The following is a 57671-nucleotide window of genomic DNA, read 5'->3' as shown; positions in this document are numbered from 1 at the left end:
ACAGGAAATGAAAAGGCAGGATATTACATGGGAATTGATCACAGAATTAATGCTGTAACCATGGCGGCAGCGCTGCTTTGTGCGGTGCTGCTCGGCGGCTGCAGTTATGGATCGTATGAGAAGATTACGGCTGCGGAGACAACCGTGCAGCAGGCAGAAAATGCAGAAGGAAATCTGGAGGCAGAACGGATCGGAGAGGCTGATGCAGGAACCGGGATCATTCTGGAAACCGAAGATCAGAATGCGGGAGATTTTCTGAGAAATGACGGAGAGTCTGGTCAGAATCCAGAGGGAGAAAATTCGGACGAGGCAGAGGCTTCAGATGACGCGGCAAATTCAGTCAATTCGAATGCAGCGGCAGATTCCATGACCATCCTGTTCTCCGGCGATGTGCTCCTGTCGGACCACGTCTTAAACGCCTACAGCCGCGCAGGCGGAATCTCCGGTGTGCTGGATTCGGGATATTTAAGTGCGATCCAGTCTGCCGACTATTTCGCGGTCAACGAGGAGTTCCCCTTCAGCAGCCGCGGCACCCAGGCGGCGGATAAGCAGTATACCTTCCGCCTGGCACCGGAGAAGGTTTCCATGTTCAAAGAGATGGGGATTGACGCAGTGACGCTGGCGAATAACCATGCCCTGGATTACGGCACAGATGCGCTGTTAGATACCTGTGAGGTCCTGGACAGCGCCGGTATTCTGCATACCGGTGCCGGAAAGAATCTGGATGAAGCGAAACAGCCGGTGGTGTTTGAGAAAAACGGACAGCGGGTGGCCCTCATCGGGGCAACCCGGGTGATCCCGCAGGCAGACTGGGCGGCCACGAATGGTCATCCGGGCATGCTGTCCTCCTATGAGGTTTCCGTAGAGCCGCTGCTTGCGCAGATTGCGGAGTGTCACGCAGCAGGAGACAAGGTGGTGGTTTTGATCCACTGGGGCATTGAACGGGAAGAAAAACCGCAGGAGTATCAGCGGGCACTGGCAAAGCGCTATATTGATGCCGGAGCGGACCTGGTGATCGGAAGCCATCCCCATGTGCTGCAGGGCATCGAATATTATAAGGGAAAGCCGATCTTCTACAGCCTGGGCAATTTCGTGTTTGGAAGTTCCATTCCGAAAACCATGCTGGTGCAGGCTGAATTTTCCAATGATAGCCTGGACTTAAAGCTGATTCCGGGAACCTCCTCAGGTGGTTATACCCGCACCTTAACCGATGCGGATGCGAAAACACAGTTTTATCAGTATTTGGAGGGAATCTCCTTTGGGGTTTCTGTGGGAGCAGACGGCACCGTCAGCCCGCAGCCCTGAGTTATGCCTCGTTCTTGGAAGCGCCTGGTGAGCGAATTGAGCACCAGGCGCTTATTTGCGCTCCAGAGCGGCGCAATCAGAAGACGCTTCGGCCCGTCTCCGGTGATCCGGTGGATAACAAGCTCCGGCGGCAGCAGGGACACGCAGTCAATGACCAGATCCAGGTATTCCTCCAGGGTCATAACGGGAAATGGATGCTGTTCGTAAACCGTTGCCAGATCGGTGCCCTTCAATACATGGAGAAGCTGCAGCTTGATACCCTGGATATTCTGTGCAGCCAGATAGCGTACAGTCTCCAACATCTTTTCACGGTTTTCGCCTGGAAGTCCCAGAATGACATGGACAATGGTCTCCAGATTCCGTGCCCGGAGCCGTGCCATAGCATCGGTGAAGGTGGAGAGGGGGTAGCCGCGGCGGATGAAGGAGGCGGTATCCTCGTGAATGGTCTGCAGCCCCAGCTCAATCCAGACCGGCTTTTCCCGGTTTAAGCGGGAACACAGATCCAGCACCTCATCCGGCAGGCAGTCCGGGCGCGTGCCAATGGACAGTGCCACAACCTTGGGATGACAGATGGCGGCGCTGAACAGTGTTTCCAGGTAAGGGAGCGGCGCGTAGGTGTTGGTGTAGGACTGGAAGTAGGCAATGTAGGCATCCGGCGCGGAGCCCATTTTGCCTTTGATGCGGGAGATGGCCTCTTCAATCTGGTTGTTGACGGCGGTGGTAATAGAGATATCTGCATCCAGCGGCGCGGCAAAATCCCCGGACCCGCCTTCACTGCAAAAGATACAGCCGCGCGTCCCCAGGGTTCCGTCCCGGTTGGGACATGTCATCCGTCCGTCCAGGGCAATCTTGTAGACCTTCTGCCCGAAGCGGGATTTCAGTTCAAAGTCCAGGGAGTGATAAGGTTTGCCGTTCCAGTTCATATGTGTGTTTCCTTTCCTGTCCGGGAATACCGGATTCCTTTTCCATTCAGTATACCATAGATGACCGGGATACGCTTTGCCAGTTTGCCAGTTTGCCTGTTTGCCGCGAAAAAGACCCCGCAGCGTAAAAAAATGCAGACAGGTGAAAGAATATTGTATTGTCCATAGAACAAACGGTGTGGTATACTGACAACTATGAGCGGCAGTGAGGCGTGATTGTTTGCCGGGCTTGCATGGAGAAAACGGAGGGGTAAAGGATGAACACAGCAAAAACTTTGGAATTGTTACGATCAGAAGCAGCAGATATCCGTATGCGTGAGTTATACGGAGCAGATAAAGCGGAGGAAAACATCCACCGTTATGAGGACCTGGTACAGAAATTCCAGGAGAACTTTGGGGAGAAGGATATTCTGATGTTCAGCTCACCGGGAAGAACGGAGATCAGCGGAAATCACACCGACCATAACCATGGCAAGGTGCTGGCAGGAAGCATCAATCTGGACTGCGTGGGAATTGCGGCAAAGAATGAGTCAAGCAAGGTCAATATCATCAGTGAGACCTTCCATCAGAAATTCACCATTGACTTAAATGACCTGCAGCCGAGTGCCAAGAAAGCAGGAACCGTAGATCTGGTAAAGGGCCTGTTAAAGGGATTTCAGGAGTCCGGCTATGAGGTAGGCGGCTTTGACGCTTACATCACCAGCAATGTTATCAGCTCTGCAGGAGTAAGCTCTTCCGCATCCTTTGAGATGCTGCTGTGTTCCATGCTGAACCGTTTCTTCAATGACGGACGCATGGATACCGTTGCTTACGCCCACATCGGAAAGTATGCTGAGAACGTGTACTGGGATAAAGCTTCCGGCCTGTTAGACCAGATGGCCTGTGCGGTAGGCGGTCTCATTACGATTGATTTTCTGGAGCCGGCTGCCCCGAAGGTAGAGCAGATCGACTTTGATTTTGCGTCTCAGAATCACAGCCTCATCATCGTGCAGACCGGAAAAGGCCATGCAGACCTGAGTGCGGATTATTCTTCTGTTCCGAATGAGATGAAGAAGGTGGCCCGGTTCTTTGGCAAGGAGGTCTGCGCGGAGGTGACAGAGCAGCAGGTGATTGATAACATTCAGGAAATCCGTGCCTTTGCAGGAGACCGTTCTGTAATGCGTGCCCTTCACTTCTTTGAGGAGAATAAGCGGGTCGAGGCTGAGGTGGCAGCTTTAAAAGAGGGACGCTTCGCCGATTTCCTGGCCAATATCACGGCATCCGGAAACTCTTCCTGGAAGTGGCTGCAGAACTGCTATACTACGGCCAGCGTACAGGAACAGGGCATTTCCATTGCTCTGGCCCTTACGGAGCTGTTTATTGCCGAGAAGCAGCGCGGCGCATGCCGCATCCACGGCGGCGGCTTCGCAGGCGTCATCATGGCTATGCTGCCAAATGATATCGTAGACGAGTACATCGACTATATCGAGCATGCCATGGGCGCAGGCAGTGCGTATCACATGAGCATTCGTCCCTACGGTGCCGTGTGCGTGAATGACATTATCTAAAATCTTTCTTTTTTCGTCAATCTGTGATATGATGGCGGGCGGTAGTGATGCCGCCCGCTTTTCATTATATGAGGGTATCACTCCGGACGGAAAAGAGGATTAAGACAGAATTATGAAGCATTATAAAAAGATTACAGCCCTGATCTACGGGGCTTTACTTTTGATCTGCGTTGGGATTGTGTGGTTCCTTGGGGCGCTGAACCGACAGGGAAATACCGGAGATGGCCGGGAGTCCGCGGCGCAGGAGGGCAGCCAGCAGTCGGGAGAGAATCCGAATGGAGGCAGAACACCGGGAACGGAAAATGGACCGGATGTGGCAGGCAATGGACTGGATGAATCGGAAGAGTCAGAGGAAGAACGCCTGGCCCGCCTGGAGCAGGAACGTCAGGAATGGCTTGCGGAGTACCGCAGGCAGAGGAGATGCCATCGCGGAACGCATGGATCAGATAAAAATAAAGAGGAGGCAGAGAAACCTTACGAGCCCCCAACCCTGATGCTGGCATCGGACCTTCATTATATGAGCAGTACGACCCATGATGATGGGAAAGCATTCTGGAGTATGGTGGAGCACGATGACGGCAAGATTGACCAGTACAGCGAGGAAATGCTGGATACGCTGGTGGAGACAGCCATCGAAAATCATCCGACAGCGCTGGCGCTGACCGGTGACATTACCTTAAACGGGGAGCGGATCAATCATGAGCTGCTGGCGGAAAAGCTGCAGAAAGTGCAGGATGAGGGCATTCAGGTGCTTGTGATTCCCGGAAACCATGATATCCAGAATAAAAATGCTTCTACTTATTTTGGAACGCAGCGGGAAAAGGCAGAGTATCTGGAAACGGGGGAAGATTTTTATGAGATTTATCACCAGTTTGGTTATGACCAGTCTCCAAACCGGGATACGGCGTCTTTAAGCTATGTGTATCCGCTGGATGCAAAGCACTGGCTTCTGATGATGGATTCCTGTATTTATGATGATGGAAACCATGTGGAGGGCCGCATTGGGGAGGCCGCCTTAAAATGGATGGAGACACATCTGAAGGTGGCGAAGGAGCATGACATCCAGGTGATTGTGCTGGCGCACCACAATCTGCTGCAGGAGAGCCGGTTATTTACAACCCAGTGTGAGATGGAGAACGGACCGGAGGTGACGGCGCTTCTGGAACAGTATCAGGTGCCGCTTTACATCAGCGGACATTTGCATGTGCAGCGGATCCGGGAGCATGTGACCGGACCGGGCCTGGAAGATGAGCAGGAGGGCATTCATGAGATCGTGCTGAGCCCCTATTCGTTTCCGGGCAACCAGTATGGCATGCTGAACTGGGACTTAAATGATACCATGACCTTTGAGACCCGGCATGCAGATGTGGCAGCCTGGGCAAAGGAGCAGGGATCAGAAAATCCGGAACTGTTAAATTTTTCGGAATGGTCCCGCCAGTACGCGAAATCCGTGATTCAGGAACAGGTAAAGCAGACCATCACCATGGTGCCGGATGACTTAAAGGAGAAGATGGCTTCCATGTATGCGGATCTGTACCTTCCATACTGCCTGGGAGAGGCGGTTCCGTGGAATGACGCGAAGCAGACATCAGCCTACACGCTGTGGCAGAGAGTGGATCCAAAAGGAAAAAAATTTAAGGAAATGCAGAGTATGGCAGAGGACAGCCGTGTGGCCAGACAAAGCTGTATCATACAATAGAAATGCTGTAATTGAGCCAATAAGAATAGTGTTTGTCTTTTACAAAGGAACGAGTTATAGTCTCTCTGGCAGAGGAGAGGGATTATCACTCGTTCTGCTTTTCTTTTGCTTTTAGGGCGAAAATATGAATCAGATTTTGGGGGGAATTATGGCTACACAGCAGATTGAAGATCCAGTCAAACGAAAGATTGCAGAATACGCGCTGATCACCGTGAGTATCTGGATCATGGTCGTGGGAATTTATTTTTTCAAGTTCCCGAATAACTTTTCTTTTGGCGGCGTTACCGGCTTTTCGTCCGTGGTCAGCAGACTGACCGGAATGAATGCCAGTGATTTTACCTTTGCAGTGAATACCGGCCTTCTGGTGCTGGGATTTTTATTCCTGGGAACTGATGTGGGCATCAAAACCGTATATTCCAGTATGCTGATGTCCTTTAGCTTAAGCGCGCTGGACCGTTTTATGCCGATGGCAGGCACCATCACCGACCAGCCGATGCTGGAACTGATCTTTGCGATCTTTCTTCCGGCCATTGGCTCCGCGATCCTGTTTAACATTGGCGCATCCAGCGGTGGTACCGATATCATCGCCATGATCTTAAAAGCCCATTCCAGCATGAACATTGGAACGGCGCTTCTGGTGGTGGATATCACCTCCGTGGTCATGTCGTTCTTCGTATTCGGACCGACTACCGGCTTGTATTCTTCGCTGGGCCTGATGGCAAAATCCCTGGTGATTGATGGTGTTATCGAGAACATTAATCTCTGTAAATGCTTTAATATTATCTGTGATGATCCGGATCCCATCTGCGATTTTATCATTAAGGATCTGAACCGCAGTGCCACTATTTACAAGGCACAGGGCGCCTTTTCCCATCACAGCAAGACCGTTATCATGACCACCATGAAACGCAGCCAGGCTGTACGGCTGCGCAACTATATCAAGAAAGTAGAGCCAACGGCGTTCATTCTGATCTCCAACTCCAGCGAGATCATAGGAAAAGGCTTTTTAAGCAACTAAAAAGATGATACAGGACTGCTGTGAAAGTGGAGAAATCCGCTTCGCCGCAGTCCTTTTTTGCATATGATAATCATGAAGACAACACTGGAGGATGGAAGATGGCAGATAAGCCTTCGCAGCTTCAGTCCGTAATCCGGTTTCAGGAAGCATATATGGAACAGGAAAAAATGCATAAGAGAAAGGTGAGGATCGTACGGAGCATGCTCCTCGTATTATTCCTCGCTCTGTGGGAACTCTGCGCAAGACTGGGTATGATCGATGATTTCATATTCAGTTCGCCATCCAGAGTTCTTTTTTGTTTCTGGAAGATGGTGCGGGACGGGAGTATCTTCGCGCACATTGGCATTACCCTCTTTGAAACAGTCGTCAGTTTCGCGATTGTGACGGCATCCGGGATCTGCGTGGCAGTTCTTTTGTGGGCCAGCCGCAGTGCTTCAGAAATTCTGGAGCCGTATCTGGTGATGCTGAACAGTCTGCCAAAATCGGCTCTGGCGCCCATGCTGATCGTATGGATGGGAAGCCATGTGCATACGATTATCGCGGCGGCGGTTTCCGTGGCGGTGTTTGGTTCGATCCTGACGCTACACACTGGATTTTTGTCCATGGACCCGGATAAAATCCGCCTGATCTACGCGCTGGGCGGCAGCAAAAAGGATGTGCTCACGAAGGTGCTTCTTCCCGGCTCCGTGCCGCTGATCTTAAGCAACATGAAGGTCAATGTGGGACTGTGCCTGGTGGGCGTGATCATCGGAGAGTTTCTGGCGGCGAGACGGGGACTGGGGTATCTCATTATCTATGGGAGTCAGGTTTTCAGCTGTGTCTACATCTGATATGAATCGGTATCGTGATTTTGGGCATAAATAAAAGGTTTTGATTCATAAGGGAGGTATGTGCTATAATGGAAAGCATAAATAATGGAGGGTTGAATACCGTGGAACTGAAACGAGATATTTATAAAAGGTTACTGGAGTGGAAGCGGGAAAATACTCATAAGGTTCTGGAACTGGAAGGTGCACGCCAGGTTGGTAAGACCTTTATTCTGGACAAGTTCGCAAAAGAAAATTATAAGGTACAGATTTATGTCAATATGGCTCAGACTTCCGGACAGGAATTTTTAGCCTGTCTCGAACAGGCAACGGCATGGCAGCCTGGAATGAAACGCAAAGAACGTCCGATCCATGAGGCCTTGTCTTTATTTCATGGAGAATTTGAGGATAACAAAGATACCATTGTTGTGATTGATGAAATTCAGGAGTCATCTAAAGTTTATTCTATGATCCGTCAGTTTGCCAGAGAGTTTGAATGTGATTTTATCGTGACAGGAAGCTATCTGGGAAAGACCAGAGAAAAAGACTTTTTCCTCTCTGCCGGAGATGTGGATTCTCTTACTATGACCTCTCTTACATTTGCAGAATTTCTGGAAGCAGCAGGAAAGCGTGAACTGTATGAAACGATTGACCTCTATGGAGCATCCGATCATGCGCAGTATGATGAACTAAAACACTGGTTTGATGTGTATCTTCACATTGGAGGATATCCAGAGGTAGTAAAGGCCTATTTGGAGACTGGGAATCTGGAACAGTGCGCAGATATCATTGAGTCACTTATCAGGATTTTTGTGAAGGAATCCGGACGGTATTTTGAGAGTCCGTTGGAAACTGCTACGTTTGAAAAGGTCTTCTCATCCATAGCAACGATGATGCTGAAAGAAAAGAAAGGTACAAAAGATCTGATTACAGATTTGACAAGCATCATTTTCAAGGAGGAGAGCGGACGGATTGCGAAAAAGACGGTTAATTATGCCATCAGCTGGCTTTATTTGTCTCATCAGCTGGGATACTGCAGTAAGAGTGTGAACTGCGATAACCTGAATATTGTGGAAAACTGCAGGTACTATTTTATGGATCTGGGGATAGCAAATTATTTCCTTTCTCTGACTGGTTCCATGCAGGAGACCATTGATGGATGTCTGTGTGAGAATTTTGTGTATCTGATGCTCTTAGAGCGTATCAGAAGACGCGAAATTGCTGGGCAGGTCCCGTGGTTTGGCACGGATGAGGAAAGCAGCGGTGAATTGGATTTCTATGTGCGCAGTCGGTTAAATCATAAAAACTATGGACTGGAAGTGAAGCGTGGAAATGAAATCGCAGTAACAGCTAATAAGTTGCTGGATAAAGGACGTTTGGACTTCGTGTACAGTCTGAAAAATACTTACGGCGGTATCAATGAAGATAAACGTGCAGTTCCGCTGTATCTGGCTGGAAGGATACCATTTGATTGTTAAAATAAGATTATAAATCTTCCAGAACAGAGTATGTATGAATGGTATTAAATAGTCATAACAATAAAAAAGTCTGTAAAGGCCGTGTTCTCGTACTGAAAAAAACGAAAAAACGGCCTTTATACTTTTTAATCAGTATTGTAAAAACGACCGTTTCTGTGATACTGATTTGACATAGGAAAATGTTGTGAAAAGGGTGCAATAAAAATGCATCCTTTTTGTTATACAGGGGGATGGATTATGCTATATGGATATGTCCGCATTTCAACGCCGGGACAGAACATTGACAGGCAGATCAGAAATATTCATCGCAGATATCCGGTGGCACTTATTGTTCAGGAGATTTACACAGGCCGGACATTGGATCGTCCGAAATGGAGAAAACTGCTGAAACAATTAAAGCCTGGAGATATCATTATTTTTGATTCTGTTTCCAGAATGGCACGAGATGCAGAAGAAGGATTTGAAGAATATCAAAAGCTGTATGCCAGTGGAATTGAACTCATATTTTTGCAGGAGCCTCATATCAACACAGAGGTTTACCGAAGAGCATTGCAGGTTTGCATTCCAAAGACCGGAACCAAAGTGGATGTTATCCTGGAAGCTGTAGAAAAGTATCTGATGCTGCTTGCTAAAGAGCAGATTAAGATTGCATTCGATCAGGCCCAGAAAGAAGTTGATGATCTTCGTCAGCGAACCATTGAGGGAATTGAAACAGCCAGAATTAATGGAAAAGTATTAGGCCGCCCAAAAGGCAGGCATTATGCTACAGAAAAAGAAATTCAGGCTAAACGGTTAATGCAAAAACGGGCCAAAGCATTTGGTGGTGATTTGAGTGATTCCGATTGCATGAAGGTAATTGGGGTTTCCAGAGGAACTTATTACCGATACAAAAAGGAATTATTGCATATTTAAGAATGTGTAGGTCTGCAAATCAATCACGGGAAATTAGAACAATGTCTTTATATAGTGGACATATGGTTGGATTACAGCAGACAGAAACATGGAAGTGCACCAGTTAAAACGGCACAAATACTGCAAATTAGCGAAACTAAAAAATTAAAATTCCTATATGGCCGTTTTTTCGGGGAGAAAAAGTACGAGAAAACGGCCTTTTCTATTTTTTATTAAATTTAGTGCGGTATAGGATCTTTTATAGAGAGTACGGATAGTTTGCCTGTTCAATAGTGTGTCTGCCTATAGCGTACAAACAGAATTTAAAATTTAGCGATAATGCTTCCGGGAACATAGTTCGGAAGTGCGCTGTATGGAATTTTCCAGTGCCGGGTTCCGACCAGTTTAGTGGCAGGTAATGTGCCGTTTCGAATCAAGCGGTAGGCGGTGGATGTGCTGATTTTTGTCAGTTCACAGAATTCTTTGAGGGTCATGTATTTAGTGTTTTCCATGCGGAATCTCCTTTCGTGGATGATTGTGATTATGAATATGTTGATGCTTAATGACAATTTATGACACGTCATAACATATCAATAATTGTCAGAACGTGTACACATGATAATTGCTTAGCTATACGTTTATATCGAAGCAGGAAATAAAAAATGCTAAAAATAGATTCAGTTTCGCGTACATGCTAATATTGATTTTATGAAAAAGGAGTTTTAGATAAAATGAAAAATACAAAAAAGGCAGATATTCATATAAGGGTTACTGCGGTAGAAAAAAGAAAATTAGAAAAAGCCGCTACCAAGAAAAAAATGACCTTAAGTGAGTATATTTTAAAGAGTTTATCAGATTCAAATGACAGGTTAAACTATATGGAACTGTTACCTGCCTATACGGAAATAGCAGACCGATTGAATGAAATTTGTCATGTGGCCCAAAATGATCCAGATTGTGATTTACGAAAAAGAATTTTAGAGATTGTGGAGAGGGAGAAGAAATGTACGAATTAGATTACGGTCATTTACTGAATAAGGCAGGTAAGTTCAATTATTGCAAAGAGGAAAGTGTAGGAAATCTCATTCGCTATATTGCGAGGGACAGGGAACAGGAGGACAAACGTGGCGAATTATTGGCATGTGGAGTATGGGGATGCTTGGATATATTGGGGACGGATGGAATAATTGGTGATTTTAGGCTTGCACGTTTATGTTATAAGCGGCGAGGCGTGTTGGCCGTTATGTAGATCACGAAATTTACGAGTTTTCTGGGTATGAACTGATGAAATTTAAGGAGTGCCACATTAGCTGTGAAATGGTCGCCAGAGAACTTGCAAGGAATATTTACAATGAAGGTTTTCAGGTATTCTGGGGAATACATCTTAAGGATATGGATAGTTTGCGGGTTCATGTACATTTTGCTGTAAATACAGTGAATTTTAGAACTGGCAGGAAACGGCATGAAAATATGACGGCTACAAAAGAGCGGCAAAAACAGATGCAGAGGATTATTGAACGAATAATTTTTCAGGCAAGAAATTATTGGGAACCGAATCCTAAAGATTCTCAAAGCGAATTTTCGCTGTATGACTTGCTGCCGGGAAATCCTATTTCCAAAGAGTGAAGATATATATTATTTCCCTGAGCAGGAATAAATAAGTTCCTGCAGAGACCAGGCCTACAGTTTACAATCTGTTCCTGGTCTCTTTCATTTTAAGGAGGACGAATATATGTCAGCAAACGTGGAGACTATGTTTTACACCAGAACAAAGCCATGGCACGGCATGGGAACCTGTGTGGAAGAAGCACCGGATTCCAAGGAGGCCTTGCGTGTATCTGGCCTTGACTGGAACGTGATCCAGCAGCCTATTCAGACGAACAATGGACTTGGAATCCCCGGATATCGTGCAAATATCCGTGAGAGTGACAGATCAGTTCTGGGTGTGGTATCCGACCGCTACAAGGTAGTACAGAACCGGGATGCGTTTTCTTTTACTGATGCATTGCTGGGAGAAGGTGTAACTTATGAGACAGCCGGATCTTTACAAGGTGGAAAGAAAATCTGGCTGCTTGCGAAGTTGCCAGAGAAATATGTCATAGGAGAAGATGAAATTACTCCATATCTGGTATTTATGAATACACATGATGGAACCGGATCTATTAAAGTGGCAATGACTCCGATCCGGGTTGTATGCCAGAATACGTTAAATCTGGCGCTGGAGACAGCACAGAGAAGCTGGGCTGTCAAGCATATCGGTGAGCCTACACAGCGCCTACAGGATGCCAGAAATACGCTTTTCTATGCGAGTTCCTACATGAGAGAACTGGAAAGCTGTGTAGAGGAGCTGTCAGCAAAGAAATTAGCAGATCAGCAGGTATATGATTATATCAATGCATTGTTTCCGCTAATCCCTAATGCCAGTGAGCAGCAGTGCAAGAATGTCCTGAAATTAAAGGAAGATTTGAAAGAACGGTATTTCGAAGCGCCAGATTTGCAGCATGTAGGAAAGAATGCGTACCGTTTTGTAAATGCGGTTTCGGATTTTGCTACTCATGCAAGGCCGCTTCGCATGAGCGAAAACTACAGAGAAAATCTCTTCTCACGGACGGTAGATGGAAATGTTTTGATTGACCGGGCGTTTGAGATGATGAAAGCAGCCTGAGAGAAAAATTATGGAGGAAAAAGAAGATGCCTTGGATTATTGTTAAAATTATGATTCAGATTTTTATGCCGAAACCGTAGGATAAAATATCGGACAATCACTGTAGAAAGATGCAGTGGTTGTCCGGTACTTTTATATATACAAATTATTGTGGAATTATGCTACTGAATTATATAGGAAGATTATTCAATATCAGAATGGTATATTGTTGATATTAATTGTGAATGGAGATGTTGAGGAGGGAGAAGGAGAATGCGAAAAAAAGGCAGATTAGCACAAAAAATGGTTGGCATATTACTTTCTATAGTAGCAGCTTCAGTGGTAATATCCGGTTGTAAAGCATCTTCTGAGAAAAAGGAAGATAAAGCAATATCCAGTGAAAAAAATATGACACTAGAAGAATTCATAGAAAGAGAAAATTCGTTATGTGATGTGGTGTTGGGATTTTATTTTGATAAAAGTATGTTTTCTAACAAGGGCAATGAAAAAAACAATATTTTACTGGATGGGGAAAAAAATGCTACAAATGATATAAGCAAAAATCTTTCCTTTGTCGGATATATGAAAGAGGGAAAACATGAAATTACAATAGAATCAGGAAAATCAGGAAAGTCTTCAGTCGAATTTAATGTAAGCAGGACGGGAGCAAATGTTTATACATATGCACTTAAACATACAAAAACGAAGGTAGATATTACTGCGACAAATTATAATTATTTTTCTTTTCCATCAAACGTTAACGGTTTCATTCAGCTGGGAGATTATCTTCAAACAAGAAATGATTTGATTATTACATCAAATTATACAGATGATGATTTGCAATTGGGAAATTTAAGATTGCATATACCATATTGTCCGGACATGGAAGATGTTGAAAATGGTCTGTATGGAATGTACGATGACTTTTTTGATATAGGAGAGGTCTGGTTTATTATTCGGGACAATATTCCAGATTATTTATCAGAAAAGAATGCAGAAGAGGGCCTGAAAAAGCTTGTGGAAGAAGGACTTCTTGATGAGGGATATGATGAAGTAACAGATGTTAAAACATTTTCCATAGATGGATATCCGGCTGCATCTGGAAAATACATAACAAATTGGATTTACGATGCACAGGTTGGAGATTATCTGAAAGAAGTGTGCGGAAAAACCACATCGACAGTATATATTCTTACAGTTTATTGTAAAGGGCAGCTTTATGTTTTGGCCGAAGATATAACAGTAATGTCTCCAATGGCACAGGACTTGATTTTCCAAGAAATCCTCGATTCCTGTGAAATAGTCGAAACGGATGATTATGAAACGAATCAGACAAAAGCGAGTCTGAATCCTACAGAAGAGAGCACGGAAGTTATTTCAGAAATGGAAGAAACCGAAGGAGCATTTGGTGGAGAAGATACAAAGCCAGAAACTATAGAAGAGACTGCATCATCGGATGCTGGAGATCAGACTTTTATATTTCCTGATAGCGATACTGCCTACATAACAGATCATGAATTATCTGGTCTGAGCCAGGACGAATTGCGATATGCGGTAAATGAAATTTATGCAAGGCATCATAGGAGATTTAAAGATTCTCAGTTGCAGGCATATTTTGATTCTAAGTCCTGGTATACTGGCACGGTAGAGCCGGATGATTTTGATGAAAATACATTGAATGTATATGAAAAGGAAAATGTAAAAGTAATCAGAGCCTATATTGAAAAAATAAAATAATACTATAACTTATTATGCCAGATGTTTGCCTGTATTTATAGCAGGTAAGCATCTGGTTTTCTATTTATATGGTATTTTATTGAGGTATAGTTCATTGGAAGTATGTAGGAAGATTATTCAGAAAGAGAGTGATATATTGGAACTAAAAGGAGATGAGCATATTTGGCAGAGAAGAAACAAGCTGGTTACGGAATGGCTGGAATCTACAGAGAGATTGCTGAAATTGCGGGTGAGGAAATTGCAAGAACGATTCATGCAAATTTTAAAGGCCAGCAAGTCGTTTTCCCTAATAAGCTGTATTCTTCACAATATATAGCAGAAAAAATACAGTTGGAATATGATGGGAAAAATATAAGACAGTTAGCAATGAAATATGGCTATACAGAGCGTTGGTTGAGAAAAATCATAAAAGATGCTGAGGAGAGATAAAGATGTTTTGTCCGCATTGTGGAAAAGAAATAAGTAATATTGGCAAATTTTGTATGTACTGTGGTGGGAAGCTGGATTTTTCTGATGTGCCAGATTTACAGAAGGCATCAGAAAAGAAGATTCCTAAGAAGCAAACGATGGAAGCAACAGGGTGCAATAATGTGTTAGATGAGGAATTAGGTGCGCTGGATATTGAAGATGCTGGGATTTCATTACTCACAAATGAAAAAGTAGCTATGATGGCTCAACGACATTTGCATGGTGACCAGTGGGTTTTTCATTTGGACAAGTATGAGATCAAATATAATAAAGATATTATCCGGTCAATTAATGTCCATCAGTATTTATGGGATGAATATTCCAGGTTGAATGTTGAATTTACCGAGAAGTATAAGGCCGAAGTGAAAGGCGTTGAAACATTTTTCAGCAAGGCGCTTCCTTTATATGATGAGTATGTGGACAAGCTTTGTGAAAGCGTAGTAAAATTGCTGATTGCTTCTGGAATTGTAAATTATGATATTGCTGAAATTAAAAGACGAATGACAATTCATCCACCATTAGAAGAAAAACTGGAATGTCTTGCTAATGCAAGTGAGAATACTATACAGAGTCTTTCACAGGAGGTAATTGGTAAGGAAATCCGGAAAATGCAAACAGGCGGGAACACTCGTATGCTTGCAGGTGGTTTTGGTTTTGAAGGTGCTTTAGGCGGAATGGCTGCGGCTGGGCTATCTAATATGGCTTCTGGAGCAATAAACTCTATTAAGACAGGAATTTCCCAAGTTGGAAATCAGGTGGAACTCGAAAAAAGATTAAATAAGTTATACAATGATCCATCTGTTCTGGAAACGTTTCTGCGAGATTATAGAAGCGTGACATATGATGCGGAAGATACTTATATAGTAATATATAAAAATGAATTCAAGCAAAAATATGTCGATTATGCTGTCTGGAATAAAGAAGTTTTGGCACTGGCAGAGAATGTACAAAAGTATGTAAAAAATAAAAATGATATTTTAAAAAATGTAGTATCTTTGTTGCAAAAAGCATCGCCATTGTTGACGAGCGGTTCAGAACTTGCGTTTGTTGGCAAGGAATTTGTTGATAATAAGCAGCTTACTGATGAAATTTTGGAACTTGCAGATTTCTTTTGTATAAAGGAAAAAATTGGAAATATTGTAGATGAGCAGAAGAAGCAGATGGTAGAAGATGCTTTAAAACTGCCAGAAGGAAATTCTGCAGAAGTAAAAAAGAAAATAGAGATATTATCAAAGAAAAGCGCGGAACTTCATTATGATTTATCTGCAAAACTGCAGGAACTGCAGAAAAAGAAAACGGATTATTTAAAAGTAGAGGCAGAAGAGGCGAATCGAAATGCAGAGGTAAAGAAAAAGGGTGATAAGAATTTAGCAGATGCAAAGCGTGTAGAAACAGCTTTCTCAAATGGTAATCTGGATGCAGTTACAAAAATGATTACAGAAGGCAGTATGGTGGCTGAGGAACGGTATATTCAGTATTATGTCCAGAGAATAAAAAATGAGGATAATAAGCGTTTGTTTGATGCAATTGCTGGTCAGTGCGGAACGAACCGTATATATGATTGTATTATTGGAATCTGTTGTTTAAATGGCTATGGAACGCTGCAGGATTCTGATCTTGCCGGAGAATTGCTTATCAATGCCGCAGAAGAAGGCTGCTCTTATGCCTGGGGATATATTGATCATTTATTAATTCAGGATAATGTAGCATTTTTCAAAAAGGATAAGGATTATTTGCATGAAATTAGTAAAAAGGCTTTAAATGCACTTTCACCATTTGCTTTGTATTGGGAAGGAAAGACGCTGTGCCAGGGAAAAGATGAGGGTGGAAGTAACTCTGTAAAGAATGATTATGACCAGGCTTTAAAATTTATTCAGTATGCCGATGTGTGTGGAATTGATGGGGCAAAAAAGGTTTTAACTTATTTGCAGTCTCATTCTGCAGAAGAAATCAACAATAAGACATACGGAAGCAGTGGAGGATGTTATATAACAACAGCGGTGTGTGATTCTTTCCATAAGGCAGATAATTGCTATGAACTGACGATGTTCAGACAGTTCCGTGATCATTATTTGATGGAATGTGAGGATGGCAAAGAGTTAATTAAAGAGTATTACGTAACAGCTCCTCAAATCGTTGATATTATTAATCAAAAAGAAGATAAGGATCAGATTTATTTGGGTATCTGGAAACAGTATTTGAATCCATGTTTAGGAATGCTTGAAACAAAGGATTATGAGAATTGTAAAGATACCTATGTTGCCATGGTAAAAGCACTGGAGAAAAAGTATTTAAATGAGGGGGAAATTCAGTATGAGCACTAATGATAAAATAATGAGTTTTGAAGATATTCCGGTAGACAAGAAAGAAGAAACACCGGAGAAGCAAGACACACGTAAAGATGTATTAAGTTCTGTGGAAAAACTCAGAACTAAGAATGCTATTGTAGATCAAGTAGAATATTTGATAAAAACGTGCAAAAATGAGAAAGAACTTTTGGAATTGCGGAATAAGGTGATTGCGACAGAATACAGCGGATTAAAGAAAAGTGATTTGCTGGAAGAGTTAGATAAGAGGGTAAGTGAAAGAATATCTTCAACGATTCGTGAAGCATCCTTGTTGGATGAACGTAAAACAGAATTAAACAATATGAAACTGGGAGCAGTTATTTGTGTTGTAATTGGTTTCTTTTTAACGGGCAGATTTCGATTTGCATTTCCAATTGCAATTGTTATAGCAGTTGGTGCGTATATTGCTTCGGATGATAGAAAAAATTATCAGGCAAGTGTGAATGCGAAAAGGGAACTGCAGAAATATCTGGATGCAGGATATCAGTTAAAACTGTAGAAGAATATAAAAACGTGTTACCTATGATTTCAGATATATATTATTTATGTGAATCATAAGAAACAAGGCAAATAGATAGAGGCAGGATTGATAAAAAATGTCAGTCCTGCCTCTATTTTTGTTGCCATGCAGATCAAGAACGTGCATGCAGCACGTTCGGAGAAAGGAGATACAAAATGAGAAAGATGTCACAGAAGGAACGCTTGGATGCAATGTTGGATCGGCCTATTCCGAAAAAGAAGGTTGGTATTGTGCATTTAGAGATGGTAAAGGAGAGCCGACGGTTATATGGAACTAGCCGTTTTCGTACACCAGAAGAGGCTGCGGAAATGGTAATGCCTATGTTTGAACGGGCACACCGGGAGATGGTACTTGTCATGACCATGGATAGCAAGCTGGAAATTCAGGCTGCGGAGATTGCAGCTGTGGGTGGATTGAATTATTGCTACATAGATATGAAGGAAATCTTTAAGCTTGCAATTCTGAATAATTCCGCTTATATCATTTGCGTTCATAATCATCCGTCTGGGGATGTGAGTCCAAGTCTGGATGATGATAAAATTACAAAACGGATGTGGAATGCAGGACAGATTCTGGGAATTGGCCTGATCGACCATATCATTGTGGGAGAATCTGGATACTACAGCTATAAGGAAGAAGGACGCATGCCAGAGGAAGCGGAGCAAAGCAACGAATATAAAGACGGTCTGATGGAAAAAACACCTGTCAGGCCGTCTTTGCTGCAGATGCAGAAGGAGGATAAAAATGATTCGGTTAATGAATGCAGATGAAATTGAATGCAGGGTTGGAACGATTGGAGAACGAGGTCTGAGCCTGCTCTTGTATAAGGATGCCAGAGTCGATCAGCGTATTTTAGATGAAACCTTCACGGAATTTGGGTGGCGTCGGACACATCAGGAAATTGGAGGGAAGCTGTTCTGCACAGTGGATGTTTGGGATGCAGAAAAGCAACAGTGGATTTCCAAGCAGGATATCGGTACAGAAAGCACGGCAGAGAAGGAAAAAGGCCAGGCATCAGACAGTTTTAAACGTGCGTGTTTTAATTGGGGGATTGGCAGAGAACTGTATTCAGCCCCGTTTATCTGGATTCCGGCTGAAAGGGTGGAAATCAGTTATGATGGCAAGCGTTATGTCACAAGAGAACGTTTTCGCGTGGAATCTATTACTTACGATGAGAAACGTGAAATAAGCGGACTGGTGATTTGTAATAGTAAGGGCGTTTCGGTTTATGAAATGCACCAGCAGAAACATGCTGTATCAAATGAAAAAATTACAGGGACACCGGAGCAGGCAAAAGCGCAGTTATCAAAAAAGATGCGTGGGGATTTGGAAAAAGAACTGCAGCGCACTGGAGTTTCTATGGAAACGGTTCTGGCAAGGTACAATCTGAGTGATATCAGTCAGATGCTTCCGGAACATTACCGGGATGCTATGAGTGGGTTGCGGAAGTCAAAACCAGTGGCAGCGTAGAGAAAGGAGATTAGTAATGAATAGAGGAAGAATGGATCAGGTTGTAGAGATGGCAAAGTGGAGTATGGTAGATTTTGACTCTGTGAAAAATCAAATTGTATTTCGTATTATCAATGGCAGGATGAATGAAAAAGAATTGCAGTCATTGGCACATATTCCGGTTATGAATCTGGCTGTTATTTTTGTGGTGCAGTTTGGCCAATCGGATGAGATGGGGGTGAGTATAAGAATTTCAAAGAAACTTTTGGAACATTGGGAAATAAATTTACAGGATTTATGGAGAATGGCTTATGAAAATACATGTCTTAGATGTCCTGCGAAGTCAGATTCTTTGGATCATCTTTTAAGAAGAATCGTAATGTGTGACATTCCGGATCCGAAGGAACAGGAAAAAGTTTTGGAGATGCTGGACAGTACGAAAGATAACGAGTCAGAGGAGCTAATCGTTTTAAGCAACAATGTGAGCGCTTATGGAGCGTCTTGCATGATATATGGAGATGCATTGAAAGAGTATGCAGTATGGAAGCAGAGCGATTTGGTGATTTTGCCTTCCAGTATTCATGAAGTACTGTTAGTCAAATATGATGGAAGCTATGATGTAAGGTGGCTTTCACGCATGGTATCTGATATTAATATCAGTGACGTTGCGGAGAATGAGCGGTTGTCGGATAGCGTGTACATTTATCGTTGGAAACAGGATGTTTTGGAAGATACGGAAACAGGAAAAAGAATTAGACCGGGATATGATGGAATCGCAAAACTTGTGGAAGAAATGCAGCAGGCATCCTGAATTTAAAATACTATGTTATCAGAGGACAGTGTATATGTCATTGAAAGAATTGATTAAAATGTTTTTAACGGAGCGTCTGGATATTGTGATAAAGGACGTATGTACAGAGGACACGAAGAAAATTATAGAACAGGGAGAACGGATTATCAATGATTTGCCAGATCAGGACCGGGAAGCCGTTCAGGCTTATGTGAATGCGTTTTTGGATGGAGAGGCAGAGAAAACGGAACAAGCTTATCTGGGCGGAGTTGGAGATGCACTCTGGGTCATGACAAAATGTATTAAAATGATTATGAAGCGTTCCGAAGAGTAGAAAGACAGGAAAGACCGTCCGGCTGGTAACTTTGCATGGACGGTCAGAAATAAGAATGGAGGATTGGAAGCATATGTGTAAAATCATATCGACTTTAGGAATGGAGCGGGAAGCATGGCTGCAATTACGGAAGGGCGGGATTGGTGGATCAGATGCAGGAGCCGTCTGTGGACTGAATCCTTATAGAAGTCCGATGGCAGTTTATTACGAGAAAACATCAGATACTATCGACGTATCGGACAACGAGGCTATGCGTCAGGGACGGGAACTGGAAGAGTATGTGGCACAGAGATTTATGGAAGAGACGGGATTGAAAGTGCGGAAATCCAATAAGATGTACTGGAGCACAGATTATCCGTTTATGTATGCAGATGTGGATCGGCTGATTGTGGGTGAGGATGCTGGTCTGGAATGTAAGACTGTGAGTCCGTATAGTGCAGATAAGTGGGAGGATGGTGCAGTGCCGCTTCATTATCTGGTTCAATGCTATCATTATATGATCGTGACAGGAAAGCGGTGCTGGTATATTGCAGCTTTGATCTTTGGACAGAAATTTATTTATTCGAAGATAGAGTGGGATGAAACATTTGTAAATCAGATCATTGCGTTGGAAGAGGATTTCTGGAATGGCTGTGTTGTGCCGAAAAGGATACCGCTGCCTGATGGATCGGATTCCAGTAGTGCTGTACTGGAGGCGTACTTTCGTGAATCAGACAACGAAGGTGCAGTAACATTAACGACAGATATGGAGAACAAATTGGATCGAAGGCAGGCGATTGCAGAGAAAATAAAACAGTTGGAACAGGAAAAAACTCAGATTGAGCAGGAAGTCAAGCTGTTTATGGATGGTCATAGTTTTGCTAACAGTGAACGGTATCAGGTTTCCTGGCAGATGGTTGATTCCCAGCGTGTGAACACAAAAAAGCTTAAGGCAGAACAACCAGAAATTTATAAGAAGTATCTGCAGGTGAATCAGAGCAGCAGGTTTACGGTGCAGGTGGCATAAGGGTATGATTGAAATATAATGATTCAGCTGGGGAAAATGTGATATGATATAAAAAATAATATTAAATTCGAATGGGGGAGTGGAAAGTAGATGACGCAAATAAGTAGCATTAGAGAGATTCAACGTTGGTCAATGGATTTTACTAAGATAGCTGAGACATTAAATTTGCAGTTTGAGGAAACTGGTATCAAGCCAGATTTTGCAATTAACTCGAAGAATTTGAGAGATAAATTTACATCATTATTGCAATGGTTATCTGCTGATGATAACAACAAAACTTATGAAAAATTAGTTGAGCTTTATATGACAACAAAGAATGGTCAATTCATTTTTAATACGGCAAAATCTTGTGTAAATATGGTTTATAAGTTGCAAATGCCGGATTTTAACGATGAGAAAAGAGCTGCGTTTGTAATGTATGATATTCTTTTAAAATTTGAAGAGAATAAAAAAAATGGTATTTTACAGGAATACGATGATTTAAAAGCAGAATTAATGGACTTAATTCCGTATTCCATCCCAATGATTTATGAGAAAGGAATTGGATGTGAGGAGATAAAGCTATCTGCTTTGAATGGAAAAGATAAAGAATTTTTTGAAAAATTTGAAAATTGTAATGCACTTGAGTTTGTCAAAATATATATATGTACAGAACGGGAGAGAAAGCAGCATATAGTTAAGGATATACTTGAAAGTCACTGTGTCAATTTCTTTGAAAAAAATGTAAAGAAATATTTTGAAAAAAATGTATTGCCTAAAGTGAAATACCAGGGAGGACGATGTTCATCTGAGTTAAAAAAGATAATGTATGAAAATTTGGATATGAAATGCAGTAGATATGCAAACATGATGAACGAATTTTTGCGTTTTCGAATTGCGGAAAGGCATGCATTTTGCATTATCAATGAAGAAGCGTTAGATGGTGAATTTATTAAAACTGGAAAAATAGAAGAAATGGATTATCAGAAATTTGCTGAGACATACTCTTTTGAATATTTACTGAAAATTTTTGATAGTATGGATTTTGAAAAAAGAGATAGAAAACTAGATGGAAGTTATAACATCGCCTGTTTAGATCTTGTATTAGAATGTGTAAAACATCCATTGAAAGACGTTTCTCAAAAGGACTATGAAAAAATTATATATAGGTTATTGGGGGAGTTGGATGAATGGGGGGCATACTTTCAGAAGAAAGTGAATTTTATTTTGATATTAGAAAATTATCAAATGTTGAGAAAGGTCGAGATTGAGAAAAGTGAATCAGTCGATGAGGTTATTAAGAAATTAGAAAAAAGATTGCAGAATTCCAATGGTAAAAACGTAGAAATTGAAAAATTATTAAAAATTTTCGAAGACTCGCAATAAAAAAACGTCGATTTTTCCTTGTATAAAGGACTATTTAGTTCTTATATGGGAAAAATCGACGCTTTTTTATTGTTAAGGAAATGATGCAATTTCGCTATACTACGTTCAGAGGCCTCAATTAAACAAAAGGAGAGAATCGGAGTTGAAAGAAGAAAAATTGGAATTAGGATGGCAGAAAAACGAGAAAGGAGAATGGGAGTTCCATTTTTCCGACTGTGTAGTAAGCGAAAATTCAATAGAATATGGCAAGGAGAATGGAAAGTATGAGGTTGGTTTCAAAAAACATTTCGAGTCCAATTCGGAGGCGATAACAAATGATTTTTTTAGGCTTTCAGTTGTGATTGCAAGTATGCCAAAAGTATTATATCCGGTGCTGATTACGAATGTTGCTGCACTGCTATATCCGATTTGGCAACAGAGCACATCACATGGGCAAGGTATAATTCTTTGGCTTTATGGTACTCCTGGAAGTGGAAAAACAGAAATAGCAATAAACCTGGCTAGTTATGTAAATAAAGAAAAACTTAGGTCAGAATTTGAAAGTCTGGCTTCTGCAAATGCTTCTACAGGAGATCTTGGGGAGATACTGCAGGAACATCAAGGATTGAATTTTATTCTTGATGATGCAAAAAACGAACGAGTTTATTCACAACGAGAGAAGTTAAGAAGGAATCTGGATACGATCATCCGCAGTGTATTTTCTTTCCGGTTAACAGATGCTTTTCGGAGAAAAAGAAAATATCAAGGCCGGGAGGTAAAAGCGGGACTGGTTATAACTGGTGAAGTCATTGATTTGGAAAAATCATCGATTTCACGATGTGTGTTTCTTGACATCGGAAACTTTGTTAATACGAGGATTGGTTCAGAATCTTTGAATGTGTTGCAAGAACATCCGGAATATTTGGTCGGTAGCATGGTGGGATTCATACAATTTCTTGCGCATCAATGGAATAATGGAGGGTTGTCACAGCAAGCTGAAAGTTTTAAGAAACTAGATAAAAGTAAGCTTGCAATGAGCCAAAAACAAGGCGCAGCAAGATTAAAAACTGCAAGAAATATGCTGACACTTTGTCATGGACTTTGGGTACAGTATGCAGCTTATTTGGGAACTAACTGGAAGCTGGATTCAGCTGATTTGATGAAAACGGTAAAGAACACTGAGGATATGTTGATTAGTCCGGACGATATTTTTGAAATAGCAACGGAGAGAGTATTGAAAAAACTGATTATAAAAAAAGCTAAATGCTTTTTGACATCGGCGTTGTATAAGCAGGACCGATACCTTGAATATGGATTTTTGATGCCAGAAAAAACGGATGCTTTGTATCTGAATGAGCTTAAAGAACTTCCAGGTTTGGAGAAACTTGAAAATGATGAAGAAGTTCTTTTTGCAAAGAGGGATGTTTTTCTGAAAAAATTGGAGAAGGAAATTCAGAGGGAAATAGAAAAGATGAATTTTGCAAATATCAAAATGCTGAATGGGCTTTTGGGAAAACTTCATGCGCACGAAATAATATTAGGGAAAAAAAGGACAGATGGTCTTTTCGATTATGCATTATGGTATCCGACAGGGTATGATGAGGATGATCAATGTCAGTGCATTTTGCTGAATACAAAAAATTTAAAAGTAAAACAGGCGTTAGGAACTTTGCCTAACGAAAAAGTCGATATCAACATCCAAAATTTATCGTGGGAGGAGCAGGAAAAGATAGATGATGAAATTCGGTTCAAATATTCAAGGTGTTGTAAATCGATAAATAAAGCTATGACATACAAGAACTAGCAGAGATATTGCGGCATAAGCATAAAAGTAGGAAATGAACAAAAAAGGAGAAAAATATGGAGATTTTTGAAACGATCGCTAAGATTCTTTATGAAGAAAACTTGATTCAACATGATGAAGAACTACGCTTCCTACAGCTTCTCAAGGAGCGTGACGCGTCATGAGCATTTTGCGCGCCGTGATCTACTGTCGCTGCAGCACCGAAGAGGAGAGCCAGGTTGATGCGCTGGCTAAGCAGGTCATCGAAGCCAAAGAGGCCGTGAAGCGGAATCACTGGCTGCTGGTGGATTCGTTTGTGGAATCACGAAGCGGCACAACTGCAGAGGGGCGAAGAGAGTATCTTCGCCTCTTCGATCAAATGCAATCAGATCAGTTTGATGTGATTGTGATTAAGAGTCAGGACAGACTCATGCGCAACACAAAGGACTGGTATGTGTTTATTGAACGGATGCAGAAGAACGGAAAACAGCTGTATTTATATCTGGAAAATAAGTTTTATTCTCCGGAGGATGCACTGATTTCCGGTATCAAAGCAATTATGGCAGAGGAATACAGCCGGGAATTAAGTAAGAAAATCAATAATGCGCATCGACATCGTCAGAAGAACGGCGGTCGGATGATGCTGACTAATAAAACCTACGCATTGAAGAAAGAGCCAGATGGGTCCGTTACTGTAATTGAGGAACAGGCCGAGGTGGTTCGGGAAATTTACCGACTTTGCGCAGCTGGTTATGGAAGCCGGGTGATTGCCAATTTGCTGCAGGAAAAGGGCATCCGCAGTAAGAATGGCCTGTTTATGACAGAGACAACGGTAAGGCGCATCTTGAGAAATCCGCTTTATAAAGGGGACATGATCCTAAACCGAACACATTTTGATTTTGATACGAAGAGTCTTATTCACAATCCAGAAGATCAGTGGATTTATGTAGAGCACGTAGTACCTGCTATTGTGGATGAAGCATTGTGGGCGGAAGCGAATGCAGCCATGGATGCGCGGGCTGCGGCGAAGCATCAAAATGGATACTATCCAAAAGGCAGCAATCCGGGAAAATATAATTTGTCAGGAATTCTGATATGTGGATGCTGTGGAAAGCCCTATTACCGGACATGGCGCAGGGGTTATCGTGACCCGGAAGAAATTGTATATGAGTGGAAATGCAGTGCGTACATAAATATTGGCCGAAAAAATCATAATCGCAGGGACAGTCAGAGAAAGACCAGCAGGCTGCTGGCAGATGAGCAAGGCTGTGATAACATTCATCTGCGTGAGGACGTGGTGTACCAGCTATTGGAACAGCTGAGCGGAAAGTATTACCAGATTCAGCTGCAGGAGAAAGAAAGCATCATACAGAAAACCATTCAGCTTCTGGAACGGGTTATGAGCCGGAATCCATCGGAACAGAAATGCCGGGATCTGAAAACAGAGAGAGAATCCGTTCGGAAGAAAAAACAGCTATTGCTGGAAAAGCTTTTGGCTGGGATTGTGGCCGATGCGGATTATCAGGTAATGAACCGACAGTTAGAATCACGGCTTCAGGAAATTGAATGTCAATTAGAAAAACTGCAGGAAGGGGAGCAGGAACGGAAAAATATTGCAGGGCGTCTGGAGCAGATTAAGGCCCGTCTGGAACAGGGAGGCGTGGAAAAAGCCACTGCGGGACAGATGCTTCGGAATGTTGAGCATATTATTGTGCATGAGTGGCAACTGGAGGTCTGCTTCAATTCGCTTCATATAGCAGGAATCAGCAACGTAGAAAAAACAGCTCTTTCCCAGATTCTGGGAAAAGAGCAGGATCAGGTCAGAGTATTTCTGGATTATCCCTTTGATCCGACAACGGAACGGGGAAGAATGCTGGATCGGAAGATGGTTTCTGATATTCTGAGAGAAGAACCTGCAATGACGGCCAAAAAGATTGCACAGAAAATGGGAAGGACTACGGGGGTGATTATTACCCGGATGAATGAACTGCGCAGAGGTGGGTATATTCAATATCAGCCCAAGGGAAAGCATGGATACTGGCTGACATTGAAAGAATATCCAGACCCGAGAACGCAGAAAGTGGCGGGTTAGGAAGTTTCAGTAACGCAGGAACTGAAACATAAGAATTGTAGGAATAAAAGGTTTGTGGTATCATGGAACTATAGATGCGCTGCATTGGATAGATCAGAGACTGCAGCGTGTCACCATGATACCAGCAAACGGAAAGGAGAGCAGCGGGATGAAATCTTTAAGCATTCCTGTGGGAGTTTCAGATTTCGCGGAGATCCGGCAGAATGGATATTACTACGTGGATAAGACCGCATTGATCGGTGAACTTCTTAAGACAACAGCAACAAAGGTTACGCTGATTACCCGTCCGCGCCGATTTGGCAAAACCCTTGCCATGAGTATGCTGGATACCTTTTTTGACATACGAAAAAACAGCAGAGCATTATTTGAGGGCCTTGCAATTACAAAGGATCAGGGCCTATGCGAAAAGTGGATGAACCAGTGGCCTACGGTATTTGTGTCGTTCCGTCAGGTGGATGGCCTGAATTTTTCAGCGGCTTGTGGGATGCTGAATCTGGCCATTGCAAATCTATATAAGCAGCATTTGTATCTACTCGACAGCGATAAGATCAGCATCTACGATAAAGAAAGCATGAACCAGATTCTGAGCGGAAATGCATCTGTAACGGAATTAAAGGGCAGTCTTCTATTGCTTATCGGAATGCTCCAGGTTTATTATGGTAAACCTGTGATTCTTCTAATTGATGAATATGATGTTCCCATTGCGAAGGCGAACAGTAATGGCTATTACAATGAGATGCTGGATGTGATGAAAGGCCTTATGCAGGCTTTGAAAGATAATCCGTCACTTCGGTTTGCATTTATTACAGGTTGTCTGCGAATTGCAAAGGAAAGCATTTTTACCGGGACAAACAATTTTGTTTCGGATACCATCGCAGATTCCCGCCTGAATGAGTATTTCGGTTTCGTACAGAGTGAAGTGGATCAGATTCTTGCAGATGCAGATGTACAGGAGCAGGCAGAAACGATTAAGGAATGGTATGACGGTTATCATTTCGGTGATTTTGATGTGTATTGTCCATGGGATGTGATGAATTACATACTGGAACTGCAACATAATCCCAATGCCAAACCTGACAGTTACTGGAAGAATACCAGTGACAACGCAATCATCCGTTCGTTTATTGATTACGCGGGAAGCAGTATTACAAAGAAGCTGGAGACTTTGTTATCTGGTGGGTGTATCGTACAGCGGATTGATGAAAACCTGACTTATGATTATCTGCATTCCTCAGAGGATAATCTCTGGAGCATCCTTTATCTGACCGGATATCTGACCCGTGCAAGGAACTGTGATTTTGCGGGAGAAGTGCCGGAAGGTACAACAGCCCTGATGATTCCAAATGAGGAAATCCGGGAGATTTTTGAAACTACCATTATCCGTTGGTTTGACGACAGTGCCAGGACATGGAACCGGACAAGCCTGTTTGATGCAGTCTGGAGCGGAGACAGTGAGGGCGTCACGAAAGCAATGAACGCACTTCTGAGAAGAACCATCAGCTACCACGACTACCGGGAAGACTTTTATCATGCGTTTCTGGCCGGAATTTTTACCGGAGCCGGATATATGGTGGATTCCAATAAGGAGCACGGGGAAGGCCGCAGTGATGTGGTGGTTTATGATCCGGTCAATGGACGGGTGGCTATATTTGAGGCCAAGTATACAAAGATACTGGAAAAGCTGGAACCGGAATGTGACGAGGCGCTGGCACAGATAGATGACCGCATGTACGCAAAGGAATATGAAGAGGATTATGACCAGATCCTTTGCTACGGCATTTCATTCTTTAAGAAGCGATGTATGGTGAAAATGAAATAGAATATGGATAAAAAAGGAAGAGCCATGTGCAATACGGAATCATATCAGTATGTGTGCATGGCTCTTTCAGCTGGATTGTGTCGTCCTGTCCATTGTCCTGCTCTGCCTGTTTTCTGCTCTGTTTTACCGGCTGATTGCGGGAAGAGAATGAGCTGGAGAAAATAATTTCATAGAATTTGCAGAGGGACTGTCAGAAAATGCAGAAATTTTCTGGCAGTCCTTTTTGCATGTCTGGTCAGTTATTTGCATATAAAAATATGTAAAAGACGCGGCCTGCGTCTGATCTGAAAAAAGAAGGGAGGAGTATCAGTATGATCCTGGTACTGGATGACTATCCGCTGTCACGCCAGGGGCTGGAATCCGTGATCCGCATGTATCGGCCGGAGGAGCAGGTGCTGCAGGCGGGAAATGTGAAGGAGGCGGTGGCCTGTGTGGAAAAGAGCCAGGTGGATATGGCTTTTGTGGACTTGAAATTGAAGCGGGAAAGCGGCTTTTCGTTTGTGCGGTGGCTGCGGGAGCAGGGCAAGCCGGTGAAAGTGATGCTGATTGCGTCGGACCTGAAAAACCACGATTTCGAGCAGGCCAGGGAGCTTGGAATAGAAGGTTGTGTCCAGAAGGATGCCTTTCTGGATGAGATTCTGTATGGACTGAAGGTCGTGGAGCGGGGCGGAAGATTTTATTCCTCCGGACTTATAGAATCCATGGAGGAGGAAGAACAGGAAAAGAAAAAGCTGGGTGGCCTGACAGGCCGGGAGCTGGAGGTTTTAAAGCTTTTAAGCCGTGGGTATTCCAATGCGAAGATCGGGCAGAAGCTGTTTATTTCGGAGGGAACTGTGAAAAAGCATATCACCAGTATTCTGGGAAAGCTCTGTCTGGAAAACCGGGTGGAGGCGGTGCTCTTTGCCAGCCGGAATCTGCCTGGGGTGCTGGAGCAGGAAATAAAGGAGAAGCAGCTATGAGAAGAGGCAGAAAAAAACGGAAAAAGGGTTATGTTTTTACCATGGCAGCCCTGGCACTGTGTCTTGGCGGGATGGGGACGGTTTATGCCTCCTGGACAGACCGGCTGGAGAGCCGGATAGATCTGGGAACCGGAGCATTTCATATGGCAGTGTCCGGGAAAACGGAGCCGGAGGCCTGGCTTCTGGATGCAGAGGGAGAAACTGTGGAAGAATGTGGCGCAGTGCTGACCACAGGAGATGGACAGAACGAGGCGGAATTTCGGATTGCCAGCGGCATTCTGGCAGAGATGCTGTCCCTGGGCGGCTCGCTGCGGCTGGAGTTCCCGTTGGAGTGCGGGGCGGACGGTACGGTTCAGGCAGCCGGAGGATCTGTGCAGGAATCGGAACTGCGGATGGAACCGGAACAGGTTCTGTTCGTATCCGGGGGAGAGACATTTTTACTGCCCGAATATCTGGCGTACCCTTTTGAAAAGCCGCTTTCCTGCCGTGTCAGAACCGAAACCGTGGAGCAGGACGATGAAATCAGCGGGCGCATCACGCTTTCTCTGGAAGATGAGGGACAGGATGTGCTGGAATCCTGGCCGGATGCTTTGGCAATGACCGAAGCGGAATGGGAGCAGCTGGTGCCAGAGCCGCTGGATGGAATGGAACTGCCGGAAGACCTGACGGTGGCGGACGGCGAATCCATCGGTACGGATACAGGGGTTGTGGTGGTCTATTCCCTGAAATGCAGTCTGTATCTCGATCAGGCCGGGGCAGTGGAAACGATTGGGGATCTGGGACAGAAACAGGTTTGGAAGGAAGCAGAAAGTAACAAAGCGGAATCGGAAGGAGGCGAGGAAACGTGACGGAGAAAGGAGCGACCGTGATGGCCGTGGTGGTGATCATGCTTCTGGGCGCGGCCCACGCGTCTTACGGATACTGGACAGAGCGTATCGGGGTGAAGGAAGATTTTGCGATAGTCTGGTCGGTGGAGGTAGAAGTCGAGGAAGAAACAGAGGAAGAGACTGTGAAAATCACAGAGGATAAAGAAAACGTCGAGGTTACAGAAGAAATGGAAGCTGCAACAGGTATGGAGTCATCAGAAACGGAGCTGCAGATATGAGCGCGGAGCATGTGCACCGGACAGAAAATCTGATAAATTCAGGCGACAGAAGGATGCCGGAGCAGAAATATGCCGGGCAGTCTGAAAACAGATACCGGAGAAAGCGGCGGTATGGCTGGCATGTGTTCCAGCTCCTTCTTGTTCTGTGGATTCCGTCGCTTCCGGTAGTTTCCCACTGGTTTGGGACAAGCCTCTGGATTCCGGCGGGATACTGGGCACTGACCTTGTTTGCGGTATACCAGCTTCTGCCACAGATTCATGTACCGGGCAGCCTGCGGCAGCAGATGGCGGTGCAGGGCTATGTCTGGTCCGGTGCTGGAATTTATCTTGCTATCCGGTATGGCATGGGTGTGGTGTTAAAGAGTCTTGCGGCTTCGCCCTATGACCATTCGCCGCTGGGGCTTGCAGGCAATGCAGTGGGGACTTTTTTGTCTCTGGCATTCCGGGAATATACGAGGGCATATGGAATCGGAACCATTTACCGGCTGAGAAAGCGGCGCGGAGTCGTGGCATCCTTGTTTCGTGTGTGTTTCACGCTACTCTTGGCATTGACGGAGATTCCATTGAACCGGGCCCTTCTGGTGCAGGATGGAAAATCGCTGTTTTTCTTTCTGGTGCAGCAGGTGTTTCCTGCCATCGCGAACAGCGCAGCGCTTTCCAGTCTGGCATATTACGGCGGATGGCGGGCCGGACTGATCTACAGCGCGGTGCCGGAGCTGTTCCAACGCGTATTCCCGTATCTGCCCCAGCTTCCGTGGCTGGTGGAGAGTGCTGTGAAGGTGGCTTATCCGGTTCTGTTTGTGTTGTGGCTCCGGGACAGATGTGTAACGGAACATGGAATGAGCCGGGGCAGCGGACGAAGCACGCCGGGCGATCTGTACCGTTCCTTTGCCGGTCTGGCGGCAGCGGTAGCGTGCTGCTGGTTCTGTGTCGGCGTGTTTCCAGTCTACCCTTCGGTGGTGCTGACCGGAAGCATGGAACCGGGCATTTACCCCGGGGATGTGGTGCTGATCCGTAAAATTACGAAAGAAGCAGAAATTTATGATCTGAAGGAATCGGATGTGATCAACTTCAGCCGGGAGGATTATACCATCACGCACCGGATTGTGGAAATCCTGCTGGATGAAGCAGGTAATGTTTCATTTGGCACCCGGGGAGACAACAATCCTTCGGAGGATGCCCAGGCGGTGCTTCCAAAGGATGTCAACGGCATTGTAGTGGGCGTAGTGCCGAAAGCCGGTCTTGGTGTGCTGCTGTTAAAGGGAGGCAGGGAAGCACCGGAGGGTGTGATGACGGGAGCGGAAGATAGCGGGAGGTGAAGTGAATGGAGGAAACGGAAGCTGTGTTTTTCGGCCTGTCCTGGCCGTGCTGTCTGCGGCGTGGAGCAGCCTTTGCAGGTGCGATTCTGATTCTGGCGGGAGGAATCGGAATCTGGAGTGGCGTGCGCAGGCAGCAGAAAACCCGGGAAACGGTGATTGCGGATTATGAGGTGCGCACGGAAGGAACCGCGCGGGTTCATCTCATACCGAACAGTCTCTATGAAACAGAATGGCTGGAAGCAGGGCAGGTCTGCTCGGTGAACCTGACTGATTATGTGGAACTGACTTTTTCGGCGAGGGCAGAGATTTCAGGTGACATGACAGAGAACACAGTGGAACAGAAAAACGGAAGCAGACAGGAGAACGAATCTGGTGGACAGTGCGAAACATCGTCTGGAGTGGATCAGCAGATACAGATTACGGGGCAGGGAAGTGTTCGTGCGGTGATGACCGGATACCAGATGTCCGGTGACAGCAAAAGAACAGTGTATGAGCAGATTGAAGTGCTGAGGGAAGAAAAAAATGCGGAAGTATCTTTACCGGCAGAGCAGAAAATAATGGACGAATCCGTACGGTCAGGACAGCAGGCAGCAGCCGTGGCAGGACAGCCGGGGACCGGGATGCTGGAGATGACACTGCAGATCCGCCCATCCGACTATCTGGAGCGGGCGGAGGCCGCAGACCGGATCCTGGGTGGCAGTGTGTCCAAAGCTTTATTTCTGGTGTTTGAGGGAAGCTTTGCAGTAAGCGCAGGCGGAAAGACTGTGGACGAACCCTTCTCCTGTCAGATGGAGATTCCACTGGCAACCCAGGGGAGCTTTTATGAAATCAGTCCGCCACAGCCGGACGTGAAAGCCGGGCAGATTACACAAACGGAGACCAGAATCCTGCCTGTCCGGGGAAAAAGAATCGCGGTCGGGGCAGCCGGAATCTTCGCTGGCACAGCTCTGATCTGGTTTGTGCTGTGGATGACCCGGGAAGCGGATGCTCTGGAACTCTGGGAGCGCCGCATGCACGGACTGTTAAAAAAGTATGGAAGCCAGCTTTTTGAGGTGGAATCACTGCCGGAAACGGAGGGAAAAAGCGTGATCCGTCTTAGCAGACTGGACAGTCTGGTCCAGATATCGGAGGATCTGCGCTGTCCGGTTTTGTATGTAGCGGATGCGGACGGGGTACCAAAGCAGGGACATTTTCTGGTGTCCGGGGATACGGTCTGTTATGAGTATGTCCTCGAAATGCCGAATGCTCCTTTGGCGGAAGATGAGGGTCCGGAAGGTGGAATATAATGGAAGCGGAAGTGGCAGAAAAGAGGCATCGAAAGAGGGATTCAGAAAACGGATTTTCTGTATATACTGTGGTTGTGAGCGAAAAGTAAGCATTCATGAAAAAAGGAGGATTCCATTATGAGAAAGACAGGAAGAAAACCGATGGCCGGAGGTATTGTGGCATTATCCCTCATTCTGACCGGCACCGGCTACGCATACTGGACCGATACCCTGAATGTGACAACAAAAGCAACCACCGGTGATCTGGAGGTAACCTTTGCGGACCTCGGCCTCTATGCCCAGTACGCTAATGAGACCAAGACCGATAGCTGGAGCATCGTGGACGGCATCGGAGATACCGGATATGTGGCAGATGATTTCTTTATGAGAGGAACCAATTACAATACGATCGCGAAGGACGGCTCCATCGAACAGTACCGGGAAAACGCGAAAAATTATAACACCGTGGATTTTAACGCAGAGCTGGTGGATGCGGCAACCATCAAAAAAGATGTAGGCGAATACACGACCGCCAACACCAACGGCAGTGACCAGATCGAGATTACCGTGAATAAGATGTATCCGGGTTACGCACAGGCCTTCCGTACTGATATCCTGAATGTGGGGGATATCGCGGCAAAGCTCAGCAACGTGAAATTTACAGTCGGAAGCGAAGAACAGCCGAGCCTGCCAGATGCGGCAAAGAAGATGCTTGGTGTGGCCGTCTTTATCAACCAGGAACAGTACCATCCGGCCGGTGACCAGAACGGAAAGAATGTCTTTAAGCTGGCACAGGCTATGGGCCTGAGTGATGAAGATTACTTTACTGTCGGCGGTGTAGAGTTCGTACGCCTGTCCGCGCTGGAAGACGCAGATCCGGAAGTGCTGAAGACCGCGATTGCGAATGCGGAGATCCTCTGCAGCCCGGCAACCGATAACCGTATGGATCTGTTCATGGGCGTAGCCATGGATCCGGATGCAGATGGCCATTACACCACCGGTTCCACCGAGGTGATGAACAAAGACAACAATGATGCAGACAGCCAGGAGCAGAGCGTGAAGATCACCATGAATCTTGACTGGGATCAGTTCAACGTTGGAAAAGATACCGGAAACGCAAACATTCTGGCAGAGCAGAACCGCTAGAAACCCTACACAAAAATGATGCAAATATGAACAGGCACCGGAACATCCGAAAAGGAGTTCCGGTGCCTGTTTCGCAGTGCTGATATAACCATTCCGATGTCCCTGGTGTTTTTATCTTGTTCCCTTTCAGGGCATGTGGTATCATAAGAGATACTTGGAAAAAGAATGGAGATACATGCAATGCAGACACTGAACCAGGATATCAAATCCGGTGAATTCAAGCAGATTTATTTGTTATACGGAGAAGAAGCGTTCTTAAAGAACAGCTACAAGAACCGCTTAAAAGAAGCCATCATCGGGGATGACACCATGAACTTCGCCCGCTTCGAGGGCAAGGGGCTGGATGTGGACGAGCTGATCCGCCTGGCAGACACCATGCCGTTTTTTGCGGAGCACCGCCTGATCCTCATTGAAGACAGCGGCTTTTTCAAGACGGCTTCCGATGCCCTGGTGCAGTATCTGCCATCCATGCCGGATACCACCATCCTCCTGTTCGTGGAAACGGAAGTCGATAAGCGCAACCGTCTTTACAAGAAGGTAAAGGATATGGGCTATGCGACGGAGTTAAACCGCCAGGACAGCGCCCAGCTTGCCAGATGGGCAGGTGGCATTCTTGCAAGAGAGCAGAAAAAGATTACGAACCACACCATGGACCTGTTTTTAAGCATGACCGGTGATGACATGGAAAATATCCGCATGGAGCTGGAAAAGGTCATCAGCTATACCCTGGGGCGGGATGTGATCACCGATGAAGATGTGATGACCGTCTGCACCGTACAGGTAACCAACCGCATTTTCGATATGGTTGCGGCTATCGTGAACCGCCAGACCCGGAAGGCCATGGATCTCTATGAAGACCTTCTCACCTTAAAGGAACCGCCCATGCGTATCCTGTTCCTGATCGCAAGGCAGTTTAACCAGCTTTTGCAGGTGAAGGAACTGATGGCAAAGGGCATGGACAAGGGAACCATTGCTTCGAAATTAAAAATGCAGCCCTTTGTGGTAGGAAAGACTATGCCCCAGGCAAGACAGTTCAGCCGGGAGCAGATCCTTTCCTATGTGAATTCCTGCGTGGAGACAGAGGAAGCGGTGAAGAGCGGACGGCTGCAGGACCGGCTGGCGGTGGAGTTACTGATCACGAAAGAATATGGTTGATTTTTTTCTCCTTTGCCTATACCATTATATTCATGCGGCAATATCAAAAACACAATTATGCTGTCGAACGAGGGCGAAACAAGTCGCACGAATCTGTTTGCCCTGGTGCTAAGTTTGCGTTAAAATAAAGACAGCATCGAAAGGAGAAAACTTATGAACGGAGCAGACATCCGTTTTGTGCATCTTGGAATTACGATTGAGCATCTGAAAAGCAGTATTTCAGTATTCGGATTCCGGATTGCGTTTTATGGAATCATCATCGGAATCGGAATGCTGGCGGGCATCTGGATTGCCCAGTCAGATGCAAAGCGGAGAGGGCAGGATCCGGAACTTTATCTGGATTTTGCATTGTACGCAATCATATGTTCCATTGTCGGTGCAAGAATTTATTATGTGATTTTTGAGTGGGATTATTATAAGGAAAATCTGCTTCAGATTTTTAACCTGCGCGCCGGCGGGCTTGCCATTTATGGCGGTGTGATCGCGGGAGCCATCACGATGATCGTTTATACCCGTGTAAAAAAAGTATCCTTTTTCTCTATGGCGGATACAGGCGTGCTGGGACTGGTTACGGGGCAGATCATCGGCCGGTGGGGAAATTTCTTTAACTGCGAGGCGTTTGGAGGATACACGGACAGTCTGCTTGCCATGCGCATCAAGCGCTCTTTGGTAAATGATAACATGCTGAATGCGGATGTCCTGAGTCATAAGATTGTGGAAAATGGAGTGGAGTTTATTCAGGTGCATCCGACGTTCCTTTACGAATCCTGCTGGAATCTGTGTCTTCTGATCTTTATGCTCTGGTTCCGCAAGTATAAAAAGTACGATGGTCAGATGTTCTGGATCTATCTGTTTGGTTATGGGACAGGCCGTTTCTGGATCGAGAACCTGCGCACGGATCAGCTGATTTTGTTTGGAACCGGGCTTGCGGTTTCCCAGGCACTGTCGCTGGTACTTATTCTTGTGGCAGCTGGAAACCTGATATGGCGGGGACGAAAGCATAGGCAGGCTGCGTAACAGCCGGAACACAGTACAGATCAAATCATGGTAAATGCCGTAAAACATGTCGCATATCATTGTGAGGCGGAGGCAGAATGTGTGAACAGGAATAAGCCGTTTCACTTTACACCTGGAAGGAGAACACGCAGGCATGGAAATTTCCAAGGAGGAGCTGGTCGCTTGCATAGAGAAGGCCAGAAGAAAACTGGAGGGCAGTATCGAAGATGGGGAGGAATACTGCTATGTTTATGAAAAAAGTGTGGAGCTTGACCGTCTGATCGAGATTTACATTGCCATGGGATACTGACAAAGACCTTAACAGAAGTTTAACAACCCTGGAAAGAGGGATATCCACAAAAGCTGTGTGGATGTCCTTCTTTTTTTGAGGATTTTCCTTGATTTACCAGTCTTTTTTGTGAAAAAAACCTTGCTATTTTCTTACGCATGTACTAAACTTATGGTACAAGTGGTGGAAAGTGGCACAAAGTGGTTTAAAATGGCGCAAGAGTGGTTGCGGTACACGGGTATGAAACAACAGGGCAACAGGTGATTGATTATGTTCATGGGCGAATACAATCATACAGTGGACGCGAAGGGAAGGCTGATTGTCCCTTCCAAATTCAGGGAACAGCTTGGAGACGAATTCGTAGTAACGAAAGGGCTCGATGGCTGTTTATTCGTTTATGAAAATACCGAGTGGAAAGCTCTGGAAGAAAAACTGAACGCTCTGCCTCTTACCAACGCGAACGCGCGAAAGTTTTCCCGCTTTTTCCTTGCGGGCGCTACCACCTGTGAAGTAGATAAACAGGGACGGATTTTGCTTCCGGCCGTTTTAAGGGAATTTGCCAGGATCGATAAAGACGCAGTATTAGTCGGTGTAGGAAGCCGGATTGAGATCTGGAGCAGAGATAACTGGAATCAGTCGAATACCTACGACGATATGGAAGAAATTGCAGAAAACATGGAGGGTCTTGGAATTTAAAATGGCATTTGAGCATAAATCAGTATTACTATATGAAACGGTTGACAGTCTGAATATCAAACCGGACGGCATTTATGTAGATGGAACCCTCGGCGGAGGCGGACATGCCTATGAGGTATGTAGCCGTCTTGGGAAACACGGACGCCTGATCGGCATCGACCAGGACGCGGATGCCATCGCGGCGGCCACAAAACGCCTGGAGCCGTTTGCGGACAAAGTTACCGTAGTCCGGAGTAATTATGAAAACATTGCTTCCGTGCTTCATGACCTTGGCATTGAGAAGGTAGACGGCATCTATCTGGACCTGGGGGTTTCTTCCTATCAGCTGGATACAGCGTCAAGAGGCTTTACTTACCGGGAAGACGCGCCGCTTGATATGCGTATGGACCAGCGAAATACCCAGACTGCGGCAGACATCGTCAACACCTACAGCGAGACGGAGCTTTACCACATCATTCGTGACTATGGGGAAGACCGCTTCGCAAAGAATATCGCAAAGCACATTGTGCAGAGACGCCAGGAAAAGCCTTACGAGACAACCGGAGAGCTCATTGAGACGATCAAGGCAGCGATTCCGGCGAAGATCCGGGCTACGGGCGGTCATCCGGCCAAGCGTACATTCCAGGCCATCCGCATTGAGTTAAACCATGAACTGGATGTATTGAACCGATCCATCGACACCATGATCGATCTTTTAAATCCGGGCGGACGGTTAAGCATCATCACCTTCCATTCCCTGGAGGACCGGATCGTAAAAAAACGTTTCAGGGATAACGAAAACCCATGTATCTGCCCGCCGGAATTTCCGGTATGCATGTGCGGCAGAAAGAGCAAGGGTACGGTCATTACAAGAAAACCGATCGTGCCTGGGGAAGAAGAACTCGAATACAATAAGCGCTCGAAGAGCTCCAAGCTTCGGGTATTTGAAAGAGCATAGAGAAAAACAAAAGAACAGAATACAAAGCTGCGCAAGAGAAAAAAGGAGGAATGAGTATGGCTTCGCACAGAGCAGCAGGGAGACAGAGCTATGTGTACGGAACTGCCGCCAGAGATATGGCAGCAGAGAGGGAACGCACAAGAGAACGGAGAGTGGTGCAGTACCGCCAGAATATGAGCCATACTGTCAGAAGAAATCAGGAAAAGGCACTTCAGATGGATCTGCCCTATGTGCTCATGCTGACGCTGGCAGCAGTCTGCGCGCTTTATATCTGCGTGGGCTATCTGCATGTGCAGTCCTCCATGACTGCAAAGATTCATAGCATTGAGGGTCTGGAACAGCAGTTGGAGCAGCTTTGTTCCGAGAATGACGCGCTGCAGACCCGCATTAATACCGACATGGATCTGGATCACATCTACAAGGTAGCTACAGAGGAGCTCGGCATGGTATATGCCAACCGTAATCAGGTGTTATTATATGATAAAACGGAAAGTGAGTATGTAAGACAGTATGAGGACATCCCAAAACACTAATCAGGATTCAAGGATGGGGGACAAACGAAGATCCGGCGCGCGCCGGATCTTCACGAAGTATATGCAGGAAAAGCTGGCGGTCACAGTCATTGTGATTACGCTGGCTTTGTTTGCGTTAATCTATGTGTTATATCACATCATCACCACAAAACAGGACAGCTACAACCAGATCGTGCTGTCCCAGCAGCAGTATGACAGCCGTGTGCTTCCGTACCGGCGTGGCGATATTGTGGACCGCAACGGTACTTATCTGGCCACGACAGAGAAGGTTTACAACCTGATCATTGATTCAAAGCAGATCATGTCGGCGGAGGATGATTATCTGGATGCTACCGTTACCGCGCTGGTGACGATATTCGGGTATGATGAGAATGAGATGCGAAATCTCATCCGCGATAACTCCACGAAAGCATATCTGCGCTATGCAAAGCAGCTTTCCTATGACCAGAAAGAGGCCTTTGAACAGTACCAGGCTGATACCAACAAGGCCAACGCCAAGGCAGATTCCAAGGCCCGGGTCAAGGGGGTCTGGTTTGAGGATGAGTTTAAGCGTATTTATCCGTACAATTCCCTGGCCTGCAACGTAATTGGCTTTGCTACCAGTGACGGTGGAACCGGAAACGGCGGTATTGAGCAGTCCTACAACGATTCTCTGGTGGGTACCAATGGACGGGAATATGGTTACTTAAATGATGATTCCAACCTGGAGCGTGTGATCAAGCCGGCCGAGAACGGCAATACGGTGGTATCTACCATTGATGTGAATATCCAGAACGCAGTAGAAAAGCGCATCAACGAGTGGATGGCCGATCCGGGCTCCGAGCATATTGGCGTTGTGGTCATGAACCCGAATAATGGTGAAGTTCTGGCGATGGCCAACAACAGCATGTTTGATCTGAACAATCCGAGAAGCGCGGCGGACAGCTTCAGTGAAGAAGAATTGCGGGAGATGGGCTTAAAGGAGGCTATGCAGACCTACAACCGCCAGCATAAAAAAACAGACGGCAGCACCATCACCATCGACCAGGTGCCGGAACATTATTCCGCAGATGAGATCCGCTCCTACGGACTTCAGGTGGCCTGGAACCAGAAGTGGCGAAATTACGATATCAGTGATACCTACGAGCCTGGTTCTCCATCTAAGATCTTTACGGTAGCGGCAGCTCTGGAAGAGGGAGTGATTTCTCCGAATGACACCTTTTACTGCGATGGTTACCAGGAGGTGGCCGGTCATCAGATTAAGTGTACGGCATTCCGGAAGGGCGGACATGGCATGCTGACGGTGGCAGAAGCCCTGATGGTTTCCTGCAACGATGCCCTGATGCAGATTGCGGCAAAGATGGGTGCCACCACCTTTACCCGTTACATGAATGCCTTCGGCTTTGGCCAGAAGACCGGTATTGACCTGCCGGGCGAGGCAGATGCCAAGGGCCTGGTGCGCAGCGCCAGTGAGATGAACTCCGCGGACCTGGCAACCAACTCCTTCGGACAGAACTATAACTGTTCCATGATCCAGATGGCAGCGGCCTACGGTTCGGTCATCAATGGCGGCTCTTACTATGAGCCACATGTGGTAAAACAGATCTTAAACGATCAGGGATCTGTGGTGAAAGAGGTTAAGCCGAAGCTGGTTCGCGAGACCGTTTCTGAGTCTACCAGTAGCTTTATCAAGGACGCGCTGTTCCGTACGGTTTCCGAGGGAACCGGTAAGGCAGCTGCGGTAGAAGGCTATGAAATTGCTGGAAAAACGGGTACTGCAGAGAAGATTCCGCGTTCCGCGAAGAACTATCTGCTGTCCTTCTGTGGTTTTGCTCCGGCCTACGACCCGCAGGTGCTGGTGTATGTTACGGTTGATACTCCGCATGTGGAGGACCAGCCGCACAGTATCTATGCCAGCAGCGTATTCTCCAAGATCATGGGAGACATTCTTCCGTATCTGAATGTGTTCCCGTCGGTAGACTTTGAGCAGCAGCAGAGTGAGGCAGCCGCACAGCTTCCGGAGGCGGAGGGCATCACGGATAACAGCAGCGTGACTCCGGAGACCGAGGCAGAGCCGAAGGTATACGAGACCGAAGAATACATTGAGCCGGGCGCGGATTCTGATCTGCCGGAGGATGTACCGGAGAGCACGGAAACGGATGAAACCGGGAAAAACGGAACGGATGCCGGAGGTGGCTATGTTCCTCCGGCCCAGACGGTTCCGGAAACTTCTGCTTCGGAGAGCAGCCAGGAAAGCAGTGAAGCAGAAAGTGAAAGCAGCACGGAAGCAGAAAAACAGACGGAAAGCGCGGGAGAATCCACTTCCCAGGCGGAGCGCGAGACCATGAGCGCAACCTCATCCGCAGGGGAATAATGCTTCCGGATGCTTCATACAATAGAATAATGACTGTTTTAAGGGAGCCGGTATGGAATATGGAAATCGGAGCGCGTTTCTGACCCACCACCGGAGAAGGATAGCCGTTCTGTTTGGTCTGCTGTGTTTGGGCATGGTGGGACTGACAGGGCGGCTTGTGTTTCTTATGATGTACCGGGCAGATCATTACAGTGAGATGGCACAGGATCTGCATCAGCGGGAACGCGCCATCAAGGCAGCCAGAGGACGGATCCTGGACGCAAACGGCACGGTGATCGCGGCAAACCGCACAGTCTGTACCATTTCCGTGATCCACAATCAGGTAACGGATTCGGACACGGTCATTCACAGTCTGTGTGAAAACCTGGGGATGGAGGAGGCCGGAGTCCGGAAAAAAGTGGAAAAACGAAGCTCCCGTGAGATTATACGCACCAATGTGGACAAGGAAACCGGGGACCGTATCCGGGAACTGCATCTGGCCGGAGTGAAGGTCGATGAGGATTACAAGCGGTATTACCCGTTTGACAGTCTGGCTTCCAAAGTGCTCGGCTTTACCGGCGGTGATAATCAGGGAATCATTGGACTGGAGGTTGCGTACGAAGCTGTTTTAAAAGGAAAGAACGGCATCATTCTCACGATGGCGGACGCGGCAGGAGTAGAACTGGAAAATGCCTTTGAAGAGCGGATTGAGCCGGTGGCAGGTGCAGATCTCTATCTGAGCCTGGATGTGAACATCCAGCGCTATGCAGAGCAGGCGGCACGAACTGTTATGGAACGAAAGGGCGCAAAACGGGTATCGGTGATTGTTATGGATCCGCAGAATGGGGAAATTATGGCAATGGTCAATGTGCCAGAATTTAATCTCAATGATCCGTTCACATTAAATACGGAAGAGGATACAGCACTGCTTTCCGTAAAGGAAAAGCAGGAGCGGCTGAACCAGATGTGGAGGAATCCGGCCATCAATGATACCTACGAGCCGGGGTCTACCTTTAAGATCATTACCGCGGCGGCAGGACTGGAGGCGGGAGTGGTATCTTTGACGGATCAGTTTTCCTGCCCGGGCTTCCGGGTGGTGGAGGACCGCAAAATCCGCTGTCACAAAGTAGGAGGACATGGAGGGGAGACTTTTTTGCAGGGAGCCATGAATTCCTGCAATCCGGTATTTATTGATGTGGGCCAGCGCCTTGGCATTGACCGGTACTGCCAGTATTTTGATCAGTTTGGCCTGCGGGAAAAAACGGGCATCGACCTGCCGGGAGAGGCAGGAACCATCATGCACAAAAAGGAAAATATGGGGCTTGTGGAACTGGCTACCGTTTCCTTTGGCCAGTCTTTTCAGATCACGCCTATCCAGCTGATTACCACTGCGGCTTCCATTGTGAATGGCGGAACACGGATCACGCCCCATTTCGGAGTAAAGGCTGTGGCGGCAGACGGAAGCTTCATCCACCGCTTTTCTTACCCGAAAGGAAAACGGATCCTCTCGGAAGAGACCAGTAAAACCATGCGATACGTGCTGGAACAGGTCGTGGCAGAGGGAAGCGGAAAGAAAGCGGCAGTGGCGGGATTTCGCATCGGAGGAAAGACGGCCACTTCGGAAAAACTACCCAGGAGCCTGAAAAAATACATCTCCTCCTTCGTTGGCTTTGCTCCGGCAGACGATCCCCAGGTGATTGCGTTGATCACCATTGATGAGCCCCAGGGAATCTACTATGGAGGCACCATTGCGGCGCCGGTGATCGCGGATATTTTTCAGAATATCCTGCCCTATCTGGGAATACGGCAGGAGCCTGTCACGGAGAAGAACGAAAGGTGACCGGCTTCTAAAAGTTTACCTGAAACAACCTTGCAAAGAAAATAGAAAAGACGTATACTTAACAATATGTCAAAAATACATAAGGAATCTAGGAGAGTATTATGATTAACGAAACTATCCTTGCGATCATCATCGCATTTGCAGTCAGCGCGATCCTCTGTCCGATCGTGATCCCGTTTCTGCATAAGCTGAAATTTGGACAGCAGGTCCGCGAAGACGGCCCACAGGCACATTTAAAAAAGCAGGGAACTCCTACTATGGGCGGCCTGGTATTCTTAACTGCCGTGGTCATTACGTCCCTGTTATATATTCGTGATTATCCGCGCATCATTCCGGTGCTGTTTATGACGGTTGGCTTTGGCGTGATCGGATTTCTGGATGACTACATCAAGATTGTGATGAAGCGTTCTGAGGGCTTAAACCCGGTGCAGAAGCTGATCGGTCAGTTTATCATTACCGGCATTTTTGTTTATTATCTGGTGTGCTCCGACGAGGTGGGAACCTCCATGCTGGTTCCGTTTACCGGTGGATTTGAGCACGGAATCTATCTGGATCTTGGCTTTTTATTCATCCCGTTTGTGTTCTTTGTTGTGCTCGGAACTGACAACGGCGTGAACTTCACCGACGGACTGGACGGCCTGTGCACCAGCGTGACCATTCTGGTGGCAACCTTTTTAACCATCATTTCCATTGGCGAGAATAGCGGCATCAGTCCGATCACCGGAGCAGTGGTGGGTAGTCTGCTTGGCTTTTTACTGTTTAATGTTTATCCGGCAAAGGTATTTATGGGAGACACCGGTTCCCTTGCGCTGGGCGGCTTTGTCGCTTCCAGCGCATTCATGATGCAGATCCCGTTATTCATCCCCATCATCGGGCTGATCTACCTGGTGGAGGTGCTTTCGGTCATCATGCAGGTGTCTTACTTTAAGGCAACCCACGGAAAGCGTATTTTCCGCATGGCGCCGATCCACCATCATTTTGAACTGGGCGGATGGTCTGAGACCCGCGTAGTCGCAGTTTTTTCCATCGTGACCGCGCTGCTCTGTCTGGTGGCGTACTTAGGATTATAATCGGAAGGACAGGAGGTATATGAGATGAGTCAGAAAGTATTAGTGGCAGGTACCGGCAAAAGCGGTATCGCAGCAGCAAAGCTTCTTCTTGCCATGGGCGGCGAGGTCGTGCTTTACGACGGCAACGACAAGCTGGACCCGGAAAAGATCAAAGAAAATTTTGAGGAAGACGCAAAGGTTACCATTGTTCTGGGAGAACTGACGAGACCGGATCTTTTAGGCGTGGAGCTTTCCATCATCAGCCCGGGCATTCCGTTAGATGCTCCGTTCGTGCCGGTTCTGGATGAGGCCAAGATTCCGATCTGGAGTGAGATCCAGCTGGCTTACCATGTGGCAAAGGGCAAACTCATCGCCATTACCGGAACTAACGGAAAGACCACGACCACGGCCCTGACCGGCGCTATCATGAAGACATTTTTTGATGAAGTGTTCGTGGTAGGAAATATCGGCATTCCCTACACCGATGTGGCACTGGATACCACAGACAAGTCCGTAACCGTGGCTGAGGTTTCCAGCTTCCAGCTTGAGACCATCATGGATTTCCATCCGGACGTCAGCGCTATCTTAAATATCACGCCGGATCATTTAAACCGTCACGGCACCATGGAGAATTACATTGAGGTGAAGGAGCGCGTGGCAGTGAACCAGACAGAGGATGACTGCATCGTGCTGAATTATGACGATAAGGTACTGCGGGAGTTTGGTGAGAAGAAGGATCTGAAACCGAAGGTAATCTTCTTCTCCAGCACCCAGACCTTAAAAGAAGGCATGTATTTAGACGGCGACATGATGCTCTACGCTCATGACGGCAAAAAGGAAGAGGTCTTAAACGTAAAGACGGATATGCAGCTTCTCGGCAAACACAACTATGAGAACGTGATGGCAGCGGTAGCCATGAGCATCCGCATGGGTGTGCCGATGGATCTGATCCGCAAAGCCGTAAAAGAGTTCAAGGCTGTAGAGCACCGCATTGAGTTCGTGCTGGAGCGCTCCGGTGTCCGCTATTACAACGATTCCAAGGGAACCAATCCGGACGCGGCGATCCAGGCCATCCGCGCAATGCCGGGACCGACTGTCCTCATTGCAGGCGGCTACGACAAGCACAGCGAGTATGACGAGTGGATTGAGGCGTTCGGTGATAAGGTAAAATATCTGGTGCTGATCGGCCAGACCCGAGACAAGATCGCGGAGTGCGCGAGAAGCCATGGGTTTACTGATATCATGTATGCGGAGGATATGGCAGAGGCAGTGCGTGTCTGCGCGGCTTATGCCAACGCGGGAGACAATGTTCTTCTCTCTCCGGCCTGCGCAAGCTGGGGCATGTTCGATAACTACGAGCAGCGCGGCGAGATTTTCAAGGAATGTGTAAGAAACCTGTAGGAGGAGTGATATGGCAAAGAAGAACCGGCCGAAACGGTTTTATGATTACAGCCTGCTGTTCTGTATCATATTTCTGTCGGTGTTTGGACTGGTCATGATCTACAGTGCCAGCTCCTACACAGCACAGTTAAAATATAACAATGCCGGTTATTTCATGATGCGTCAGCTTAAGATCGGGGCTGGCGGACTGGTTCTGGCCCTGATTATTTCCAAACTGGATTATCACTGGTACGCAAAGTTTTCCATGTTTGCCTACCTTTTGTCTTATGTGCTGATGATTGCGGTTACCCTGGTCGGTAAGAAGGTAAACGGTAAAAAGCGCTGGTTGGGCATCGGCTCTTTAAGCTTCCAGCCGACGGAGTTCGTAAAGATCGCGCTGATCATCTTTCTGGCAGTGCTGATTACCCGCATGGGGGCAAGTGTAAATACCTGGAAGAATATGGTCCGGGTCATGGGCTTTGCGCTCCCGATTGCCGGTATTGTAGCGGCAAATAACTTAAGCTCCGGTATCATCATTGCGGGAATTGCTTTTGTGATGCTGTTTGTGGCCTGCAAAAAGCAGTGGCCGTTTTACGCCTGCGGCGGCCTGGCGCTCCTGACGGTAGTTACAGCTGGTCCCCTGGCAATTTTTCTCGAGAAGATCAAGCTGTTAAAGCCGTATCAGTTAAGCCGTATCCATGTATGGCTTTCTCCGGAAAGCTACCCGATGGATGGTGGCTACCAGGTGCTTCAGGGACTTTACGCCATCGGCTCCGGCGGCCTTTTTGGCAAGGGACTGGGCGAGAGTATCCAGAAGATGGGCTTTGTGCCTGAGGCGCAGAACGATATGATCTTTTCTATCATCTGCGAGGAACTGGGATTGTTTGGAGCGGTCTCCGTCATTCTCATTTTCCTGTTTATGATCTACCGTTTCATGCTGATTGCTAACAACGCGCCGGATCTTCTGGGAGCGCTGATCGTGGTGGGCGTTATGGCACATATTGCGATTCAGGTAATCTTAAACATCGCGGTAGTAACCAACACGATCCCGAATACCGGAATTACGCTTCCCTTCATCAGTTACGGAGGTACGTCGGTACTCTTTCTGATGATGGAGATGGGCATGGTGCTTGGGGTTTCCAACCAGATCCGGCTGGAGCGGTAAAGGTTATCGCCACCCGCGCGAAAAATGTGATTCCGGACGGAAAATCCTGAACCGATGGTTCTGAAGGTACATAAGATAAGGAAGAGGGAAGATCGTGTACAGGAGGGATCGCGGATTGTCTGTGCTTCGGATAGAAGGGTTACACAGTCTGGAAGGTAGTATTAAAATACAGGGTTCCAAGAACGGGGTGCTGCCGGTTATGGCAGCATCTCTTCTTCATAACGGAACCACGGTACTGGAGCATATCCCCAAAATACAGGATGTTTTCTGTATGCTGGGGATTTTGAATGCTCTGGGGGCAGAATGCCGGCTGGAGGGAGAGCGCCTGAGTATTTCGGCAGCCTCCCTCTCTGCAGCAGAGATACCGGAGACGCTGGCCGGACAGATGCGGTCATCCGTGATGCTGTTAGGTCCGCTGCTGGCGCGCCTGGGGCGGGTGGAAACCAGTCTGCCTGGCGGCTGCCGCATTGGGAAAAGGCCGGTGGATCTGCATATCCGGGGGCTTACGGAGCTGGGGGCGGTTGTCAGGATTGAGGATAACCGGATCCGGGCGGAAGCTCCACCTGCGGGGCTTTTGGGTGCGGAAATTCATCTGCCCTATCCGAGTGTGGGAGCCACAGAAAATATTTTAATGGCCGCGGCTGGGGCCAGGGGAGAGACTGTACTCGCCGGAGCAGCCAGAGAACCGGAAATCGGGATTCTGTGCAGCTTTCTAAAGGCTATGGGGGTTTCGGTGGAGGGAGCCGGAAGCTCCGTGATCCGTGTCCGGGGCACGGGGAGTTTCCGGGATTCCCGCTTCTCCCTTCCAGGGGACCGCATTGTGGCCGGAACATATCTCGGCGCGGTTCTCTGTGCGGGTGGTCATGTCCTTCTGGAGCAAGCTCCGGCAGAGCATATGGGAAAGACACTCTGGACGGCAAAACAGATGGGCGCGCAGCTGGAGCCGGTGGAAGAGGGCATCTGGGTTTCCATGCAGAGACGGCCCGGCCCGGTGGACATCGAGACAGGGCCCTACCCGGAGTTTCCAACGGATATGCAGTCTGTCGTGATGGCGGCAGCGGCTCTTGCGGACGGAACATCCTGCATCCGGGAGAATGTATTTGAAAACCGTTTTTGCGTGGCAAAAGAATTGCAGAAACTTGGGGCACATATTATAATAGAAGATAAATTTGCGCAGGTGAATGGCGTGAAGGCTTTGAAGGGTGCCAGCGTGATGGCAGAGGATCTGCGTGGCGGCGCGGCACTGGCAGCAGCGTGTCTTGCGGCAGAAGGAACAAGCTTCCTTGGCGGTTATGAACACATCCGCCGTGGCTACGAGGATATCTGCCGGGATCTGGCCGGAGCAGGAGCCCGCATCGAACTGCTTTCGCAGGCGGAGAATATCTTTTCAGACGATAGGAGAAAAGAAACAGATGGAATATGGACCAGGCAAGAAAAAAATGGCGATCCTTCTGGCAGCGTTATTTCTGTTGCTTGTGATCATAGCGGGCGTGTGCTCCATCCGGATCCGGGAGATCACGGTTACGGGAAATGAAAAATATACAGATGAACAGGTAGTAGATCTGGTGTTTCCGGACAACGCGAGCCGCAGTACGGTGCTCTGTTACCTGCGCGAACATTTCGGAAAGCATGAGAAAATTCCATTCGTGGAGGATTACAAGCTGGTGATCAAGAGCCTGAACCGGGCGGAGATCATTGTCTACGAGAAGAGCGTGGTGGGTTATGTGTCCTATATGAGCAGCTATATGTACTTTGACAAGGACGGTATCATCGTGGAAAGCTCCAGTCAGAAGCTTCACGGCATTCCGTGGATTACGGGCCTGAAATTCGGTCATATCGTCCTTTACCAGAAGCTCCCGGTGGAGAGTGAGCGGGTTTTTGAGGAAATCTTAAACCTGACCCAGATCCTGTCCATCTATGACCTGAGTGTGGACAAGATCCAGTACAACACTCTGGGTGAGGCCACGCTCTACATGGGGGAGATTGAGGTGATCCTGGGCAGCAATGAAGGTCTCAACGGCAAAATCGCGGAGCTTGGGGACATGCTCCCGCAGCTGGAAGGAAAGAGCGGAATCCTGTATCTGGATAATTACGATGAGACCAGGACTAACCCCATGTATACCTTTAAGCCAAAGGGCTAGTTTTTCGGCTTTTTTGCGAAAAAAACGGTTGATATTTTTTGAGAAATCACCTATAGTATTTACTAGACTAGTTTTTGATATAATGTTACAAAAATGTTACAAAAGGCCAATGAAAGAAGTTAAGGAGGAATCAGTCTTGTTAGAGATTAAGATAAATGAAGCGGAAAACTCCGCAAAGATCATTGTGATCGGTGTCGGCGGTGCCGGCAACAATGCAGTAAACCGCATGGTAGATGAGAATATCGCGGGTGTGGAGTTCATCGGCATCAACACAGATAAACAGGCACTGCAGTTCTGTAAGGCACCGACCGCCATGCAGATCGGTGAGAAGCTGACCAAAGGATTAGGAGCAGGCGCAAAGCCGGAGGTTGGCCAGAAGGCAGCAGAGGAGAGCTCTGAGGAGATCGCACAGGCTATCAAGGGCGCAGACATGGTATTTGTTACCTGTGGCATGGGCGGTGGTACCGGTACCGGTGCAGCTCCGGTCATCGCGAAAATCGCAAAAGACATGGGAATCCTGACTGTTGGTGTTGTAACCAAGCCGTTCCGTTTCGAGGCAAAGGCACGTATGAGCAACGCTCTGTCAGGAATCGAGAACTTAAAGGCAAGCGTTGATACCCTCATCGTGATCCCGAATGACAAACTTCTTGAGATCGTTGACCGCAGAACCACCATGCCGGATGCTTTAAAGAAAGCAGACGAAGTGCTACAGCAGGCAGTTCAGGGAATCACCGACCTGATCAATGTACCGGGTCTGATCAACCTCGATTTCGCAGATGTTCAGACTGTTATGACCGATAAGGGTATTGCTCATATCGGTATTGGACATGCCAAGGGTGATGACAAGGCTGTTGAGGCTGTTAAGCAGGCAGTAGCGAGCCCGCTGTTAGAGACCACCATCGAGGGCGCTACCCACGTTATCATCAATATTTCCGGTGATATCAGCCTGATCGAGGCAAACGAGGCAGCAAGCTATGTTCAGGAGCTGGCTGGAGATGACGCAAACATCATCTTCGGTGCTATGTATGACGAGAACGCTCAGGACGAGGCTACCATCACCGTAATCGCAACCGGTCTGGACGCTCACGCAAACACTCCGGTGAACAAGGCTATGGCTGAGTTCGGAAACTTTAAGCCGAAAATGCCGTCCAGTTTAAACTTAAACACCCAGAGCCGCACCGCTGCTGCTGAGGCAAGCGCAACTGCACCGAAGGCAGCTCCGCAGCTTCACGCACAGGCTCCGGCTGTAAAAACGCTTCAGACTCAGGCTCCGCAGCAGACTGCTTCTGCGCAGGCCGCAGCACCGAGCCAGGGTTCCTATCGTCCGTTAAACCAGACTCAGATCAATATTCCGGATTTCTTAAAGAATAAGAGATAAGCAAAACGCAGGAATCGACAAAGACAGAAGACCAGATTTGGCCTTCTGTCTTTTTTTGTCGTTCAAAAACGGGAATCCGCTCCATCCGTTTGACAAAATTTTCTCCTCAGAATGATTATAATGATGGACATGAGCAGTGAGAATGGTTATGAGGGCAATGCTCATGACGGCGGGAGGACGCGGGCGCAATGACGGAAACACTGTATCTGGATCTGCTTTTTCTGGTGAATCTGTTTGCGGACCTGTCCTTACTGCTTCTTACCGGACTGGTTTTGCAGATACCTCTGAAGAAACGAAAAGGGAGGCTGCTTCTGGGGGCTGCCGTGGGGGCGGCGGCGGGGTGTGCCCTGGTGTTTTTTCCCAAACTGCCGCTTCCTGTCTGGATCCTTCTGGAACTGGTGGTTCCGGCGGTGCTCATGGCGCGGACTGCTTTTGGACGCTGCAGTCTTTTGGAAATGCTGCGGTGGGTCACGGTGCTGTGGATGACCGCAGCTCTGACCGGCGGCGTGTTTGTGGCACTGGAAACGCCGCCCTGGACCTTTCAGCGGTTCAGCCTGGCGCTTGGCGCGGCCGGGGGAATGCTGTGGGCCGGAACCGTGGTTCTTAAAAATGGAATGACGCTCCGGAACAGTCTCTATGAGGTGACGCTGTATTACCAGGGAAAGCAGAGAACCGTCCGGGCCTTGCGGGATACGGGAAACCAGCTGTATGAGCCCTACGGCCATCAGCCGGTCCACATTCTGGAACAGAGTGTCTGCCGGGAGTTTGGTGAACCGGTTTCGGAAGTCCTGTACGTTCCCTTCTGCTCGCTAGGAAAAGAACATGGAATTCTGGCTGCTGTCCGCATGGACCGGATAGAGGTGTGGCAGCAGGAGCGGCTGGTCCGCGTGCTGGAACGTCCGTGGGTGGCCATCAGCGAGACTCCGTTGTCCGCACGGCACAAATACGAGATGCTTCTGCATGGAGAACTATAATACAGAGACCTGGAGGATGGAAAAGTGATCGTTAAAGTTTCAGTACCAAATCGTTTTCAGTTTAAGGCAGTTCCTTCTTTTACCGCAATGCTGTGGCAGAAGAAGGGGGAAGTTCACTATATTGGCGGTGCGGATATCCTGCCTCCGCCGCTGGAAAGCAAAAAGGAAGCGGAAATGATTTCGCTTCTGGGAACCGAGGGCGAGAAGGAGGCAAGGTCTCTTCTGATTGAACATAATCTGCGCCTGGTGGTGTACATAGCAAAGAAATTTGACAATACGGCTGTGGGGGTGGAGGATCTGATATCCATCGGCACCATCGGTCTGATCAAGGCCATCAATACCTTTAATCCGGAGAAGAATATTAAGCTGGCTACCTATGCTTCCCGCTGCATCGAGAATGAGATCCTTATGTATCTGCGCCGCAGCAGTAAGACGAAGGCAGAGGTGTCCATTGATGAGCCGCTCAATGTGGACTGGGACGGAAATGAACTGCTTTTATCAGATATTCTCGGGACCGATGATGATATCATCTATCGTGGACTGGAGGATGAGACAGAGCGGCAGCTGCTAAAGTCCGCCATTGACCGTTTGAGCCCGCGGGAGAAAACCATTGTGGAATTGCGCTATGGATTAAAAAATGCGGAGGGAGAAGAGATGACGCAGAAGGAAGTGGCAGACCGTCTGGGTATCTCACAATCTTATATTTCCCGTCTGGAGAAGAAAATCATGAAGCGGCTGAAAAAGGAAATCGTCCGTTTTGAGTAATCTGCTGGTCTGGGCAGTAAGAGGGCTTCTGGCACTGTGTCTGCAGATTTGCTGCCCGGCGGCGAGGTTTCAGAAAGAAGAATCCGTGCGGAGAGATCCCGCCTATGCGGTTTATGAGACATACAGGTATGCGTACGAACGGTACGGATACCTGTTTTCGTATGCGGAGGAGACGGGCGGAGAAGGAACGGTGGCGGTGGGAAATCGTTCATGGCAAGGCGAGGACGGGAATGCGGGCGCAGCGGACAGGGAACAGGAGAGTACTGGGGCAGATGGAATGAAAACGGAACAGACTGGCGCGGGGAGCGCGCTTTCTGCGTCGAGTCTTGCGCGTCTCCAGGATTACGACTATCTTATGAAGCAGTATTTCAGCGTGCATGCCTCCACTACGGCGGACCGCGGCCTCATGAAGGTGGAGAAGCTTCTTGGAACTGATGTACGCTTAACGAAGAATCCTGATGTGCCTCAGATCCTCATCTACCACACCCATGCCAGCGAGACCTACGCGGACTACGGCCCGCAGAACCCGGACGCCAGCGTAGCAGGGGCAGGGAGTTATCTGGCAGAGCTTTTAAGGCAGCGGGGCTGGAACGTGATACACGACACCACGGCTTATGACCGGAAAGAGGGAAAGCTGGAGCGAAGCCGGGCCTATACCTACGCGCTGGAGGGCGTGCAGGGAATCCTGCAGGAGCATCCCACCATTGAGGTGATCCTGGATCTGCACCGGGACGGCGTTTCGGATTCCCTGCGGCTGGTACAGGAAATTCAGGGGAAGCCCACGGCAAAGATCATGTTCTTTCAGGGAATGAGCCGTACGCCGGAGGGCGAGATTGCCTACCTGCCAAATCCGTATCTGCAGGAAAACCTGGCCTTCTGCTTTCAGATGCAGCTGGCCTGTGGCCGCTATCCGGGATTTACCAGGAAAATTTACTTAAAAGGCCTGCGCTATAACCTGCATCTGAGGGGCCGTTCCTCTCTGATCGAGGCCGGAGCCCAGACCAGCACAAAGGAAGAGGTCTGGAATGCCATGGAATTATTGGCAGAGGCGGCAGATAGCGTCTTGCAAGGAGAGTGAAAAAATGATATCATTATAAATTGACAAATTAGACCCTATACGTTATTGGAGGAAATAAATACATGGCATCAATGGACCAAAGCAAGATCCGCAACTTCTGTATCATCGCCCACATTGACCACGGCAAATCTACCCTGGCCGACCGCATCATTGAGATGACCGGTCTTCTGACCAGCCGTGAGATGCAGGCCCAGGTACTGGATAATATGGATCTGGAGCGGGAGCGCGGCATTACCATCAAGTCTCAGGCTGTACGCACCGTCTACCACGCGAAAGATGGAGAAGAGTATATTTTTAACCTGATCGACACCCCGGGACATGTGGACTTTAACTACGAGGTATCCCGAAGCCTGGCAGCCTGTGACGGCGCTATTCTTGTGGTAGACGCAGCCCAGGGCATCGAAGCCCAGACTCTGGCGAATGTGTATCTGGCGCTGGATCATGACCTGGATGTGTTCCCGGTCATCAACAAGATCGACCTGCCAAGCGCAAGACCGGACTGGGTTGCGGATGAGATCGAGGATGTTATCGGTATTGAAGCGCATGACGCGCCGCGCATTTCCGCAAAGACCGGACTGAATGTGGAAGATGTTCTGGAAGCCATTGTCCACAAGGTTCCGGCTCCGGTTGGAGATCCGGAGGCACCGCTGCAGGCCCTGATCTTTGACTCCCTGTACGACCCGTACAAGGGCGTGATCGTGTTCTGCCGTATCAAAGAGGGAACCGTGAAGAAGGGAACCCTGATCCGCATGATGGCAACCGGAGCCCAGGAAGAGGTCGTTGAGGTTGGCTACTTCGGCGCAGGCCAGTTTATTCCGTGTGACGAGCTGAGTGCCGGTATGGTTGGTTATATCACCGCCAGCATCAAGAACGTGAAAGATACCCGGGTGGGTGATACCATTACCGACGCAAATCGTCCGTGCGCTGAGCCGCTTCCGGGCTATAAAAAAGTTACTTCCATGGTTTACTGTGGCCTGTACCCGGCGGATGGCGCAAAGTACAACGATCTGCGCGACGCCCTGGAAAAGCTGCAGTTAAACGATGCGTCCCTGTATTTTGAGCCGGAGACTTCCATTGCCCTGGGCTTTGGTTTCCGATGTGGCTTCCTTGGACTTTTGCATCTGGAAATCATTCAGGAACGTCTGGAACGCGAGTACAACCTGGATCTGGTTACCACTGCACCAGGCGTTGTGTACCGTGTTCACAAGAAAAACGGCGAGATGATCGAGCTGACCAACCCGTCTAACCTGCCGGACCCGACTGAGATCGAGTACATGGAGGAGCCGATCGTCAGCGCGGAGATCATGGTGACCACGGAGTTTGTGGGGGCCATTATGACTCTGTGCCAGGAGCGCCGCGGCGTTTACCATGGCATGGAATATATTGAGGAGACGAGAGCACTCTTAAAGTATGACCTTCCGTTAAACGAGATCATCTACGATTTCTTTGACGCGTTAAAATCCCGTTCCAGAGGTTACGCGTCCTTCGACTATGACATGAAGGGCTATGAAACCTCAGAACTGGTGAAGCTTGATATCCTCATCAATAAAGAAGAAGTGGATGCCCTGTCCTTCATCGTGCATGCGGATTCCGCTTACGAGCGCGGCAGAAAGATGTGCGAGAAGCTGAAAGAGGAGATTCCGCGCCATCTGTTTGAGATTCCAATCCAGGCGGCTGTGGGCGGAAAAATCATTGCCCGTGAGACCGTCAAGGCCATGCGTAAGGATGTCCTGGCGAAGTGCTACGGTGGCGATATCTCCCGTAAGAAAAAGCTTCTGGAAAAACAGAAGGAAGGAAAGAAACGAATGCGTCAGGTGGGCAATGTAGAGATCCCGCAGAAGGCATTCATGAGTGTTCTGAAATTAGATGATGAGTAAACGAGAACTGGAACTTTATATTCACATCCCATTCTGCGCCCGCAAGTGCGCCTACTGCGACTTTTTGTCCTTTGCGGCGCCAGAGCGGGTGTACCGGGACTATATGGACAAGCTGCTGGAGGAAATCTGCGGCCAGGGCCCGAATTTTCAGGAGTACCGTGTGTCCACGATCTTTGTGGGCGGCGGTACTCCGTCCATTCTTCCGGCGGATCTGATCATGGAGCTGTTCGCGACGCTGTCTGAGAATTTTGATATCTCCCTGGATGCGGAGATCACTATGGAAGCCAATCCGGGAACCCTGACCATGGAAAAGCTGGAGGTGTACCGCCAGAGTGGCGTAAACCGCTTAAGCATCGGCCTGCAGTCCGCAGATGACAAAGAACTGAAATATCTGGGGCGCATCCATTCTTTCGACTCTTTTCTAAAGAGCTATCAGCGGGCAAGACAGGCAGGCTTTAAAAATATCAATGTGGACCTGATGTCCGCCCTTCCCGGACAGGATGTGTATTCCTGGAAAAATACACTGAAGAAAGTCATGATGCTGAAACCGGAGCATATCTCTGCCTACAGCCTGATTATTGAGGAAGGAACGCCTTTCTATGAGCGGTTTGGGGAGCCGCAGAGAAAATTGGACTGCGGGGCGCAAATGGCTGGAACTCTTCCGGCACCGAAGACAGCGGCCGAGGTGGCGGCCCGGGCGGCGGTCATGACACTGCCGGACCTTCCGGCCGAGGATACGGACCGGGAAATGTATCACCTGACGAAAGAGATGATGTCCGCCCATGGCTATGAGCGTTACGAGATTTCCAATTACGCGAAAAAAGGGTATGAGTGCCGCCATAATATTGGATACTGGACCGGTGTGGAGTACCTGGGGCTTGGCCTTGGCGCATCCTCCTACACCTACGGCTACCGTTACCATAATACGGAAAATCTGCAGGAGTATCTGTCCCTGAACCTGTACGAAGGCGGAGCGGCTGCCCGTGACATTGAGGAGCTTTCTCTGGAAGACAAAATGGAGGAATTCATGTTTGTGGGCCTGCGCATGATGAAGGGCGTGTCAGGAAGTGAATTTCTGGACCGCTTCGGGCAGAATATGTGGAATGTCTACGGGGATGCCTTAAAGAAGCTGGAACAGCAGGGGCTCATTGAAGTCGACGCGCCCATGGTGCGCTTAACAGAGCTTGGAATTGATGTCAGCAACGTGGTTTTAAGCGAATTTCTGCTGGACCGGTAACCTATTTCGATGGTTTTTCTTAAGGATTTGTTTCCTTGTTCTTTCCTGTGTCCTTTGCTATACTATCTATAAAAATAATGGTAAAAAGGATGCGGGAATGCAAGAACAACCCGTTTGGAATGACATCCGGGAGGTGCTGGAATGCTGATACAAAAGAAACTGAATCGGGACGCGGGAAAACTGCGCCTGAGACTGAAACAGGCGTTTAGCCTGCTGTTTGCGTGCCTGATGATTTTACAGACTGGTGTGGTCACGGCCTTTGCCGCTCCGTCGGCATCGGTCATCCGCTCCGATGAGCTGCGGGGCGTATGGATTTCCTATCTGGACTGGGAACGGCTTCCGGCAGATCAGGAATCCTTCAAGCATGAAGTAGATAAAATGCTGGACCGCTGCCTGGAATTGAAGATGAATGCAGTATTTGTGCATGTGCGCCCGGATGCGGATGCCATGTATCCGTCCGCATATTTTCCGTGGTCCCGTTTTGTGACGGGAACCCAGGGAGAGAATCCCGGCTACGATCCGTTTGCGATCTTTGTGAAAGCAGCCCACAATAAGGGCCTGCAGATCCATGCCTGGGTTAATCCATACCGCGTGACCGGCTATCATAACACCTGGGATCAGGTTTCCGACCAGAACCCGGCGAAAGAGTGGCTGACGGATGGGAATCCTTCCAATGATCGCTGGGTTTTAAAACAGAATGGCGCTTATTACTTCAACCCGGCCATTCCGCAGGTACGGGAACTTATCATCAACGGTGTGCGGGAAATTGCGCAGAAATATACAGTGGACGGCATTCACTTTGACGATTATTTTTATCCGGAAGTGGACAACAGCAAGGAAAGCCGCTGGTTTGACAAGCCGGAATACGAGGCTTCCGGCAGCAGCTTAAGCATCGCCCAGTGGAGGCGGGAAAATGTCAATGAACTGATCTGCGGCGTCTATAAGGCAGTCAAAGAGGCAAGGCCTTCCGCCCAGTTCGGCATCAGCCCGGAGGGCTATGTGGATCATCTGCGCAGTGATAACCGTCTGTTTACAGACATAGACACCTGGCTGTCTCATGATGGCTATGTGGATTATATTATGCCGCAGATTTACTGGGGCTTTGAGCATCAGCTGTCGAACGGCAGTCCGGCTCCCTTTGCGTTTGAGAATAACTTAAAGACCTGGATCAGCCTGGTAAAGAAGGGCCACGCGAAGCTGTATATAGGCCTGGCAATGTATAAAGCCGGAAGCAGCGCGCGGGACAATACCGGAATTCCGGAATGGAAACGCTACGATGATATCATCAGCCGCCAGGTGGAAGCCGGGCGTGCCAGCGGATCGGTATCCGGCTATTGCTTTTATGAGTACGGCTCCTTCCAGGAGGATGTGTGCCAGAAGGAAGTAAAGAACCTGATGAAGGTATTACGGTAGCAGTGCCGGAATGGATGCGCAGTGCGCAGACAATCATAAATAAAGCGTTTCCGAACGCTCGAATAAAGGAGAACAGAGATGAAAAAGTTAGAGGATTACGTAGTAAGCATTCCGGACTTCCCGGAGCCGGGAATCATTTTCCGCGATGTTACCTCCATTTTGCAGGATGCAGACGGACTGGCACTGGCTATTGACAGCATCCGTGAAATGGTAAAAGATCTGGAATACGATGTGGTTGTAGGACCAGAATCCCGCGGCTTTATCTTCGGTGTGCCGGTTGCCTACGCAGAGCACAAGAGCTTTGTTCCGATCCGCAAGAAGGGCAAGCTGCCAAGAGAGACCATCACTGCAAAGTATGATCTGGAGTATGGCTCCGCTGAGATCGAGATTCACAAGGATGCCATCAAACCGGGCCAGAAAGTAGTAGTCGTGGATGACCTCATTGCCACCGGCGGCACCACCGAGGCCATTGTAGGCCTCATTGAGCAGTTGGGCGGCAAGGTCGTAAAGCTCTGCTTCGTGATGGAGCTTGCAGGCCTCAAAGGACGGGAGCGCCTTGCCGGATACGACGTAGAGTCCGCAATCACCTACGAAGGAAAGTAAAAATTTAAGAATAGTCACGAAAGGTCCGAAGCAGGCCG

54 protein-coding genes (1 of these 54 running past the window's edge) are annotated in these 57671 nt (G+C 47.5%); 52 read left to right on the top strand and 2 right to left on the bottom strand.

What is annotated here, in order from left to right:
• On the top strand, positions 1 to 58 hold the final stretch of the coding sequence (locus DWY84_RS01935) for a DUF3343 domain-containing protein (protein ID WP_118530371.1). It extends 179 nt beyond the left edge of the window; only the last 58 of its 237 coding nucleotides appear in the window; its start codon lies off the left edge, out of view; it ends in the stop codon at positions 56 to 58.
• The gene (locus DWY84_RS01930) at positions 28 to 1305 is read left to right on the top strand and encodes a CapA family protein (RefSeq protein WP_243024711.1); all 1278 of its coding nucleotides are present in this window, start codon (positions 28 to 30) and stop codon (positions 1303 to 1305) included. Before DWY84_RS01935 ends, DWY84_RS01930 begins: the two co-directional genes overlap by 31 nt.
• Here the strand turns inward: DWY84_RS01930 and DWY84_RS01925 are convergent.
• On the bottom strand, positions 1236 to 2228 hold the full coding sequence (locus DWY84_RS01925; protein ID WP_118530369.1) for a TIGR01212 family radical SAM protein: 993 nt from the start codon (positions 2226 to 2228) through the stop codon (positions 1236 to 1238). The two genes, DWY84_RS01930 and DWY84_RS01925, sit on opposite strands and share 70 nt — an antisense overlap.
• Before the next feature lie 257 nt (positions 2229 to 2485).
• On the opposite strand from DWY84_RS01925, the gene DWY84_RS01920 reads away from it, so the two are divergent.
• The 6 genes from DWY84_RS01920 (at position 2486) to DWY84_RS01895 (ending at position 9688) form a co-directional block, all read left to right on the top strand.
• Entirely contained in the window at positions 2486 to 3775 is a 1290-nt protein-coding gene (locus DWY84_RS01920; RefSeq protein ID WP_118530368.1) for a galactokinase family protein, read from the top strand.
• A gap of 112 nt (positions 3776 to 3887) precedes the next feature.
• A complete protein-coding gene (locus DWY84_RS01915; protein WP_118530367.1) occupies positions 3888 to 5474 on the top strand; it encodes a metallophosphoesterase in 1587 nt (528 codons plus the stop codon).
• A 148-nt stretch (positions 5475 to 5622) separates the two neighbouring features.
• Positions 5623 to 6492, top strand: coding sequence for a YitT family protein (locus DWY84_RS01910; RefSeq protein WP_118530365.1), 870 nt, complete (start codon positions 5623 to 5625; stop codon positions 6490 to 6492).
• A gap of 98 nt (positions 6493 to 6590) precedes the next feature.
• Complete coding sequence (locus DWY84_RS01905) at positions 6591 to 7322, top strand: ABC transporter permease (RefSeq protein ID WP_118530364.1); 732 nt, start codon at positions 6591 to 6593, stop codon at positions 7320 to 7322.
• A gap of 101 nt (positions 7323 to 7423) precedes the next feature.
• A complete protein-coding gene (locus DWY84_RS01900) occupies positions 7424 to 8776 on the top strand; it encodes an AAA family ATPase (RefSeq protein ID WP_118530581.1) in 1353 nt (450 codons plus the stop codon).
• Positions 8777 to 9013: 237 nt separating this feature from the next.
• Positions 9014 to 9688, top strand: coding sequence for a recombinase family protein (locus tag DWY84_RS01895; protein WP_118530363.1), 675 nt, complete (start codon positions 9014 to 9016; stop codon positions 9686 to 9688).
• A gap of 302 nt (positions 9689 to 9990) precedes the next feature.
• Here DWY84_RS01895 and DWY84_RS01890 read toward each other — a convergent pair whose 3' ends face one another.
• On the bottom strand, positions 9991 to 10179 hold the full coding sequence (locus DWY84_RS01890) for a helix-turn-helix domain-containing protein (RefSeq protein ID WP_118530361.1): 189 nt from the start codon (positions 10177 to 10179) through the stop codon (positions 9991 to 9993).
• Between the two features lie 219 nt (positions 10180 to 10398).
• Between DWY84_RS01890 and DWY84_RS01885 the strand changes: the two genes are divergently transcribed.
• From DWY84_RS01885 to DWY84_RS01665, 44 genes are all read left to right on the top strand, one after another.
• Positions 10399 to 10683 carry a hypothetical protein gene (locus tag DWY84_RS01885; RefSeq protein WP_118530360.1) on the top strand — a complete coding sequence of 95 codons (285 nt, stop codon included), beginning with the start codon at positions 10399 to 10401 and terminating at the stop codon, positions 10681 to 10683.
• Entirely contained in the window at positions 10671 to 10916 is a 246-nt protein-coding gene (locus DWY84_RS01880; RefSeq protein WP_118530358.1) for a hypothetical protein, read from the top strand. Before DWY84_RS01885 ends, DWY84_RS01880 begins: the two co-directional genes overlap by 13 nt.
• 35 nt (positions 10917 to 10951) lie before the next feature.
• Positions 10952 to 11293: a relaxase/mobilization nuclease domain-containing protein gene (locus DWY84_RS01875; RefSeq protein WP_118530357.1), complete on the top strand. Its 342-nt coding sequence runs from the start codon at positions 10952 to 10954 to the stop codon at positions 11291 to 11293.
• A 106-nt stretch (positions 11294 to 11399) separates the two neighbouring features.
• On the top strand, positions 11400 to 12332 hold the full coding sequence (locus tag DWY84_RS01870) for a DUF932 domain-containing protein (protein WP_118530356.1): 933 nt from the start codon (positions 11400 to 11402) through the stop codon (positions 12330 to 12332).
• A 252-nt stretch (positions 12333 to 12584) separates the two neighbouring features.
• Entirely contained in the window at positions 12585 to 14048 is a 1464-nt protein-coding gene (locus DWY84_RS01865) for a YARHG domain-containing protein (protein WP_118530354.1), read from the top strand.
• Between the two features lie 162 nt (positions 14049 to 14210).
• Positions 14211 to 14477, top strand: coding sequence for a Mor transcription activator family protein (locus DWY84_RS01860; protein WP_243024710.1), 267 nt, complete (start codon positions 14211 to 14213; stop codon positions 14475 to 14477).
• A gap of 2 nt (positions 14478 to 14479) precedes the next feature.
• Positions 14480 to 16840 (top strand): zinc ribbon domain-containing protein, encoded by a 2361-nt coding sequence (locus DWY84_RS01855; RefSeq protein ID WP_118530353.1) that lies wholly within the window; start codon positions 14480 to 14482, stop codon positions 16838 to 16840.
• Positions 16830 to 17363, top strand: coding sequence for a hypothetical protein (locus tag DWY84_RS01850; protein ID WP_118530352.1), 534 nt, complete (start codon positions 16830 to 16832; stop codon positions 17361 to 17363). The genes DWY84_RS01855 and DWY84_RS01850 overlap by 11 nt, the downstream gene beginning before the upstream one ends.
• A gap of 176 nt (positions 17364 to 17539) precedes the next feature.
• On the top strand, positions 17540 to 18154 hold the full coding sequence (locus DWY84_RS01845; protein ID WP_118530350.1) for a JAB domain-containing protein: 615 nt from the start codon (positions 17540 to 17542) through the stop codon (positions 18152 to 18154).
• Entirely contained in the window at positions 18129 to 18854 is a 726-nt protein-coding gene (locus DWY84_RS17650) for a hypothetical protein (protein ID WP_243024709.1), read from the top strand. The genes DWY84_RS01845 and DWY84_RS17650 overlap by 26 nt, the downstream gene beginning before the upstream one ends.
• A 16-nt stretch (positions 18855 to 18870) precedes the next feature.
• On the top strand, positions 18871 to 19644 hold the full coding sequence (locus tag DWY84_RS01835) for a DUF5688 family protein (RefSeq protein ID WP_118530349.1): 774 nt from the start codon (positions 18871 to 18873) through the stop codon (positions 19642 to 19644).
• A 34-nt stretch (positions 19645 to 19678) separates the two neighbouring features.
• Positions 19679 to 19957, top strand: a complete 279-nt coding sequence (locus tag DWY84_RS01830) for a hypothetical protein (protein WP_118530348.1) — start codon at positions 19679 to 19681, stop codon at positions 19955 to 19957.
• Positions 19958 to 20030: 73 nt separating this feature from the next.
• Positions 20031 to 20963: a lambda-exonuclease family protein gene (locus tag DWY84_RS01825; protein ID WP_118530346.1), complete on the top strand. Its 933-nt coding sequence runs from the start codon at positions 20031 to 20033 to the stop codon at positions 20961 to 20963.
• A gap of 90 nt (positions 20964 to 21053) precedes the next feature.
• Positions 21054 to 22328, top strand: a complete 1275-nt coding sequence (locus DWY84_RS01820) for a hypothetical protein (protein ID WP_118530345.1) — start codon at positions 21054 to 21056, stop codon at positions 22326 to 22328.
• Positions 22329 to 22470: 142 nt separating this feature from the next.
• Positions 22471 to 24111: an ATP-binding protein gene (locus DWY84_RS17325; RefSeq protein ID WP_178716413.1), complete on the top strand. Its 1641-nt coding sequence runs from the start codon at positions 22471 to 22473 to the stop codon at positions 24109 to 24111.
• Between the two features lie 160 nt (positions 24112 to 24271).
• Entirely contained in the window at positions 24272 to 26182 is a 1911-nt protein-coding gene (locus tag DWY84_RS01810; RefSeq protein ID WP_118530344.1) for a recombinase family protein, read from the top strand.
• A gap of 148 nt (positions 26183 to 26330) precedes the next feature.
• Entirely contained in the window at positions 26331 to 28001 is a 1671-nt protein-coding gene (locus DWY84_RS01805) for an AAA family ATPase (protein ID WP_118530342.1), read from the top strand.
• A gap of 311 nt (positions 28002 to 28312) precedes the next feature.
• Entirely contained in the window at positions 28313 to 28960 is a 648-nt protein-coding gene (locus DWY84_RS01800; RefSeq protein ID WP_118530341.1) for a response regulator transcription factor, read from the top strand.
• Positions 28957 to 29808 (top strand): hypothetical protein, encoded by an 852-nt coding sequence (locus tag DWY84_RS01795; RefSeq protein ID WP_118530340.1) that lies wholly within the window; start codon positions 28957 to 28959, stop codon positions 29806 to 29808. Before DWY84_RS01800 ends, DWY84_RS01795 begins: the two co-directional genes overlap by 4 nt.
• Positions 29805 to 30065 carry a hypothetical protein gene (locus DWY84_RS01790; RefSeq protein ID WP_118530339.1) on the top strand — a complete coding sequence of 87 codons (261 nt, stop codon included), beginning with the start codon at positions 29805 to 29807 and terminating at the stop codon, positions 30063 to 30065. The genes DWY84_RS01795 and DWY84_RS01790 overlap by 4 nt, the downstream gene beginning before the upstream one ends.
• On the top strand, positions 30062 to 31384 hold the full coding sequence (locus tag DWY84_RS01785; RefSeq protein ID WP_118530337.1) for a signal peptidase I: 1323 nt from the start codon (positions 30062 to 30064) through the stop codon (positions 31382 to 31384). Before DWY84_RS01790 ends, DWY84_RS01785 begins: the two co-directional genes overlap by 4 nt.
• A 5-nt stretch (positions 31385 to 31389) precedes the next feature.
• Positions 31390 to 32670 (top strand): DUF5305 family protein, encoded by a 1281-nt coding sequence (locus tag DWY84_RS01780; RefSeq protein ID WP_118530335.1) that lies wholly within the window; start codon positions 31390 to 31392, stop codon positions 32668 to 32670.
• Positions 32671 to 32787: 117 nt separating this feature from the next.
• Entirely contained in the window at positions 32788 to 33795 is a 1008-nt protein-coding gene (locus DWY84_RS01775) for a SipW-dependent-type signal peptide-containing protein (protein WP_118530333.1), read from the top strand.
• A gap of 180 nt (positions 33796 to 33975) precedes the next feature.
• Positions 33976 to 34950 (top strand): DNA polymerase III subunit delta, encoded by a 975-nt coding sequence (gene holA, locus DWY84_RS01770; protein ID WP_118530331.1) that lies wholly within the window; start codon positions 33976 to 33978, stop codon positions 34948 to 34950.
• A gap of 153 nt (positions 34951 to 35103) precedes the next feature.
• Complete coding sequence (lgt, locus tag DWY84_RS01765; RefSeq protein ID WP_118530329.1) at positions 35104 to 35967, top strand: prolipoprotein diacylglyceryl transferase; 864 nt, start codon at positions 35104 to 35106, stop codon at positions 35965 to 35967.
• A gap of 133 nt (positions 35968 to 36100) precedes the next feature.
• Complete coding sequence (locus DWY84_RS01760) at positions 36101 to 36256, top strand: Spo0E family sporulation regulatory protein-aspartic acid phosphatase (protein ID WP_118530327.1); 156 nt, start codon at positions 36101 to 36103, stop codon at positions 36254 to 36256.
• A gap of 249 nt (positions 36257 to 36505) precedes the next feature.
• Complete coding sequence (mraZ, locus tag DWY84_RS01750) at positions 36506 to 36931, top strand: division/cell wall cluster transcriptional repressor MraZ (protein WP_118530323.1); 426 nt, start codon at positions 36506 to 36508, stop codon at positions 36929 to 36931.
• Between the two features lies 1 nt (position 36932).
• Entirely contained in the window at positions 36933 to 37868 is a 936-nt protein-coding gene (gene rsmH, locus DWY84_RS01745; RefSeq protein ID WP_118530321.1) for a 16S rRNA (cytosine(1402)-N(4))-methyltransferase RsmH, read from the top strand.
• A gap of 56 nt (positions 37869 to 37924) precedes the next feature.
• On the top strand, positions 37925 to 38401 hold the full coding sequence (locus tag DWY84_RS01740; RefSeq protein WP_347560741.1) for a cell division protein FtsL: 477 nt from the start codon (positions 37925 to 37927) through the stop codon (positions 38399 to 38401).
• Between the two features lie 13 nt (positions 38402 to 38414).
• A complete protein-coding gene (locus tag DWY84_RS01735; RefSeq protein ID WP_243024708.1) occupies positions 38415 to 40754 on the top strand; it encodes a penicillin-binding transpeptidase domain-containing protein in 2340 nt (779 codons plus the stop codon).
• Between the two features lie 52 nt (positions 40755 to 40806).
• Positions 40807 to 42573 carry a penicillin-binding transpeptidase domain-containing protein gene (locus DWY84_RS01730; RefSeq protein WP_118530317.1) on the top strand — a complete coding sequence of 589 codons (1767 nt, stop codon included), beginning with the start codon at positions 40807 to 40809 and terminating at the stop codon, positions 42571 to 42573.
• A gap of 101 nt (positions 42574 to 42674) precedes the next feature.
• Positions 42675 to 43643, top strand: coding sequence for a phospho-N-acetylmuramoyl-pentapeptide-transferase (gene mraY / locus DWY84_RS01725; protein WP_118530315.1), 969 nt, complete (start codon positions 42675 to 42677; stop codon positions 43641 to 43643).
• A gap of 24 nt (positions 43644 to 43667) precedes the next feature.
• Positions 43668 to 45023 carry a UDP-N-acetylmuramoyl-L-alanine--D-glutamate ligase gene (gene murD, locus DWY84_RS01720; RefSeq protein WP_118530313.1) on the top strand — a complete coding sequence of 452 codons (1356 nt, stop codon included), beginning with the start codon at positions 43668 to 43670 and terminating at the stop codon, positions 45021 to 45023.
• A gap of 10 nt (positions 45024 to 45033) precedes the next feature.
• Positions 45034 to 46167: an FtsW/RodA/SpoVE family cell cycle protein gene (locus DWY84_RS01715; protein WP_118530311.1), complete on the top strand. Its 1134-nt coding sequence runs from the start codon at positions 45034 to 45036 to the stop codon at positions 46165 to 46167.
• Positions 46168 to 46261: 94 nt separating this feature from the next.
• The gene (gene murA, locus DWY84_RS01710) at positions 46262 to 47701 is read left to right on the top strand and encodes a UDP-N-acetylglucosamine 1-carboxyvinyltransferase (RefSeq protein WP_347560740.1); all 1440 of its coding nucleotides are present in this window, start codon (positions 46262 to 46264) and stop codon (positions 47699 to 47701) included.
• Entirely contained in the window at positions 47607 to 48308 is a 702-nt protein-coding gene (locus DWY84_RS17645) for a cell division protein FtsQ/DivIB (protein WP_243024715.1), read from the top strand. The genes murA and DWY84_RS17645 overlap by 95 nt, the downstream gene beginning before the upstream one ends.
• A gap of 136 nt (positions 48309 to 48444) precedes the next feature.
• Positions 48445 to 49686, top strand: coding sequence for a cell division protein FtsZ (ftsZ, locus tag DWY84_RS01700; protein ID WP_118530305.1), 1242 nt, complete (start codon positions 48445 to 48447; stop codon positions 49684 to 49686).
• A 188-nt stretch (positions 49687 to 49874) separates the two neighbouring features.
• Positions 49875 to 50660 carry a sigma-E processing peptidase SpoIIGA gene (locus DWY84_RS01695; protein WP_118530303.1) on the top strand — a complete coding sequence of 262 codons (786 nt, stop codon included), beginning with the start codon at positions 49875 to 49877 and terminating at the stop codon, positions 50658 to 50660.
• Positions 50661 to 50684: 24 nt separating this feature from the next.
• A complete protein-coding gene (sigE, locus tag DWY84_RS01690) occupies positions 50685 to 51425 on the top strand; it encodes an RNA polymerase sporulation sigma factor SigE (protein WP_118530301.1) in 741 nt (246 codons plus the stop codon).
• A complete protein-coding gene (locus DWY84_RS01685) occupies positions 51418 to 52503 on the top strand; it encodes a stage II sporulation protein P (RefSeq protein WP_243024707.1) in 1086 nt (361 codons plus the stop codon). Before sigE ends, DWY84_RS01685 begins: the two co-directional genes overlap by 8 nt.
• A 62-nt stretch (positions 52504 to 52565) precedes the next feature.
• Positions 52566 to 54380: a translation elongation factor 4 gene (lepA, locus tag DWY84_RS01680; protein WP_118530299.1), complete on the top strand. Its 1815-nt coding sequence runs from the start codon at positions 52566 to 52568 to the stop codon at positions 54378 to 54380.
• The gene (gene hemW, locus DWY84_RS01675) at positions 54370 to 55617 is read left to right on the top strand and encodes a radical SAM family heme chaperone HemW (protein WP_182434901.1); all 1248 of its coding nucleotides are present in this window, start codon (positions 54370 to 54372) and stop codon (positions 55615 to 55617) included. The genes lepA and hemW overlap by 11 nt, the downstream gene beginning before the upstream one ends.
• A gap of 141 nt (positions 55618 to 55758) precedes the next feature.
• Positions 55759 to 57030, top strand: coding sequence for a family 10 glycosylhydrolase (locus DWY84_RS01670; protein ID WP_118530295.1), 1272 nt, complete (start codon positions 55759 to 55761; stop codon positions 57028 to 57030).
• Between the two features lie 78 nt (positions 57031 to 57108).
• A complete protein-coding gene (locus DWY84_RS01665; RefSeq protein ID WP_118530293.1) occupies positions 57109 to 57633 on the top strand; it encodes an adenine phosphoribosyltransferase in 525 nt (174 codons plus the stop codon).
• Positions 57634 to 57671: the final 38 nt, after the last annotated feature.

Source organism: Clostridium sp. AF27-2AA, assembly GCF_003478505.1.
In the GTDB taxonomy this organism is placed as follows: domain Bacteria; phylum Bacillota; class Clostridia; order Lachnospirales; family Lachnospiraceae; genus Brotaphodocola.
The sequence above is the reverse complement of the archived record's forward strand: the minus strand, read 5'-3'. Positions and strand labels throughout refer to the sequence as shown.

Bases quoted from the DNA above. Each gene is read 5' to 3' on its own strand.
- DWY84_RS01930 (WP_243024711.1), top strand. From the start codon at position 28: ATGGGAATTGATCACAGAATTAATGCTGTAACCATGGCGGCAGCGCTG.
- DWY84_RS01925 (WP_118530369.1), bottom strand. From the start codon at position 2,228: ATGAACTGGAACGGCAAACCTTATCACTCCCTGGACTTTGAACTGAAA.
- DWY84_RS01920 (WP_118530368.1), top strand. From the start codon at position 2,486: ATGAACACAGCAAAAACTTTGGAATTGTTACGATCAGAAGCAGCAGAT.
- DWY84_RS01915 (WP_118530367.1), top strand. From the start codon at position 3,888: ATGAAGCATTATAAAAAGATTACAGCCCTGATCTACGGGGCTTTACTT.
- DWY84_RS01910 (WP_118530365.1), top strand. From the start codon at position 5,623: ATGGCTACACAGCAGATTGAAGATCCAGTCAAACGAAAGATTGCAGAA.
- DWY84_RS01905 (WP_118530364.1), top strand. From the start codon at position 6,591: ATGGCAGATAAGCCTTCGCAGCTTCAGTCCGTAATCCGGTTTCAGGAA.
- DWY84_RS01895 (WP_118530363.1), top strand. From the start codon at position 9,014: ATGCTATATGGATATGTCCGCATTTCAACGCCGGGACAGAACATTGAC.
- DWY84_RS01890 (WP_118530361.1), bottom strand. From the start codon at position 10,179: ATGGAAAACACTAAATACATGACCCTCAAAGAATTCTGTGAACTGACA.
- DWY84_RS01885 (WP_118530360.1), top strand. From the start codon at position 10,399: ATGAAAAATACAAAAAAGGCAGATATTCATATAAGGGTTACTGCGGTA.
- DWY84_RS01880 (WP_118530358.1), top strand. From the start codon at position 10,671: ATGTACGAATTAGATTACGGTCATTTACTGAATAAGGCAGGTAAGTTC.
- DWY84_RS01875 (WP_118530357.1), top strand. From the start codon at position 10,952: ATGAAATTTAAGGAGTGCCACATTAGCTGTGAAATGGTCGCCAGAGAA.
- DWY84_RS01870 (WP_118530356.1), top strand. From the start codon at position 11,400: ATGTCAGCAAACGTGGAGACTATGTTTTACACCAGAACAAAGCCATGG.
- DWY84_RS01865 (WP_118530354.1), top strand. From the start codon at position 12,585: ATGCGAAAAAAAGGCAGATTAGCACAAAAAATGGTTGGCATATTACTT.
- DWY84_RS01855 (WP_118530353.1), top strand. From the start codon at position 14,480: ATGTTTTGTCCGCATTGTGGAAAAGAAATAAGTAATATTGGCAAATTT.
- DWY84_RS01850 (WP_118530352.1), top strand. From the start codon at position 16,830: ATGAGCACTAATGATAAAATAATGAGTTTTGAAGATATTCCGGTAGAC.
- DWY84_RS01845 (WP_118530350.1), top strand. From the start codon at position 17,540: ATGAGAAAGATGTCACAGAAGGAACGCTTGGATGCAATGTTGGATCGG.
- DWY84_RS17650 (WP_243024709.1), top strand. From the start codon at position 18,129: ATGATTCGGTTAATGAATGCAGATGAAATTGAATGCAGGGTTGGAACG.
- DWY84_RS01835 (WP_118530349.1), top strand. From the start codon at position 18,871: ATGAATAGAGGAAGAATGGATCAGGTTGTAGAGATGGCAAAGTGGAGT.
- DWY84_RS01830 (WP_118530348.1), top strand. From the start codon at position 19,679: ATGTCATTGAAAGAATTGATTAAAATGTTTTTAACGGAGCGTCTGGAT.
- DWY84_RS01825 (WP_118530346.1), top strand. From the start codon at position 20,031: ATGTGTAAAATCATATCGACTTTAGGAATGGAGCGGGAAGCATGGCTG.
- DWY84_RS01820 (WP_118530345.1), top strand. From the start codon at position 21,054: ATGACGCAAATAAGTAGCATTAGAGAGATTCAACGTTGGTCAATGGAT.
- DWY84_RS01810 (WP_118530344.1), top strand. From the start codon at position 24,272: ATGAGCATTTTGCGCGCCGTGATCTACTGTCGCTGCAGCACCGAAGAG.
- DWY84_RS01805 (WP_118530342.1), top strand. From the start codon at position 26,331: ATGAAATCTTTAAGCATTCCTGTGGGAGTTTCAGATTTCGCGGAGATC.
- DWY84_RS01800 (WP_118530341.1), top strand. From the start codon at position 28,313: ATGATCCTGGTACTGGATGACTATCCGCTGTCACGCCAGGGGCTGGAA.
- DWY84_RS01795 (WP_118530340.1), top strand. From the start codon at position 28,957: ATGAGAAGAGGCAGAAAAAAACGGAAAAAGGGTTATGTTTTTACCATG.
- DWY84_RS01785 (WP_118530337.1), top strand. From the start codon at position 30,062: ATGAGCGCGGAGCATGTGCACCGGACAGAAAATCTGATAAATTCAGGC.
- DWY84_RS01780 (WP_118530335.1), top strand. From the start codon at position 31,390: ATGGAGGAAACGGAAGCTGTGTTTTTCGGCCTGTCCTGGCCGTGCTGT.
- DWY84_RS01775 (WP_118530333.1), top strand. From the start codon at position 32,788: ATGAGAAAGACAGGAAGAAAACCGATGGCCGGAGGTATTGTGGCATTA.
- holA (WP_118530331.1), top strand. From the start codon at position 33,976: ATGCAGACACTGAACCAGGATATCAAATCCGGTGAATTCAAGCAGATT.
- lgt (WP_118530329.1), top strand. From the start codon at position 35,104: ATGAACGGAGCAGACATCCGTTTTGTGCATCTTGGAATTACGATTGAG.
- DWY84_RS01760 (WP_118530327.1), top strand. From the start codon at position 36,101: ATGGAAATTTCCAAGGAGGAGCTGGTCGCTTGCATAGAGAAGGCCAGA.
- mraZ (WP_118530323.1), top strand. From the start codon at position 36,506: ATGTTCATGGGCGAATACAATCATACAGTGGACGCGAAGGGAAGGCTG.
- rsmH (WP_118530321.1), top strand. From the start codon at position 36,933: ATGGCATTTGAGCATAAATCAGTATTACTATATGAAACGGTTGACAGT.
- DWY84_RS01740 (WP_347560741.1), top strand. From the start codon at position 37,925: ATGGCTTCGCACAGAGCAGCAGGGAGACAGAGCTATGTGTACGGAACT.
- DWY84_RS01735 (WP_243024708.1), top strand. From the start codon at position 38,415: ATGGGGGACAAACGAAGATCCGGCGCGCGCCGGATCTTCACGAAGTAT.
- DWY84_RS01730 (WP_118530317.1), top strand. From the start codon at position 40,807: ATGGAATATGGAAATCGGAGCGCGTTTCTGACCCACCACCGGAGAAGG.
- mraY (WP_118530315.1), top strand. From the start codon at position 42,675: ATGATTAACGAAACTATCCTTGCGATCATCATCGCATTTGCAGTCAGC.
- murD (WP_118530313.1), top strand. From the start codon at position 43,668: ATGAGTCAGAAAGTATTAGTGGCAGGTACCGGCAAAAGCGGTATCGCA.
- DWY84_RS01715 (WP_118530311.1), top strand. From the start codon at position 45,034: ATGGCAAAGAAGAACCGGCCGAAACGGTTTTATGATTACAGCCTGCTG.
- DWY84_RS17645 (WP_243024715.1), top strand. From the start codon at position 47,607: ATGGCGATCCTTCTGGCAGCGTTATTTCTGTTGCTTGTGATCATAGCG.
- DWY84_RS01695 (WP_118530303.1), top strand. From the start codon at position 49,875: ATGACGGAAACACTGTATCTGGATCTGCTTTTTCTGGTGAATCTGTTT.
- lepA (WP_118530299.1), top strand. From the start codon at position 52,566: ATGGCATCAATGGACCAAAGCAAGATCCGCAACTTCTGTATCATCGCC.
- hemW (WP_182434901.1), top strand. From the start codon at position 54,370: ATGATGAGTAAACGAGAACTGGAACTTTATATTCACATCCCATTCTGC.
- DWY84_RS01670 (WP_118530295.1), top strand. From the start codon at position 55,759: ATGCTGATACAAAAGAAACTGAATCGGGACGCGGGAAAACTGCGCCTG.
- DWY84_RS01665 (WP_118530293.1), top strand. From the start codon at position 57,109: ATGAAAAAGTTAGAGGATTACGTAGTAAGCATTCCGGACTTCCCGGAG.